Below are 57,031 nucleotides of genomic sequence, written 5' to 3'. Positions count from 1 at the left end.
GCCTGCGGGCCCTGCTGGTCCTCACGGTGGTCTGCGGCGTGATCTACCCGCTGGTCGTCACGGGCATCGCCCAGGCCGCCTTCCACGACAAGGCCAACGGCTCCGAGCTCAAGGTGAACGGCAAGTCCGTGGGCTCCGAGCGCCTCGGCCAGAGCTACCACCTCGACGCCAAGGACAAGGACGGCAACTCGCTGCCCGACCCGAAGTACTTCCAGCCCCGCCCGTCGGCGGCCGGCGCCAACACGGAGAACACGAAGTACTCCCTGCTGGTCTCCGGCCCGTCCAACCTCGCCGCCGACAGCAAGGTCCTGCTGGCCAACGTCGAGCAGCGCCGCGCCGACGTCGCCGCCTTCAACGGCGTCCGCCCGTCGTCGGTCCCGGTCGACGCCCTCACGGCCTCCGCCTCCGGCGTCGACCCGGACATCTCCCCGGCCTACGCCCGCCTCCAGGCCGAGCGCGTCGCCAAGGCGAACCACCTGCCGGCGGCCGAGGTGCGCAAGCTGGTCGACCAGCACGTGGACGGCCGCGTCCTGGGCTTCATGGGCGAGGAGCGGGTGAACGTCCTGAAGCTGAACGTCGCGCTCCGGGAGCTGGCCAAGGGCTGAGGCGGCCGGGACCCGTGGGGCCGACGTCGTGAAGTCGCCCACCGGGGAACGGTGATGACGGCGCCGGGGCCGGGGCACATGCCCCGGCCCCGGCGTGGTTGCGGGAATCGAACGGATGGACAAGGCACTCTAAGGGTGTGGTCACCCTCCCTCAGCAGCCTCAAGTCGCGCCGAGCGCCCCGCACATGGTCGTGTGCGGTGACGACGGGCTCGCGCACCGGCTCGCCGCCGAGCTCTCCGGGGTGTACGGCGAGTGCGTCACCCTCGTCCTGCCGTCCGCGCGGGACGGGCGGCCGCGGCGCGCCGGGGCGGCGGCCGGGCGGGCCGCGGCGCTCCTCGGGCGGATGACCGGGGCCGTCGGCCGGGTGTCCGGGGCCAACGGCGGGCCCCCGGTGGCCGGCAGGAACGGCGCGGCCCATGGCCCGGTGCGGATCGTCGAGGCCGCCGGGCCCGACGACGAGGCGCTCGCCGAGGCCGGCGTCGCCGACGCCACGGCCCTCGCGCTCGTCTACGACGACGACGAGACCAACATCCACGCCGCCCTCCGGGCCCGCCGCGTCAACCCCCGGCTGCGGCTCGTCATCCGCCTCTACAACCGCCGGCTCGGCCAGTACCTGGAGGAGCTCCTCGACCAGGCCTCCCTGGGCGGTGGCGGCGAGGCGACCACGACCGTCCTGTCGGACGCCGACACCGCGGCCCCGGCCCTGGTGGCCACCGCGGTCTCCGGCCACAACAAGGTCGTCGAGGCCGGCGGCCTGGTGTTCCGGGCCGTGGAGCGGCCGCCCGGCGAGAACCCCGGGGCCGGGGTCGGCACCCTCGCCCTGCTGTCCGCGCCGGGCGCCGACGGGGACGGCCCCGACATGCTCCCCGACGAGCGCGCGGCCGCCGCGGCCACCGGCCGCAACCGGGTCGTCCTGGAGGCCATCCGCTACTCCGGCCCGCCGCCGTCCCGGCTCGCTGCCCGCGGCCTGCCGCTGGGCTCCTTCTTCTCCCGGCGGCTGCGCTGGGCCCTGGTCTGGCTGGCCGGCGCCGTCGGCGGGCTGGCCGTCGCCTCCTGGCTCGTCACCGGCGAGCACCCGATGCGCGCCGCCTACCTCTCGCTCCTCGACCTCTTCGCCATCAACGACCCGGCCATAGGGGAAGGCCTGGGCCGCCAGATCCTCCAGCTGCTCTCCGGGCTGACCGGCCTGCTGCTGCTCCCGCTGCTGGTGGCCGCCGCCCTGGAGGGGCTCGGCACCTTCCGCTCCGCCTCGGCGCTGCGCCGCCCGCCGCGCGGCCTGTCCGGCCACGTGGTGCTGCTCGGCCTCGGCAAGATCGGCGCCCGGGTGCTGGCCCGGCTGCGCGAACTGGACATCCCGGTGGTCTGCGTGGAGCGCGACCCGCAGGCCCGCGGGGTGGCCCTGGCCCGCTCGCTGCGGGTGCCCACCGTCATCGGCGACGTCACCGAGGAAGGCGTCCTGGAGGCCGCCAAGATCGGGCAGTGCCGCACGCTGATGGCGCTCACCAGCAGCGACGTCACCAACCTGGAAGCCGTCCTCTACGCCCGCGCGGTCCGGCCCGACGTCCGGGTGGTGATGCGGCTGTACGAGGACGGGTTCGCGAAGGCCGTCTACCGCACCCTGCGCGACTCCCACCCGCAGGGCCTGACCCGCAGCCGCAGCGTCAGCTACATGGTGGCGCCGGCCTTCGCCGCGGCGATGGTGGGCCGTCAGGTCCTGGGCGCCGTCCCGGTGGAGCGCAAGGTCATCCTGATCGCCGAGCTGACGGCCGGCGCGCACGCCGAGTTCGCGGGCCGCCGGGCCGCGGACGCCTTCGCGCCGGGGGCCTGGCGGGTGGTGGCCCTCGTCGAGGAACGCCCCGAGGCGGCCGGCGGCGGCCCGCTGCCGGTGCTGCTCCGGGAACTGCCGTCCTCCTACGTCCTGCGCCCCGAGGACCGGCTGATCGTCACGGCGACCCGGCAGGGCCTCGCGGACCTGCTGGGGCGGCGGCCCGCGGCGCGCACCCGCTCGGACGCGCTCTGAGGAACGGTCCGGCAGGGGCTCCGGCGCGTGGCGGGGTCAGGGCGTCACCAGACGTCGCCCGGCCGCCAGTCGCACACCAGCTCCCCGTCCAGGTCCGGCTTCGCGGTCAGCGGCAGGACGTAGAGGTGGCCGTCCTCCTCCTCGGTGCGCCGGACGCCGGTGGGGGAGAGCACCGAGGACGGGCCCCGCCACAGCCGCCAGCCGCGCCCGGCGTACAGCGGAGCGGCGTCCTCCGCCGCGCCGAGCGCCCCCAGCTCGTACGCCCCGTGCCGCAGCACCCGCTCCAGCTCCGCCATCACGGCCGAGGCCACGCCCCGGCGGCGCCGGCCGGCGCGGACCGCCACGGCCTCCACGTAGCCGGTGCGCAGCGCCCGCCCGCCGTGCAGCAGCCGCCGCTGCACCACCGAGCCGTGGCCGATCAGCTCGTCGCCGTCCCGCACCAGGACGTGCATGCCGCCCACCGAGTGGTCCCAGTCGTCGTCGGAGAAATCGCCCTCGAACGCCTCGTCCAGCAGGGCCCGGATCGCGGCGAGCTCCTCCTCGCCGAGCTCCGAGGTGTGCGCCGTGCGTACGTCAGTCATGGCCGTCATGCTGCCAGAGGGCGGATCTTGCGGGCACGCCGTTTGTCCGCGCCCCCATACGGGCCGGCGGGGGGCCGGGTCACGGGTGCCGGGCGTCAGGACCGCGTCAATACCTGGGGCGTCACCACCTCCCGCCCCAAATGTCCAAAACGTTGGCCGTATGGTCAACAGAGCGCGACGATGTCGTACCTCGGGACGGAGAACCGGCCCGAACACCGTCACGATTCGTGAAAGACAATGGGGCCATGGGACGCGGCAAGCTTCGGATCTATCTCGGTGCGGCACCGGGTGTCGGCAAGACCTACGCCATGCTCTCCGAGGCGCACCGCCGCATGGAGCGCGGCACCGACGTCGCCGTGGGCTTCGTGGAGCACCACAACCGGCCCCGGACCGAGGTCATGCTGCACGGCCTGGAGGAGGTGCCCCGCCGCGAGCTCGGCTACCGGGGGACCGTCTTCACCGAGATGGACGTCGACGCGCTCCTCGCCCGCCGCCCCGCCGTCGCCCTGGTGGACGAGCTCGCGCACACCAATGTGCCCGGCTCCCGCAACACCAAGCGCTGGCAGGACGTCGAGGAGCTCCTCCAGGCCGGCATCGACGTCGTCTCGACCGTCAACATCCAGCACCTGGAGTCGCTCGGCGACGTCGTCGAGTCGATAACCGGGGTCCGGCAGCGCGAGACCGTGCCGGACGAGGTCGTGCGCCGGGCCGACCAGATCGAGCTCGTCGACATGTCGCCGCAGGCGCTGCGCCGCCGGATGGCACACGGCAACATCTACAAGCCCGACAAGGTCGACGCGGCCCTCTCCAACTACTTCCGCCCCGGCAACCTCACCGCGCTGCGCGAGCTGGCCCTGCTGTGGACCGCCGACCGCGTCGACGAGTACCTGCGGCAGTACCGCACCGAGCACAGCGTCTCCACCATCTGGTCGGCCCGCGAGCGCATCGTCGTCGGCCTCACCGGCGGCCCCGAGGGCCGCACCCTGATCCGCCGCGCCTCCCGGATGGCGGCCAAGGGCTCCGGCAGCGAGATCCTCGCCGTCTACATCGCCCGCAGCGACGGGCTGACCTCGGCCTCGCCGAAGGAGCTGGCCGTCCAGCGCACCCTGGTCGAGGACCTCGGCGGCACCTTCCACCATGTGATCGGGGACGACGTGCCCGCTTCGCTGCTGGAGTTCGCCCGCGGCGTCAACGCCACCCAGATCGTGCTCGGCTCCAGCCGCCGCAAGACCTGGCAGTACATCTTCGGCCCCGGCGTCGGCCAGACCGTCGCTCGCGACTCCGGGCCCGACCTCGACGTCCACATCGTCACCCACGAGGAGGTCGCCAAGGGCCGCGGCCTGCCCGTGGCGCGCGGCGCCCGCCTCGGCCGCCCCCGGATCGTGGCCGGCTGGATCGTCGGCGTCGTCGCGCCCGCGCTGCTGACGCTCGCGCTGACCGCCCTGGAGAACGGCCCCGGCCTCGCCAACGACGTCCTCCTCTTCCTCTTCCTGACCGTCGTCGCCGCGATCCTCGGCGGCCTGCTGCCCGCCCTGGCCTCCGCGGCCATCGGCTCGCTGCTGCTCAACTACTTCTTCACCCCGCCCACGCACAGCATCACCGTCCAGGACCCGAAGAACTTCGTCGCCATCGTGATCTTCTTCGCGGTGGCGGTGTCGGTCGCCTCCGTCGTGGACGTCGCCGCCCGGCGCACCCACCAGGCGGCCCGGCTGCGCGCCGAGTCCGAGATCCTCTCCTTCCTCGCGGGCAGCGTCCTGCGCGGTGACACCAGCCTGGACGCCCTGCTGGAGCGGGTCCGCGAGACCTTCGCCATGGAGTCCGTCGCCCTGCTGGAGCGGGCCAGCGAGGTCGACCCCTGGACCTGCGCCGGCAGCGTCGTGACCAGCACGGGCAAGCCCCTGCTGCGCCCCGAGGACGCCGACGTGGACATGCCCGTCGGGCACAACATGGCGCTCGCCCTCTCCGGCCGGGTGCTGCCCGCCGAGGACCGCCGGGTGCTGGCCGCCTTCGCGGCCCAGGCCGCGGTCTTCCTGGACCGCCAGCGGCTGGTCGGCGAGGCCGAGCAGGCCCGCCAGCTCGCCGAGGGCAACCGCATCCGGACGGCCCTGCTCGCCGCCGTCAGCCACGACCTGCGCACCCCGCTCGCCGCGATCAAGGCCGCGGTGACCTCGCTGCGCTCCGACGACGTCGCCTGGTCCGAGGAGGACGAGGCCGAGCTGCTGGCCGGCATCGAGGAGGGCGCCGACCGCCTCGACCACCTCGTCGGCAACCTGCTGGACATGTCCCGGCTCCAGACCGGCACGGTCACCCCGCTGATCCGCGAGATCGACCTCGACGAGGTGGTGCCGATGGCACTCGGCGGTGTCCCCGAGGGCAGCGTCTGCCTCGACATTCCCGAGTCGCTGCCCATGGTCGCCGTCGACCCCGGGCTGCTGGAGCGCAGCGTCGCCAACATCGTCGAGAACGCCGTCAAGTACAACCCCGACGGCCGGCCCGTCCTCGTCGCCGCCAGCGCCCTGGGCGAGCGCGTGGAGGTGCGGGTGGCCGACCGCGGCCCCGGGGTGCCCGACAGCGCCAAGGACCGCATCTTCGAGCCGTTCCAGCGCTACGGCGACGCCCCGCGCGGCGCCGGGGTCGGTCTCGGCCTCGCCGTCGCCCGCGGCTTCGCCGAGGCCATGGGCGGCACGCTCGCCGCCGAGGACACCCCCGGCGGCGGGATGACCATGGTCCTCACCCTGCGGGCCGCCGCCGGCCGCCCGCCCGTGCGCCCGGACCTGCCCGCCCAGGCCACCTCATGACCCCGGCGCCCCGCCGTACGGACAGACCCACAGAACCGGACACCGGACCCAGCGGATGGGCCCGGACGAACAGCAGAGGTGGTTACCGATGAACCGGGTGCTCGTGGTGGATGACGAGCCGCAGATCGTCCGCGCCCTCGTGATCAACCTCAAGGCGCGGAAGTACGAGGTCGACGCGGCTCCCGACGGTGCCACCGCCCTCCAGCTCGCCGCCGCCCGCCACCCCGACGTGGTCATTCTCGACCTCGGCCTGCCCGACATGGACGGCGTCGAGGTGATCAAGGGCCTGCGCGGCTGGACCCGGGTGCCCATCCTGGTCCTCTCGGCCCGCCAGACCTCCGACGAGAAGGTCGAGGCGCTCGACGCCGGCGCCGACGACTACGTGACCAAGCCCTTCGGCATGGACGAGCTGCTCGCCCGGCTCCGCGCGGCCGTGCGCCGCGCCGAGCCGACGGGGGCCGCGGCGGCCGGGGACGACGCGATCGTCGAGACCGCGGTCTTCACGGTCGACCTCGCGGCCAAGAAGGTCAACCGCGAGGGCCGGGACGTCCGCCTGACGCCCACCGAGTGGCACCTGCTGGAGGTCCTGGTCCGCAATACGGGCCGTCTCGTCAGCCAGAAGCAGCTGCTCCAGGAGGTCTGGGGGCCGTCCTACGGCACCGAGACGAACTACCTGCGGGTGTACATGGCGCAGCTGCGGCGGAAGCTGGAGCAGGACCCCTCGCACCCGAAGCACTTCATCACGGAGCCGGGGATGGGGTACCGGTTCGAAGTCTGATCCAGGGACTGATCGGGGCGCCGAGCGGTGGTCCTCCGGGCGTACGCCCGCCCGGGGGGCCACCGGTACGCTGGATGCATGAGCGCCGTACCCCGTCCCGAGAAGCCGACCGGCCGTTTCCGCCGGATGCTCGACCGGCTGTCCACCTCGCAGGAGGACCTCCACTCCGCCGAGCTTCAGCAGGACGCGGAGGCCGTGGGCTGCACGAAGATACGCGACTGCGACGACCGTCAGATAGTGAAGGTCACCGGTACGCTGCGGACGGTCACGCTCCGTCCGCGCGCCGGGGTGCCCGCCCTGGAGGCCGAGCTGTTCGACGGATCGGCCGCGCTCGATGTGGTGTGGCTGGGGCGCCGTTCCATCGTCGGGATAGAGCCCGGCCGTAAGCTGATCGCCTCCGGCCGGATCTCCATGAGCCGCGGCCGCAGAGTGCTGTTCAATCCCAAGTACGAACTCCGACCGCTCGGACAGGAGTAACGGGTGACGTCTCCCGACAAGCCGACCGACCAGCGAGGGCAGGGCACCGGCGGCGGCGCCGACGCCAGATCGGCCACGGAGGCCGCCCTGTTCGAGGCGTTCGGCGGGGTGCGGGGCATGGTCGAGACGACCGTCCCCGGCCTCGTCTTCGTCGCGATCTACACCGTCAAGCGCGACATCCACATCGCGGCCATCGCCGCGCTCGGCCTCTCCCTGCTGCTCGGCATCGCCCGGCTGGTGGGCAAGGACACCCTCAAGCACGCCTTCAGCGGCGTCTTCGGGGTGGCCTTCGGCGCCGTCTTCGCGATGATGTCCGGCGACGCCAAGAACTTCTACCTGCCGGGCATGCTCTACAGCCTCGGGCTGGCCGTGGCGTACATCGTCACCTCGATCGCCGGCTATCCGCTGCTCGGCCTGATCCTCGGCCCGGTGTTCAAGGAGAACCTCTCCTGGCGCACCCGCAACCCCGGCCGCAAGGCCGCCTACACCAAGGCCAGCTGGGCCTGGGGGCTGATCCTGCTCGCCAAGTCGGCGATCCTCTTCCCGCTGTACTGGTGGGGCGACGTCACCCAGCTGGGCTGGGTGAAGGTGGCCCTCGGCATCCCGCCGATGCTGCTCTCGGTCTACCTGACCTGGATCTTCCTGGCCAAGGCGCCGCCGCCCATCGACGTCTTCGCGGAGCTGGAGGCGGCGGAGGCCGCCGAGCGCGAGAAGGCGGAGGCGGAGAAGACGGCCGGTGAGCCGCTGCTCGTGGGCGAGGCCCCGGCCGAGGCCGCCGACCACGCGGCGCCGCCGCGCCGCTGAGCCGCGGGCCGGCCAGCGAAGCGCAGAAACCGGGAGGCCCGGGAACCTGAGGGTTCCCGGGCCTCCCGGCTTACGCGCGTCCGTGCGGCCGTCAGCCGGAGACGTCCTCGCGGCGGACCGACAGCAGGTCCTCCAGCTGCTCCTCGCGCGCGGGGGCGGCGACGAAGAGCAGCTCGTCACCGGCCTCCAGCGCGTCCTCCTTGCTGGGGGTCAGCACCCGGTTGCCCCGGATGATCGTGACCAGCGAGGTGTCGTCCGGCCAGTCCACGTCGCCGACCCGGGTGCCCGCCAGGGCGGACTCCGGCGGGAGCGTCAGCTCCACCAGGTTGGCGTCGCCCTGGCTGAAGCGCATCAGGCGCACCAGGTCGCCGACGCTCACGGCCTCCTCGACCAGCGCCGACATCAGGCGCGGCGTGGACACGGCCACGTCGACGCCCCAGGACTCGTTGAAGAGCCACTCGTTCTTCGGGTTGTTCACCCGGGCCACGACCCGGGGCACCCCGTACTCCGTCTTGGCGAGCAGCGACACCACCAGGTTGACCTTGTCGTCACCGGTGGCGGCGATCACGACGTTGCAGCGCTGGAGCGCCGCCTCGTCGAGCGAGGTGATCTCGCACGCGTCGGCCAGCAGCCACTCCGCGAGCGGCACCCGCTCCACCGAGATGGCCGTCGGGGCCTTGTCGATGAGCAGGACCTCGTGCCCGTTCTCCAGCAGCTCGCCCGCGATGGAACGGCCCACCGCACCCGCGCCTGCAATAGCGACCCTCATCGGGATCCCTCCTCGGGCCCCTGCGCGAACGCGGCCTCGACCTTCTCGACCTCGTCGGTGCGCATCATCACGTGCACCAGGTCACCCTCCTGCAACACCGTCATGGACGTCGGCAGCATCGCCTCGCCCAGCCGGGTGAGGAACGCCACCCGCACACCGGTCTCGTCCTGGAGCCGGCTGACCTTGTGGCCCACCCAGGCGTCCGAGGCGGGCACCTCCGCGAGCTGCACACCGCCGCTCGGGTCGCGCCACAGCGGCTCCGCGCCGGACGGCAGCAGCCGCCGCAGCATCTGGTCGGCCGTCCAGCGGACGGTGGCCACCGTCGGGATGCCGAGCCGCTGGTAGACCTCGGCGCGCCGCGGGTCGTAGATACGGGCCGCGACGTTCTCCACGCCGAACATCTCCCGGGCCACCCGGGCCGCGATGATGTTGGAGTTGTCACCGCTGCTGACCGCCGCGAAGGCGCCGGCCTCCTCGATGCCCGCCTCGCGCAGGGTGTCCTGGTCGAAGCCGACGCCGGTCACCCGGCGGCCGCCGAACCCGGAGCCCAGGCGGCGGAAGGCCGTCGGGTCCTGGTCGATCACGGCGACCGTGTGCCCCTGCTGCTCAAGGGTCTGCGCGAGGGCCGAGCCCACTCGCCCGCAGCCCATGATCACGATGTGCATGTCGATTACCCCGTGCTCCGGACGACCGCGCTGACCTGCACCAACAACCTGCTCACATCTTCCCTTGTTGTTCTCGGGTTCCACTCACGGGCCCGCGAGAGCTTTCCGCTCGCGTAACGACGCGATGCGCCTGCCGCGGTTCGAACCGCTTCGGCGCACAGGACCACCGTATCCGCTGCGCCGCGCCACGCTGAGCCCCCCGTCCGCCGACTGGCCCCGTGCGCCCTCCCGCCGGGGGTTCGCGCCGGTCCGGTGCCGGCCGGGCGGGGCCCCGGCCCGGCCCGCCGGCCCCGGACCGGCCGGAACCCCCGGCGGGCGCCCATGGTGGTGCGGGCACACCCGGAGGCCCCCGCGAGGCCCTCCGGCCGGGCCCGGGAGCGCCGGGGTGGTGGTGGGACCACCGAAGGAGACCCCACGCGGGTGCGCTGCGCACCTGTGCGCGAGGGGGTGCCCGCACGCACCGTGGAAGAGCCACCCAGCAGCGCGTCCACGAAGCCGAGATGGGGGATTCCGATGAGTGGTGTTGCTCTCTACACACGGACCGGTCAGCGGGTGCGGCCCGTACCGGACTACCCCGAGACGCAGGACGTCGTGCTCGCCGAGCTGTGCGCCGCGCTCTTCGCCTCGCTGCCCCGCAGCGACCAGCGGCGCCGCGGCGAGGCGTACGTACGGGGCTTACTCGGCGCGCGGGGGCGCAAGTCCATCCGCAACATCGCGGCGCTCACCGGCGGCCAGGCGGCCGAGCAGAGCCTGCACCACTTCATCTCCAGCTCCACCTGGGAGTGGGCACCGGTGCGCCGCGCCCTCGCGCACCACCTGACCCGGGTCTCGCCCCCGCAGGCCTGGGTCGTCCGTCCCATGGTCATCCCGAAGGCCGGCGACAACTCCGTCGGCGTGGACCGGCGCTTCTGCCCCGCCGTCGGGCAGGTGCTCAACGCCCAGCAGGCGGTGGGTGTGTGGGCCGCCTCGGCCGAGCGCAGCACCCCCGTCAACTGGCGGCTGCACCTCTCCGACACCTGGCTGGCGGACGGGCTGCGCCGGAACCAGGCGTCGATCCCGGACTCGGTGCGGCCGGAGACGCTGGGGGAGTGCACGGTCGAGGCGTACGTCGGGATGATGCGGGACTGGGGGCTGCCGCTGCGCCCGCTGGTGCTGGACGCCCGGGAGGCGGACGCGCCGGCCGCCTTCCAGCGGCTGCGGGCCTGCGGGGTGCCGGTGCTGGCCCGGGTCAGCAGCTCGCTGCGGCTGGTGGTGGCGGACCCGGCCCTGCCCGGCCGGAGCCCCGAGGCCCTGCCCGCGCACCAGATCATGGGGGCCGCCCGCGACATGCGCCGCCCGGTCATGTGGCGCGACCACGGCCCGGCGCGGACCGTGCGGACCGCGCTGACCGCCGCCGTACGGGTGGGCCTGCCCCTGCACCGCGCCGCCCCGGGGCAGCCGGTGCGCCGCCGGGACATGCTCCTGCTGGGCGTCGGCGAGAACGGCCGCCGGTGGCCGGCCGAGCTGTGGGTGACCGACATGCCGAACGTGCCGCCCGCGGCGCTCGTCCGGCTGGGCAAGCTCATCGACCGGGTCGACCGGGACTTCACCGAGATCGCCGACGAGGTCGGCATCCGGGACTTCGCGGGCCGCTCGTTCAGCGGCTGGCACCGGCACGTCACGCTGGCCTCCGCGGCGCACGCGGTCGCCGCGCTGACCGGCCGCTTCGAGTCCGGCCACCAGCTGGGGCACGTCTCCTGACGGCCGTGCCCGCGCCGGCCTCCGGTCCCCCGGCCTCAGGTCTCCCGGCCCTCGGCCGGACCCGCGTCCTCCTCGGCCGCGGGCCGGTCCGGCCGGCGCAGGCTGTGCCGGACCCGGAAGACCCGCAGCGCCAGCTGGACCTCCAGCGCCCGGTCGGGCTGCTGCCACTCCGGGCCCAGCAGCTCACTGATCCGTTCCAGGCGACGGGCCACCGTATTGGGGTGCACATGAAGCTTCTTGGCCGCGTTCGTCGGGCTGCCGCCCGCGTCGAAGTACGTCTCCAGCGTGCGCGTCAGATCGGTGAACCGCTGCTGGTCGTAGTCGATGACCGGGCCGATGGCCGAGTCGACGAACCCCTCGACGTCATGGTTGTCCGAAAGCAGCACCCCGAGGAAGCCCAGCTCCCGCACCGAGGCCGAGCGGCCCGTGACCCCGAGCGAGGTCATGGCGTCCAGGCAGCGCAGCGCCTCCTGGAAGCCGTGGTGGACGGAGACCGTCCCCGTCATCGGGCCCGCCGAGCCGACCGTCACCGGGTGGCCGAGCAGCGGCGACAGCTCCGCGGAGACCGCGCGGGCCGCGCCGCCCGCGTCGGTGCCGGGCAGCAGCAGCACCGCGCAGCCGTTGTGCATGCTCTTGAGCCCGCTCAGCCGGTGCGCGTACGAGGCCGCCCAGATCGCCATCTTGCCGCGCGCGTCGCCCTCGGGCCGGGCCACCACCAGCACGTGCGGCTTGCTCAGGTCGATGCCGAGGCGGCGGGCATGCTGCTCCAGCTGGTGCGGCGGGCGCTGCGGGCTGGCCAGCAGATCGCCCAGGAAGTCGTCGCGCACCTGCCCCTCGGCGATCGCGGTGCGCCGGCTCTCCACCAGCAGCTGGACGGCCACCACCTGGGCGACGAGGCGCAGCAGCCGCTCGTCCTGCACCGCGTCCGGGCGCTCGGGGCGCAGCAGCAGGGTGCCGAGGTTCCCGGTGCCGGCGGAGATCGGCACCGCCCACAGGCCGCTCCGGAGGGCGACGGGCTCGCGGGCGGCGTGGGCGTCCATGGTGGCCAGCACCAGCGCGGACTCGGCGGGGTCCGCGGGCCCGTCCGGGGACCCCGGCCGGGCGGCGCCGCCGGTCATGTCGCCCGCCGTGGTGAGGATGGTGCCGTTGGCCGCGCAGACCTGCACGGCGGCGCACAGCTCCTTGCCGGCCGCGCGGGCCAGCGTGTCCAGGTCGCAGTCGCCGAGCACCAGCTGCATCAGCCGGTGCTGGGTGTCGCCGAGCTCCTGCGCGCCGCGCAGCCCGGCCTCGACCTGGCTGGTGTACCGCTCCAGCTCGCTGACCAGGGCGGTGCTGCGGTCCAGCAGTTCGGCCTTCTCGATGGCCACCCCGGCGAGGTCGCCCAGCGAGCTCAGCAGGGCGATCTCGTCGGTGGTGAAGTGGCGGACCTTCCGCTCCGCCACGTAGAGCGTGCCGAACGGCCGGGCCCCTCTGCTGAGCGGCACCGCGAGGATGGCGTGCAGCCCCTCGGCCTTGACGACGTGGTCGACCTCGCCGCTGTGGTGGATGCGCTCGTCCGCCAGGTAGTCCGGGCTCCAGAACGGCGACGGCTTGGTCATGACGACATGGCCGAGACCCGTGCCGCTCGGCAGCCGCAGCCCGATGTTGAGCGCCGTGGTGTGCCCGTCGGAGGCGCGGACGCTGAAGTGGCGCTGGTCGTCCTCGTACATGCCGATGTAGGCCATGTCCACGGCGAGGAGCAGCCGGGCGCGCCGGAGGATCACCTGGAGCAGGGTGTCGACGTCGTGCGGGGTCGCGAGGTCGCGGGCGGTGTCGACGAGGGCGGAGAGGCCGGCTTCCCGCTGGTGGTGCCGTTCCGTCAAAGTCCTTATGCTGAGGCCCAGTTGCTTGGCGCGCTCCAGTTTCGCCAGCTCGTCGGGGGCGGCGCCGGTACGCCGCCGGTCCTCGGTCAGCGCCTCGTATTCATGTGCCGGGGCCTCGCCGGCCAAAAGCTCCAGCATGGCGAATATTCCGTCCTCGGCCCTGCCATGTGACACGATGCCCCCCGGGGTCCAGCGCGCTGCCGCACGGATGAGCCACGGCACGGTATGCCGGGAAGCTATGCACCCCGGCAGTGGTGCGTCAACCACGACCGATCAAGCTATGCGAGGCACCCGTGGGCCGCAAGCCGGGCCGTGTCGGACCGATGGTGTCCGGACCACCGCCGTCTGCCGTCGGTGTGTTACTGGATCACCTTCCTGTAAACGCCCCTTATAGGTGAAGGTTGATGAACACCCGGCGCCTTGTCGGGAGTTGTCGCCGATTCTGGGGGGATCAGGATGCTGGAGACGCGGGACTACAGGCTCTCGCTCGAGCGCAGCCGTACGGCGCTGACACGGAAGGACCGGCCGTCGACTTTCCCGATGTGCGGGCGTGAGTGGGAGCTATTACCGGAGGTGTTTGCTCCGATTTACTCGCCGGCGACGAGGATTGCCCTGGAGTTCCTGGGTCTCGACGAATGGGTGGGAGTTCCCCGGACGGGTTCGATGCTGGAGATGGGCTGCGGCACCGGAATCATCGCGGTGGCGAGCGCGCTGGCCGGCTGCGACCGGGTGGTCGCCGCCGATATCCATCCCGCCGCCGCGCTGAACGCCTCGGTGAACGCGGCCCGGCACGGTGTGCTCGACCGCGTCCGCGGTGTGCACAGCGACCTGTTCGACGGAATCGACGGGAACGAACGCTTCGACACCATATTCTGGCACTCCAATTTCGTGCTGGCCCCGGCGGACTACCGCCCGCGCACCCTGCACGAGATCGCCTATGTGGACCCCGGCTATGCCGCGCACCGCCGCTTCCTGACCGAGGCGACCGACCGGCTGACCCCCGGCGGCTCGGTGTTGCTGCACTTCAGCACCCGGGGCGACGTCGCGGCCCTGCTCCGCATCGCCGGTGAGGCGGACCGCCGGCTGCGGGTGCTCAAGAGCGCCGTGCACCGGGAGGGCGCGCACGAGGTCGAACACCTGCTGATAGAGGTGACGCCGGCGGAGGTGCCGGCCCCGGCGGTGTTCGTCCGATAAGCGGTCGTCCGATAAGGGGGGAAGCCCGTGCGCACCTTGCTCGTCGACAATTACGATTCGTTCACCTACAACCTCTTCCACTATCTCGCCGAGGTCAACGGCCGGGAACCCGAAGTCGTCGCCAATGACGACCCGGCCTGGCGGACGGAACACCTCACCGCATTCGACAACGTCGTCCTCTCGCCCGGCCCGGGAAATCCCGAACGGGCCGCGGACTTCGGGATATGCAGGGAGATCGTCGCGGCCGGCGGACTGCCGACCCTCGGCGTCTGCCTCGGCCACCAGGGCATCGCCAGTGTGTTCGGCGGCGAAGTGGGGCGCGCCCCCGAGCCCTACCACGGGCGCGTCTCGCCCGTCCTGCACCACGGGACCGACCTGTTCCGGGGACTGCCGTCCCCCTTTCGGGTCGTGCGCTACCACTCCCTCGCCGTCCGCACCCTGCCCCCCGAGCTGGAGGCGACCGCCTGGACGGCCGACGGCGTCGTCATGGGCCTGCGCCACCGGGAACTGCCCCTGTGGGGGGTCCAGTTCCACCCGGAATCCGTCAACAGCGCCTACGGGCACCAGCTGCTGCGCAACTTCCGCCGGCTGACCGAGGAACGCGGCCGCGGCGGCGTGCGCCGCCTGGTGCCACCGGCCGTCACCCCCGCCCCGGCGGCCCCGGCGGCCCCGGCCGTCGCGGTGGCACCCCGCAGGCTGCGGGTGCTCACCGCCGCCCTGCCCACCCGGTGCGAGGACGAGACCGTCTACGACCACCTCTTCCGCCGGGGTCCGCACAGCTACTGGCTGGACAGCAGCCGCCGCGACGACGGCCAGGGCCGGTTCTCGATCATGGGCGACGCCTCCGGACCGCTCTCCCGGGTCGCCTCCGCCGACGTCGAGAGCAGCACCGTCACCGTCCGCTCCCGGCACACCACCGAGGTCGTCACCGGCGAGTTCCTCGACTGGCTCGACCGCGACCTGCGGGCCACCCGCACCGCCGCCCCCGACCTGCCCTTCGACTTCGCCCTGGGCTGGGTGGGCTACCTCGGCTACGGACTCAAGGCCGAGTGCGGCGGCGGCCGCGCCCACCCCGCCGAGGAACCCGACGCCACCATGGTCTTCGCCGACCGGGCGCTCGTCTTCGACCACGTCACCGGCACCACCCACCTGCTCGCCCTGGCCGAGGACGGCGACGAACGCGCCGCCCGCTCCTGGATGGACGCGACCGCCCGCCGGCTCACCGCCCTCGCCGGGGCCCCGCCCCGCCCGACCGGGCCCCCGGCACCCCTGGGTGCCCTGCGCCTGCGCCACGACCGCGCCGCCTACCTCGGCCTGATCGACGAGTGCCGGCGGGAGATCGCCGCGGGCGAGACCTACGAGGTGTGCCTCACCAACATGGCCGAGGCCACCGGCACCGTGGACCCCTGGAGCGGCTACCGCTTCCTGCGCCGCACCAGCCCCGCGCCCTTCGGCGCGCTGCTCCGCTTCGGCGACCTGTCGGTGCTCAGCACCTCGCCCGAGCGCTTCCTCCGCGTCGACCGCGAAGGACTCGCCGAGTCCCGCCCCATCAAGGGCACCCGGCCCCGCGGCGCCACCCCCGAGGAGGACGCCGCGCTCGCCGGCGACCTCCGCACCAGCGAGAAGGACCGCGCCGAGAACCTGATGATCGTCGACCTCGTCCGCAACGACCTCGGCCGCTGCGCCCGGGTCGGCACCGTCGAGGCGAAGGAGATCTTCCAGGTCGAGAGCTACGCCAAGGCCCACCAGCTGGTCAGCACCGTCCGCGCCCGGCTGCGCCCGGACCGCAGCACCGTCGAGTGCGTCCGCGCCGCCTTCCCGCCCGGCTCGATGACCGGCGCGCCCAAGATCCGCACCATGCGGGTCATCGACCGGCTGGAGGCCGGCCCGCGCGGCGTCTACTCCGGCGCCATCGGCTACTTCTCCCTCACCGGGGCCGCCGACCTCAGCGTGGTCATCCGCACCGCGGTGATCACACCCGGGCGGGTCCGCTACGGCGTCGGCGGCGCGATCATCGCCCTCTCCGACCCCGAGGAGGAGTACGAGGAGACGGCGGTGAAGGCGGCGCCCATGACCGCGCTGGCCGGCACGGACTTCCCCGAGCGGCGGTACGGCTCCGTAAGGGTCTGAGCACGTGCCCGGGTACGGAGCGGGGCGCCCGGCCGGGAACCTCCGTGTGCCCGGGGCCGTACGCGGAGCCCGGCCCGTGGCGGGTTCCGCGCCCGGCACCGTACGGGCGGACCGGGCGCCCCGCCGGTACGGGCCGCCGCCGGTCCGCGCCGGTGCGGGGCCGGGCACCGGGTCACCCCCGCGGGCGGCGCAGCCGGTCCTCGACCGCGCCGCGCAGCGCCCGCCAGGAGGAGACGAGCCGGTCCACGCCGTCCGCCTCCAGCTTCTTCGCGACCTCCTCCAGCGAGACGCCGCGCCGCTCCAGCCCCGCCACCGCACCGCGGGCCGACTCCGCCTCGCCGGTCAGCGTGTCGCCCTGGAGCCGGCACTCCCGGGCCACCGCCTCCAGCGTGGCCTCCGACATCGCGCTGACCGTGCCCCAGGCGACCAGCCCCGCCACGTACGGCACCTCCGGAGCCGGGCCACCCGGGGTGCTCACCTCCCACATCAGGCGCTGCGGGTGCGCGTGCGCGGCCGCCAGGATCCGCCAGCGCTCACTGCCGAGACGCTCCTCGTACAGCCGGTACACCAGCCGGGCGACGGCCACCGCGGCCGTGCGCGGCTCCGCCTCCGGGGCGAGCGCGCGCAGCCGCGCGTCGATCTCGGCGTCGAGGCGGGCCACGGGCACCGAGGCCAGCGAGGAGATCGCCGCCAGGTCACGGCCCGCGGTCAGGGCCCGCTCCAGCCCGTCGAAATAGGCCTCGACGACCTGCTCGTAGCGGCGCACCGAGAAGATCTCCGTGACGTGCACCCCGACGCCCCGCGCCAGACAGTCCCCGACGGCCGTGATGCCCTCGTCCGTCGCCGGTATCTTGACCAGCGCGTTCGGCCGGCACGCCGCCCGGTTCAGGGCCACGGCGGCCACCACCGTGGCCCGCGCGTCGTGCGCCAGGTGGGGGTCCAGGTCCATCGACACATGCCCGTCGCGGCCCCCCGTGGAGTCGAAGACCGGCCGCAACTCGTCGCAGGCGGACCGCAGATCGTAGGCGCACAGCGCCTGCACGGACGTGTCCAGCGGCACCGAACGGCACGCCAGGTGGGACAGCTGCTGCCGGTAGGCCGTGCCCCGCGCCATGTCGGCGGCCAGCGCCCGGGGGTTCGACGTCGCCCCCCGCACCCCGGCCTCCCGCACGAGGGCCGCCAGCCGTTCCGGGGCGAGCAGTGACCGGCACAGTCCGTCGAGCCACGGTGAGACGCCTTCCGCGAGCAGTTCGCGTAGTACCTCACCGTCTGAAATCACCGTGCGCTCTCCCATGAGGCATCGCCCCCTCTCCGGGCCGGTCGCGGAAATGGATAGGGCAGAGGGCACGACAGTAAAGCGGATACGCGACGCCGCCGAACAGTCCGCGCTTACTCCGTCACATTGGCGTGATCGCGGACTTGACACCGATCTGATGGAGTCCCGTTCATCTGACGGAGTGAGCGTGCCGCCATTGGCGGAATGCGCGGCCCCACCGGACGATCGGGAACCCCCGCACCCCGCCGTGAAGGGAGTTCCGAAGCCTGCCACCTCCCTGGTTCCACCCCTGTTTGAGAGCGGCCCATTAACGAAACGCTTTTGGAGTCATCCGTGAACGACGCTCTGCTCGCCACCCGGCTCAAGCCCGCGCCGCAGCAGCCCGATTGGAGAGATGCCCCTCAGGTTCAGCGAGTCCGCGACGAACTCGCCGCCCGCCCCGCGCTCGTACGCTCCGCCGACGTGCGGACCCTGCGCGCCCACCTCGCCCAGGTCGCCCGTGGCGAGTCGCAGGTGGTGCAGGCGGGCGACTGCGCGGAGGACCCGGCGGAGTGCACCTCGGGCTACGTCGCCCGGAAGGCCGGCCTTCTCGACGTCCTCGCCGGCGTGATGAAGATGATCACGCACAAGCCGGTGGTGCGGGCGGGCCGGATGGCCGGCCAGTTCGCCAAGCCCCGCTCCCGCCCCACCGAGCACGTCGGCGGCACCGAACTTCCCGTCTACCGCGGCCACATGGTCAACAGCCCCGAACCGCATCCCGAGCGCCGCCGCCCCGACCCGCAGCGCCTGCTCTCCGGCTACCTCGCCGCCGGCGAGGCCATGACCCACCTCGGCTGGCTGCACCCCGCCCGCCGCTCGGGCATCTGCCCGCCGGTCTGGACGAGCCACGAGGCCCTGCTCCTCGACTACGAGGAGCCCATGGTCCGCCGCGACGAGGAGGGGCGGGCCTGGCTGACGTCCACCCACTGGCCCTGGATCGGCGAGCGCACCCGCCAGGTGGACGGCGCCCACGTCGCCCTCCTCGCCGAGGTCGCCAACCCGGTGGCCTGCAAGGTCGGCCCCGGCATGGACCCCGACGAGCTCCTCACGCTGTGCGAACTCCTCGACCCCGGCCGGGAGCACGGGCGGCTCACGCTGATCGCCCGCATGGGCGCCGACGCCGTGTCCGAGCGGCTCCCCGCGCTCGTCGAGGCCGTGCGCGCCGAGGGCCACCCGGTCATCTGGCTCACCGACCCCATGCACGGCAACACCGTCACCGCGCCCGACGGCCTCAAGACCCGGCTGCTCGACACGGTGGTCCGCGAGGTCCGCGGCTTCCAGTGCTCGGTCCGGACCGCGGGCGGCGTCGCCGGAGGCCTGCACCTGGAGACCACGCCCGAGGACGTCACCGAGTGCGTACGGGACGAGTCCGGGCTCGGTCACGTCGGCGACAAGTACACGAGCTTCTGCGACCCCCGGCTCAACCCCGCCCAGGCCATCGAGGTCGTCTCGGCCTGGCAGGGCTGACCGGGGAGCACGGGCCCCGGGGACACCACGGCACGACCGAGAGCGAAGGAGAGGAAGTTCCATGGCTGGCATCCCCCCGATAGAGCCGTACCCGATACCGGCAGCGGGTGACCTGCCGGAGAACACCGCCCGCTGGACGGTGGACCCGGCCCGCGCGGTCCTGCTGGTCCACGACATGCAGCGCTACTTCCTGGCACCCCTGCCCGGCGGCGTCCGCGACGACCTGGTACGCCGTACCGCGCTGCTCCGGGAGAGCTGCGCGGCCGCCGGTGTGCCGGTGGCGTACACGGCGCAGCCGGGCGGGATGAGCGAGGAGCAGCGGGGCCTGCTGAAGGACTTCTGGGGGCCGGGCATGCGGGTGGACCCCGCCGACCGGCTGGTGGTGGACGAGGTGGCGCCGCGGGCCGGCGACTGGGTGTTCACCAAGTGGCGGTACAGCGCCTTCTTCCGGTCCGGGCTGCTGGCGCGGATGCGGGCCGCCGGCCGCGACCAGCTGATCGTCTGCGGTGTGTACGCGCACGTGGGCGTCCTGATGACCGCCGTGGAGGCCTTCACGAACGACATCGAGACGTTCCTGGCGGGCGACGCGGTGGCGGACTTCTCCGCCCGGCACCACCACCTGGCCCTGACGTACGCGGCGGAGCGCTGCGCGGTGGTCACCACAGCCGAGGACCTGGTCACCGATCTCGCGGCGGACCTGGAAGGAGCCACGGCATGAGCGCGCGCACGGGGGACCTCCTCGGCCGGGTCCTGGGCGGTGACGTACCGGCGTACGCGCTGGTCCACCGCCCGGACGCCACCGGGCCCGGGGCCATGGACGTGCTGGCGGGCGAGGTGTCGGCGCCGGCGGCCCTGGCCGGCGTCCGGCTGCCCGCACCGGGCGGCGCGGGGCACGAGGTGCTGGTGGTGGTCCCGTACCGGCAGATCGCCGAGCGGGGCTACGCGTGCCCCGACGACGGCGCCCCGCTGATCGCCATGAACATCACCGACCAGGCCGTCCTGCCGGTGGCGGAGGTGCTGGGCCGCATCCCGGAGACCCGGATCCCGCTCTCCGGAGGGGACTTCGACGTGCCGGACGAGGCCTACGCGGACCTCGTGCGACGGGTGATCGCCGAGGAGATCGGCACCGGCGAGGGCGCCAACTTCGTCATCAAACGGTCCTTCACCACGGAGATCACGGGGTACGGGCCCGAGCACGCCCTCACGTTCTTCCGGCGGCTCATGGAGCGCGAGGCGGGGGCGTACTGGACGTTCCTCGTGCACACCGGCGACCGCACCTTCGTCGGCGCCACCCCGGAGCGGCACATCAGCGTCCGGGACGGGGTCGCGGTGATGAACCCGATCAGCGGCACCTACCGCTACCCGGCGGCGGGCCCGAACCTGCCGGAGGTCATGGACTTCCTCGCCGACCGCAAGGAGGCCGACGAGCTGTACATGGTCGTCGACGAGGAACTGAAGATGATGGCCCGGATCTGCGACGGCGGCGGCCGGGTCGTCGGCCCGTACCTCAAGGAGATGGCCCGCCTGGCGCACACCGAGTACTTCATCGAGGGCCGCACCGATCGCGACCCCCGGGAGATCCTCCACGAGACCCTCTTCGCCCCGACCGTCACCGGCAGCCCCCTGGAGTCGGCGGCCCGGGTCATCGACCGCTACGAACCCCGGGGCCGCGGCTACTACAGCGGTCTCGTCGCCCTCATCGGCCAGGGCCGCGCGGGCACCCGCGAGCTGGACTCGGCGATCCTCATCCGCACCGCCGACATCGACCGGGGCGGCCGGGTGCGGATCGGGGTCGGCGCCACGCTCGTACGCCACTCCGACCCCGGCTCGGAGGTCCTGGAGACCCGCGCCAAGGCGGCCGGGCTGCTCTCCGCGCTCAAGGACGACGGCGGCGGCCGTTTCGGCCGCCACCCCAGCGTCCGGGCGGCCCTGGAGGAGCGCAACAGCGCGATCGCCGACTTCTGGCTCGCCGGACCCGGCGACCGCGCCCGCACCCGGCCCGCCCTCGCCGGCCGGCGCGTCCTCGTCGTCGACGCCGAGGACACCTTCACCTCGATGATCGACCACCAACTGCGCGCCCTGGGCCTGGCGGTGACCGTGCGGCGCTTCGACGAGCCGTACTCCTTCGACGGCCACGACCTCGTCGTCATGGGCCCCGGCCCCGGCGACCCCCGCGCCACCGCCCACCCCAAGATCGCCCACCTGCGCGGCGCGGTCGCCACCCTCCTCGGCGAGGGCCGCCCCTTCCTCGCGGTCTGCCTCAGCCACCAGGTCCTCAGCCTGCGCCTGGGCCTGGAGCTGCGCCGCCGCGAGGTCCCCAACCAAGGCGTCCAGCGCGCGATCGACCTCTTCGGCAGCCCCGAACGCGTCGGCTTCTACAACACGTTCACCGCCCGCAGCACCACGGACACGGTCCCGTACGGCACCACCGGCACCGTGGAGATCAGCCGCGACCCCGCCACCGGCGAGGTGCACGCCCTGCGCGGCCCCCACTTCGCGTCGGTGCAGTTCCACGCCGAGTCCGTGCTCACCCAGGACGGGCCGCGGATCGTGGGGAACCTGCTCGCCGGCCTCGTCGGAAAGGTGCCCGTCGCATGAGCCCCACCGTCACCCGGCCGCCGGGATCCCCCGCGGCCACCGCCGCCGACCGGGTCGCCCGGGGCGGCTACGTCCTGACCGAGGCCGAGGCGGCCGGCCGCCCCCGGGACCCCGACGTCGTGCTCGTCGCCGCCGGGGCCGAGGTGCCCGTCGCCCTCGACGCCCGGCGGATCCTCCAGCGCGAGGGCGTCCCCACCCGCGTGGTGGCCATGCCCTGCGCCAAGTGGTTCCACGAGCAGGACCCCGCGTACCGCGACGCCGTCCTGCCGCCCGGCGCCCGCGCCACCGTCTCCGTCGGCGCCGGCACCGCACTCGGCTGGTACCAGCTCCTGCGCCCGGCCCGCGAGACCGTCGGCCTGGACGGCGCCGGCGCCTTCGCCTCGTACCGCGCCCTGTACGAGCAGGGCGGGCTGACCGCCCAGCGGGTCGCGGCGGCCGCCCGCGCCGGACTGGCCCGCGGGCCGGGAGGGAACCGCCCGTGAGCGGGGACGGGCTCGGCCGGCTGGCGGCCGCGGGCGTCTCGGTGTGGGTCACGGGCCTGTCCCGGGACCGGCTCGCCGACGGCTCGCTGGCCGCGCTGATCCGCCACCGGCGGGTCGCCGGCCTTGTCTCCGACCCGGCGTTCCTCGCCCGGTCCGTCGCGGCCGGCCGCGCCTACGCACAGCCGCTGCGCGACCTGGCCCGCCGGGGCGCCGGCGCCGGCCGGGCCCTGTGGGAACTGACCGTGCCGGACGCCCGGCGGGCCTGCGACGTGCTGCGGCCCGTCCACGAACGGACCGCCGGCGTCGACGGCCTGGTCTCCCTCGGCCTCGACCCCCGGCTCGCCCACGACAGCGCGGCGACGCTCGCCGAGGCCCGCGCGCTGTGGCGGGCGGTCGCCCGGCCCAACGCCATGGTCGGCATCCCGGCCACCGACGCCGGCCTCACCGCCCTCGCCGGCTGCCTCGCCGAGGGCATCAACGTCCAGGCGACCCTGGTCTTCTCCGCCGAGCGCTACGGGCAGGTCGCCGACGCCTACCTCGACGGCCTGGAACGGGCCCGCGCGGCCGGCCGCGCCCTCGCCTCCCTCTCCTCGGTCGCCTCCTTCCACGCCGAGCCCGTCGACACCGCCGTGGACGCCCTGCTCACCCGGGACGGCACCCTGGAGGCGCGGGCCCTCCTCGGCACCGCCGCGGGTGCCCGCGCCCGCCTGGTCCACGCCCGGCACGCGACGGCCTTCGACGGGCCGGGATGGCACCGGCTCACCGCGCGGGGCGCCCGCCCGCAGCGGCTGCTCTGGGCGGGCACGACCGTACGGAACCCCGCCTACCGCGACACCCGCTACGCCGACCGGCTGCTCGCCCGGTCCACCGTCACCGCACTCGACGAGGAGACCCTCGAAGCCGTCGCCGGCCACGGCGCCGCCGGCCGGCCCTGGACCGGCGCCGGGCACGCGGAAGCCCGCCGCCTCCTCGGCCACCTGCGGTGGTGCGGCATCGACCACCACGAACTGACGGCCCGTCTGGAGGCGGAGGCGCTCAAGGAGCGGAGCGGCTCCTGGCACCGCCTCCTCGACACCCTGACCCTCGCCCTGGACGCCGCCGCCGGGCCCCGCCCCGACGCCCGTCCCCCCGCCTTCCCCCACCAGGAGACGCCATGACGACCCGGCAGCCGCCCGACACCGCGCTGACCGCGCGGATCCCCGGCTCCAAGAGCATCACCAACCGCGCCCTGCTGCTGGCCGCCGTCGCCCGTGGCACCACGGGGATCTGGGCGCCCCTCGTCAGCGACGACACCGTCGCCTTCCGGACCGCCCTGGCCACCCTCGGCGTGACCGTCCGCGGCGCGCCCGGCGACCGCTGCTGGGAGGTCACCGGCACCGGCCGCGGCCCCACCGGGCCCGCCCGCGTCCGGTGCGCCGACGCCGGCACCGCCGCCCGCTTCCTGCCGCCCTTCGCCGCCACCGGGCACGGCGAGTTCGTCTTCGACGGCTCCCCCCAGCTGCGCGCCCGGCCGCAACGCCCCCTCGCCGACGCGCTCGTACGCCTCGGCGCCACCGTCCACCCCGCGCCGGAGGACGGCCCTCCGCTGCACCTCGACGCGACCGGGCTCGACGGCGGCCGGCTCCTCCTCGACTCCTCCCTGAGCAGCCAGTACCTCAGCGGGCTGCTGATGGCCGCGCCCCTGATGCGCGCCCCGCTCACCGTCGACGTCCACCGCCTCGTCAGCCGCCCCTACCTCGACATGACCCTGGCCCTCATGCGGCACTTCGGCGCCGACGTCACCGAGGGCCCGCACGGCCGGATCACCGTACGGCCCGGCGGCTGCGCCCCCGCCGACCTGGTCGTCGAGCCGGACGCCTCCACCGCCTCCTACGTCTTCGCCGCGGCCGCCGTCACCGGGCGCGCCGTCACCGTGCCCGGCCTCGGCACCCACAGCGTCCAGGGCGACCTGCGCTTCGTCGAGGTGCTGCGCCGGGCCGGGGCCCGGGTGGAGGTGGGGGAGAGCGCCACCACGGTCGCCGGGACCGGGCCGCTGCGCGGCGGCTTCGACATCGACATGGGCGACATCTCGGACACGTTCATGACGCTCGCCGCCATCGCCCCGCTCGCCGACGCCCCGATCACCGTGCGCGGCGTCGCCCACGCCCGGCTCAAGGAGTCCGACCGGGTCGCCGCCGTCGCCGGGAACCTCCGCGCCTGCGGCATCGCCTGCGAGGAGGGACCCGACCGGCTCACCGTCCACCCCGGCACCCCGCGGCCCACCCGCATCGCCTGCCACCGCGACCACCGGATCGCCATGGCCTTCTCCGTGCTCGGCCTGGCCGCGCCCGGCACCCTCACCCTCGACGACCCCGGCTGCGTCGCCAAGACCTTCCCCGGCTTCCACACCGAGCTGCACCGGCTCTTCCCGGAGCACACGCTCCCGCCGGACGCCCCCCGCTGAACACCCGCACCTCCCCTTCGTCCGGACACCCGGACACCGCCCCTCACCCAGGAGAGGACATGAGTGGTCTGAGGCTCCAGGATCTTGCCCATTCGCCGCACTTCCAGGAACACGCGCCCCTGGTGTGCCCCCGCACGCTGCGGCCCAGCGAGAACGCCGTCGCCGCGCTGCGCCGCGCCGACCCCGGGCAGCTCGCCGCCATCGTGGAGGACCCGGAGGCGACCGTCGCCGAGCGGCTCGCCGCCGGCGGGGTGCTCGCCCTCATCGGCGACCCGCGCATCGGCCGCACCCCCGCCACCAGCTTCGTCGCCGGCGGCACCGTCGAGATCGGGCTCCGGGCGGAGGAGGTCGACCCCGTCGTCCGGGACTGGGAGCACGTGGGCGTGGAGAGGCCCTGGATCGAGAAGGAGACCCCCCAGCGCACCGTCCGCCTGGACGACTTCTGGATCGGCACCTACCCGGTGACCAACTGGGAGTACCGCACCTTCCTCGACCGCACCGGCCGCGCCGAGCGCCCCAGCACCTGGTACCTGGGCGCCTTCCCCTACGACCGCGGCAACCACCCCGTCGCGGGCGTCCGCCCGGAGGACGCCGACGCCTTCGCGGCCTGGCTCACCGGGACCACCGGCCACCCCTGGCGGCTGCCCACGGAGGCCGAGTGGGAGCACGCGGCCAAGGGCGCGAGCGGCTCGGAGTTCCCCTGGGGCGAGGACTTCGACCCGGGGGCCGCCAACACCCGCGAGTCCGGGGTGCACCAGACGACGCCGGTCGGCGCCTTCCCGGCCGGCCGGGCGCCGTGCGGCGCCTACGACATGGGGGGCAACGTCGAGGAGTACGTCGCCGACCCCTACGTGCCCTACCCGGGCGGCCCGTACGTGGCCGACCACCTCGTCCAGACGCTGGGGGAGGAGTACCGGGTGGCGCGCGGCGGCAGCTTCTCCCGTTTCGGCGACCTCACCCGCACCCGCCGCCGGCACGGCGCCTTCCCCGGCCCGCTGTACCCGGTGGGGCTGCGCGTCGCCACGGGCGTACGGCCCTGAGCGCACCGCGCCACCGGGTCCCGTACGCGCCAGGGGCCGGAAGCCCGAAGGCTTCCGGCCCCTCCGCCGTTCCCGCCCGGCCGCTCAGAGCGGGATCTCGTACACCCGCCCGTCGTAGGACCCGGCCAGGAAGCGGCCGTGCTCCGCGTCGTGGTGCAGGCTCGACACCCCGGCGGTGGTCGGCCGGACCGCCGGCGCCCAGGTGTGGGTGCGGGTGTCGTAGACCGCGACCCGGCCCGCGTACGAGCCGGTGGCCACCCACCGGCCGTCGGGCGAGGCGGCGACGCACTTCACCGAGTGGTCGTGCGGCGTGTCCAGGGTCCACGGCCGGCCGGAGGCGTCCCACAGGCGCAGCTTGAGATCCCGGCTGACGCTCGCGAACGCCCCGCCGGGCAGCGCCGCGCAACCGTTGGCGATCTTGTCGTGCGCGGTGTCGATCCGGCGGATCAGGCCGAAGGTGCCGACCGCGAACCACGAGGCCGAGGCGCCCGCGCAGACCGCGAAGATCCGGTCCGCCGAGGCGGCGACGCCCTTCACCGCGTTCTCCGCCAGCGGCAGGGTGGTCACCGGCGTGAGCCTGCGGTCCGGGCCGACGGAGAACACGAGGCCCTCGCCGGTGTAGGCGCCGATCACCACGTGCGGCACCCCGTCCTTGGTGAACGCGGCGGCGCAGTTGAGCGGCGAGCGGTGCTGGTGCAGGACCTCACCGGTGGTGGCGTCGAAGACCCGGCCCAGCTGGCCGCCCGTCAGCAGCAGCCCGCCGGCGCTCACCAGGAAGTTGCACAGGCTGCCCACCTCGGCCACCGGCACCCCGTCCGCCTTCAGCACCCCGGCGTCCCCGATGGTGTACCGCCGGCCCCCGTCCGTCGTCACCGCGTTCACACAGCCGGTGCCCTCCACGCCCGACAGGTCCCAGGCGTCACCCGCGATGTCGTACGTCGCGTACGTCGAGCCGAACGTCGCGAAGACCAGCGTCCGTTCGTCCAGGAACGCGCACGACCGGGCCCAGATCTCCGCCGGGAACTCCGAGGCGGAGGTCAGGGACAGCTCGCCCGCGGTGTCCCAGATCCGCACGGTGCGGTCGTAGCTCAGGCTCACCAGGGCGCCCGAACCGGCGTGGTACACCAGCCGCTTGATGCCCGCGGCGTGCGCGGGGAAGTTCCGCACGGCGTCGCCGTCGATCCGGATGATCTCGCCGTCGTCGTTCCCGGCGTAGACCACGCCCTCCCGGGTGATCGCGATGGTGTCGGTCTCCACCCCCGCCAGGTCGATGGTCGACACCAGCCCGCCGGTCGCCAGTGACCAGCGCTTGACGGTGCCGTCGTCGCTGGACGACAGCAGCTCGTCGGAGTCGCCCAGCCACTCCACCGATATGACGTCCGCGCCGTGCCCGGCGAACCGGGCGAGCAGGGTGCCGGTGAAGTCGTAGACCCGCACCAGCGCGTCCCGGGAGGCGGTGGCGACCAGCTCCCGCGTCGGGTGGAAGACCGACATCTCCACGTCGTCGGCCTGGTCGGCGAAGACCGCGGTGAGCTTCAGCTCCGGCACGGACCACAGCCGGGCCGTGTAGTCGCTGGAGGAGCTGAGGACGTACCTCCCGTCCGGGCTGAACGTCACCTGGTTGGCCAGGTGGTCGTGCGAGGCGCGGGCGAGGGGCAGCCGGGCGGCCGCGTCCCAGAGGATCAGCTGGTTGTCGTAGCCCGCCGTGGCGACGCGCGCGCCGCCGAACGCGGCGATCCCGCTGATCGGGCCGTGGTGGCGGATCATCGTGAGGCACCTTCCAGGTCGATGGTGTGCGCGGTGCGGGTGACCTTCGCCGTCAGATAGCGCAGGTTGTGCCGGTTGGCGAAGACGCCCGTGGGGACGACCCGGCGGACCCTGATGCCGTGGGACGACAACTGGGCCGGCTTGTCCGGGTTGTTGGTCAGCAGGTCGATCTCGTCGTGGCCCAGCGCGCGCAGCATGCACGCCGCGCTGGTGTAGTCGCGCAGGTCGTCGGCGAGCCCGAGGGCCCGGTTGGCGGCGTAGGTGTCGAGGCCGCCGTCCTGGAGCCGGTAGGCGTCCAGCTTGTTGTACAGACCGATGCCCCGGCCCTCCTGGCGCAGGTACAGCAGGCAGCCGCCGGCGGCCGCGACCCGCCGCAGCGCCTCGTGCAGCTGCGGCCCGCAGTCGCACCGGGCCGACCCGAAGACGTCCCCGGTCATGCACTCCGAGTGCAGCCGCACCAGGGGCGGGACCGCGGCGGCCCGCGCCGCTCCCGGCGGGGGCGTACCGGGGAAGCGGACCGCCAGGTGCTCCAGGCCGTCGGGCAGCCCGTCGAAGGTGGCCACGGTCGCGTCCAGCGCCGGACCGCCGCCCAGGTGCAGCGGGATCCGGACCTCGTTGCGGATCCGCGGCTCCTCGGCGGTACGGGCCCGGGGCGCGGGCACACGGCGGGCCGGCGCCCGGTGGGCGGGCAGGCCCGTGAGGGGGGACTTCATACGGCAACCTCCGATGTCCGGGTCTCCGCACCGGAGACCGCGCGTCGCAACTGCGCCGGGGGCGGGCCGGCCTCGTCAGGCGGACACCGACCGCTTCTGGTCCGCCAGGATCGCCACCGCTTCGAAGGTGGCGTCGACCAGCTCGCGCAGGGCGGCCAGCACCTCCGGGTCGTTCATCTCGCCCGCCTCGTCCAGGCGGCGGTCCGCCCGGCGGACGGCCACGGGCGGGTGCTCGACGACGACCGCCTCACAGGCGTCGAGCAGGTCCATCAGCGCGGGCTGCGCGTCGATCGCCCCCCGGCCGCTCGGCGAGGCGCTCAGCACGGCCACGACCCTGCCGGTGAGCGGACTCGCGCCGTCCGGGCGGGACAGCCAGTCCAGCGCGTTCTTGAGCACCCCCGGCACCGCGCCGTTGTACGAAGGGGTGCTGATCACGAGGGCGTCGGCGGCCGCGACCAGGGCGCGCGCGGCCGACACCGCCGGTGCCGTACCGGAGCGCTCGACGTCCCCGTCGTAGAACGGCAGCCGGCCGATGGGCAGCGAGACCACCTCCGGGGCGCCCGGCGCGCTCTCCACGATGCGGCGCACGGCGCGCAGCGCCGCGGAATTCACGGAACCGCGGCGCAGGCTTCCCGAAATCAGAACCACCCTGGTCATTCCGGCCTCCGCCCTCCGGTCGCCGGCCCGGCAAGGCCGGTGCCACGACAACAGAATCCCCCTCGCCGATACCGGAGCGGTACCTCTCCGATACCGCACCCGGATTTCCTCCCGGAACCCCGGGGCACTTTACGGAAACGCTCCCGTGACACCCGGGAGAACCGTCCCGCGCCGCAGAATGTCCGCGTGCATCCGCACCAGTTCCCGGCTCGGGTCCACACCGAGTTCCTCCGACAGATACGCGCGCACCCGCGCGAATTCCGTCAGCGCCTCGGCCTGTCGGCCCGCGAGGTACAGCGCCCGCATCAGCTGCGCGCGCAGCGTCTCCCGCAGCGGGTACGCCTCGACCAGCTCCCGCAGCTCGCCCACCAGGTCACCGGTGTCGCGGCCGAGCTCCAGCCGGAGCGCGCACAACTGCTCGGTGGCCCGCAGCCGGTGCTCCTCCAGCGCGGCCGACGCCGCCTCCAGCACCCGGCCGCCGGCGCCCGCCGCCCGCGGGCCGCGCCACAGCGCGAGGGCCGCGCGCAGCAGGGGGAGCGCCCGCGCGGGCCGGCCCGCGGCCAGCTCCTCGCGCGCGGATCCCAGGTGGGCGTGGAAGAGCAGCAGGTCCACCTGCTCGACCGCCACGGCCGTCCGGTAGCCGGGCCCGTCGGTCAGCACCAGCCGCGGGCCGGCCGGCAGCCGGCGCCGCAGCTCCGCCACGCCCTTGCGGATCTGCCGGACCGCCGTCGCGGGCGGGCGGCCGTCCCAGACCGCCTCGACCAGCCGGTCCACGGACACGACCCGGCCGGCTTCCAGCAGCAGGGCGATGAGCACGCGCTCCTGCACCCGGCCGCCCAGCCGCACCCGTTCACCGGCGTACCAGCATTCCAGGGGACCCAGAATATTGAAGCGCACACTCTGCTGATCTGGTATCGCCCGCATACGTCCTGTCCCAACGTTTCGGAGATCCGGTGGACCGAGCGTACTTCCGGAAACACGGAAACCCCGGGGCCGAGGTGACCTTCTGTCAGGTCGGCTGCATTCCGGGGAATTCGACCTGACGGACCGCCCGGCCATCTGACGTACTGACCGGACCGGCATTGGCCGCATTACCGGGCCCGCACAGGATGGGAAAATCCGGCCCGCACGACCGTGACCCACGCGTGAGGAGGCACCGATGAACAGCACTCCGGAGGTGGCCGTCGCCTATCACTCCGGCCGCGGCCACAACGCCGTGCTCGCCCGCGCGGTGGCCCGCGGCGCCGCCGACGCGGGCGCGGCCTCCGCGCTGATCGCCGTCGACGCCGTCACCGAGGAGCAGTGGGCCCGGCTCGACGCCGCGCACGCCATCGTCTTCGGCGCCCCCACCTACATGGGCAGCGCCTCCGCGGCCTTCCACGCCTTCGCCGAGGCGACGTCCGCGCGCTGGGCGCGCCGCGCCTGGCGCGACAAGCTGGCCGCGGGCTTCACCGTCTCGGGCTCGAAGAGCGGCGACAAGCTCAACACCCTGCAATACCTGGCGGTCTTCGCCGCCCAGCACGCCATGCACTGGGTCAGCCCCGACCTGCTGCCCGGCTGGAACGTCTCCACGGGCTCCGAGCACGACCTCAACCGGCTCGGCTTCCACCTGGGCGTCGGCGCCCAGGCGAACGCCGACGAGGGCCCGGAGGCCGTCACCAAGGCGGACACCGAGACGGCGTATCTGCTGGGCAGGCGCGTGACGGAGACGGCGCGCCGGATGCGCGGCTGAGGGACGCGCGCACGGTGCGGGCCGCCCCCGACGGGGCGGGCCGCACCGTTTCCGGTAGGGGGACGTGGTCAGTTCCGGGGCGTCACCCGGGCGGGGGCGACGGAGAGTACCTCAGGGCGGTACGGTGCGGCCCGCCTCACCCGGTGCGGGCCGTTTCCGGGCCGGGACGCGGTCAGTTCCGGGACGACACCCGGGCGGGCACGACGGAGAGCGCCCCGGGGCGGTACGGGGCGGCGGCCGCCATCCGGCCCCGGCGCCGCGTCACCGCCCAGGTGACCACCGCGCACACCCCGTGGACCCCGGCGAGGCCCCACAGCGCCGGCGCGGCCGAACCACCGGGGACCGCGTAGCAGGCGGCGAAGGCGAGCAGCACGACGACACCACCGAGCGCGTCGGCCACGCCGGGACCGCCGTCCACGCCCGTACCGCCGTCCACGCCGCGACCGTCGTCCACGACGCCGCTCGGGCCGTCCTGCGCCCCCGCGCGGCGGACCCCGCCGCGCACCAGCCGGTCCAGGGCGCCCGCCCCGGCGCCGCCGCACACGCACAGCACCGCGAAGCCGCCCGCGAACCCTCCGAGCGTGCCGCGCGCGGCCGGCAGCAGCGCGGCGGTGACGGCCGCGCCGAGGAACCCGGCCAGGACGACGCGCCCCGCGGCCCGGCGTCCCGTCACCCTGCCGCCCAGGCTCCGGGCCGCCCAGCCGAGCAGCGCGCCCAGGAAGGCGTACGAGGCCGCCTGACGCGGCGACGCGCCGAACTCGCTCCGCAGGACCGGGCCGAAGGCCAGGCAGTGGCCGAGCAGCGCGCCGGACATGCCCGCGCGCAGCGGAAGGACCCAGGGTGCGCGGCGGCGCACCACCGCCCGCCGCCGGACCGGCGGCACGACCCGTAACGCCCGCGAGGTCCGTAGCGGAACCGGATCGTCCATGCCCAGGCCGGCCGCCAGGACGACCAGCGCGATCGCCGGCAGCAGGGCGACGGCCACGTACGCCGGGCGCGCGTCCCCGGCCGCGGCGACGACCAGCAGGCCCAGCGCCTGCGCGGCGGCGACGCCGGACAGGCCGCCGCCCGTGGCCGGTGCGGGCGTGCGGTCCCGCCGGGGGTACAGGGACGCGATGTGCCGCGCGGTGGCGGCGGAGAGCGCGCCACCGCCCGCCCCGGCGGTCGCCGCGACGGCCAGGAGCGCCCACAGCGGGGTGCCGGGCCGCTGGACGAGCCAGGCGGCGGCCAGGGCGGGCAGCAGCAGGGCGGCGGTGCCGAGGACGACCCGGTCCCGGCCGCCCGGCCGGTCCGCGCGGCCGGGCGCGCGGTCGCCCGCGCACCGCAGCGCCGCCCCGGCCGCCACCGGCGCGGCCACCAGCAGGAAGGCCCCGCCGGGGCCGTACGCGGGGCCGGCCCCGGGCGACCGGAACAGCACCAGTGCCGACCACATGCCCCACACGGAAAGGGCGAGGTGCCCGGCGAGCACGGCCACCGACAGATTGCGCCGCGCGATGTGCCTCGCACCGCGCTCCCAGAAGTCCTCGTCCTCCGGATCCCAGGTCTCGGTCCACGGACGGGAGGGTGCCGCTCGGGTCGTCATCTCTCCTCATCTCACGCCGGCGGGGCGGTAAGGCGCCCGGGGCGGTGGGGTGCCGGGGCGGTCATGGGGCGCGGCCCCGCCCACCGCGCCGGGTCCGTCGCCCGAAGACCTCGGTAGAGCCCTTCGGCGAGGTGCCCCCGGCGCGCGGGCGGGCACGGTCCATGGGCCAGAGCCTGCGCGGCGGCGTCCCGGCGGGCAAGACCGCCCCCGTGGGTGCGTCAGGTCGGCCGGTCCGGGAGGCCCGCCCGGAGACCGGGGGAGAGCGCCGGGGAGGACCTGACGGACCCGCCGGGCCGCCGTTGACCCCTGAAAACGGAACCATCCAGATTGAGACGCGTGGGGACGCCGCGTCCGCCGGCGGCGGCACCTTCCGGACCGTTCGCGCGGGGCCGACGCGGGCGGCCGACGCGGGGCCGCGCCTCCCCGGCGCCGGTTCCCCCGGGCCGCCGTCCGCCTGAGCCGCCGTTCTCTTGAGCCGCCGTTGTCCTGAGCAGAGGAGCACCCGCATGAGTGACAGCCATGTCGAGGTCTGCGTCGTCGGTGTCGGCCCGCGCGGCCTGTCGGTCCTGGAGCGGCTGTGCGCCAACGAGCGGGCCGCGCCCACGCACTCCACCCTCACGGTGCACGTCGTCGACCCCTCCGCCCCGGGCGCGGGCGCCGTGTGGCGCAGCGACCAGTCGCGTGAGCTGCTGATGAACACGGTGTCGTCGCAGATCACGGTCTACACGGACGACAGCGCCCGGATCGAGGGGCCGGTGGAGCCGGGCCCGAGCCTGTACGAGTGGGCGCGGGGCGTGGCGTCCGGGGAAGCCGGCGACCACGACGAGGAGACCCTCGCCGAGGCCCGCCGGCTGGGCCCGGACACGTACCCGACCCGGGCGTTCTACGGCCGCTACCTCCACGACAGCTTCCGGCGTGTCGTCGCCCGCGCCCCCGCGCACATGACCGTCGAGGTGCACCGCTCGCTGGTGGTCGCCATGGCCGACGTGGAAGGCGTGCCGGGCGGCCCCCAGGGCGTCCGCCTGGAGGACGGCACCCGGCTGAACCGGCTGGACGCGATCGTGATGGCGCTGGGTCATGTGCCGGCGCACCTCTCGCCGCGTGAGGCCCGCACCGCGTCGCTCTCCCGCATCCACCACCTCGACTACATCACCCCGGTCAACCCGGCCGACATCGACCTCAGTGGCATCCGGCCGGGACAGCCGGTGCTGCTGCGCGGCCTGGGGCTGAACTTCTTCGATTACATGGCGCTGTTCACGGCCGGGCGCGGCGGGACGTTCGTCCGCGAGGGCGGGAAGCTGGTGTACCGCGCCTCGGGGCGGGAGCCGGAGCTCTACGGCTTCTCCCGGCGCGGGGTCCCCTATCACGCGCGGGGTGAGAACGAGAAGGGCGCGTACGGCCGTTACTTCCCCAGACTCCTGACCGCCGAGTACGTCGCCGGGCTGCGCGACCGCGCCCGCCGCGGCGGCCCGGTCCGCTTCTCGGCGGACCTGTGGCCGCTGATCTCAAGCGAGGTGGAGAGCGTCTACTACGGCACGCTGCTCGACACCCGGGGCCGGGGCGCGGACCGCGAGGAGTTCACCCGGCGTTTCCTGGCGCTGGAGAAGGAGGGCGAGCGGGGGGAGCTGCTGGAGGCGTTCGGGATCGGTGGGGAGGTGCGCTGGAGCTGGGAGCGGTTGTCGCGGCCTTACGGGGAGCGGGAGTTTGCCGGTCGTGGGGAGTTCCAGGCGTGGCTGCTGGAGTATCTGGCGGCGGATGTGCGGGCGGCGCGTGAGGGGAATGTGAGCGGGCCGCTGAAGGCGGCGCTGGACGTGATGCGGGATCTGCGCAACGAGATCCGGCTGGCCGTGGACCACGGCGGCCTGGAGGGCACCTCGCACCGTGATGATCTGGAGGGCTGGTACACGCCGCTGAACGCGTTCTTGTCGATCGGGCCGCCGGTGTCGCGGATCGAGGAGATGATCGCGCTGATCGAGGCCGGGGTGCTTCAGGTGACGGGGCCGGGGACGGTGGTGCGGATCGACACCGCGGACGCGGCGTTCGTGGCGTCCTCCACGGTGGTGCCGGGGGCGGCGGTGCGGGCGCGGACGCTGGTGGAGGCGCGGTTGCCGGAGCCGGACCTGCGGCGGACGGCTGATCCCTTGCTGCGGCATTTGTTGAACACTGACCAGATCACGACTTTCCGTATCGACGCGGCGTCGGGTACGAGTTATGAGACAGGCGGTCTCGCTGTCACGGAGCGGCCGTACCACGTGATCGACGGGAGGGGCCATGCCCATCCGCGGCGCTTCGCCTACGGCGTCCCGACCGAAGCGGTGCACTGGGTGACCGCGGCCGGTATCCGTCCCGGGGTCGACTCCGTCACCCTCGGCGACTCCGACGCCATCGCCCGCGCCGTCCTCACCCTCCCGCCCGTCGCCCACGTACCCCTCGCCCTGCGGCCGGTGACGGAGGACACGGATCCGTCCGGCGTGGTCGTGTGAGCACGGTGCCGGGCCCGCCCGTAAGGGGGCCGCTGACGGGCTGAAGGGGCGCACGCTACGGTCGTGACATGAGGCGTATGTCTGTTCGGTAACTCGTGAACGAAGATCGGCCAGACGTACGTCCGCGTGGTTAGGATGATCCGCGTATTCCGTTTTGGACGGGACGTCAGGACACCACCTGTCCCCGCGCCGACCGCATGCCCCCTTCGTCCACGAGGAATTGATGTCACATCACATACCGGAGGTGGTGAGCTGGTGTCTGGCCGTCGTGCTGGTCGCCGTGGCGGTGCTCCTGGTGCGCCAGCGGGGGATCACCGCCGCCGTGCGCAGGCGGGTCACCGCGCTGGAGGACGGCCTCCAGGCGCGTGACACCGAGGTGCGGCACCTGGTCGCCGTCCGGCTGCCCGCCGTCACGGCCTCCATGCACCAGCCCGTGCCGCTGCCGGGGCTGCTCGACGAGCGGCTGACCGGCACCGTGTTCGCCCAGGGCCTCCAGTCCGTGATGGACACCTTCACCCAGGCCGTGGACAAGGCCCAGGCCCGCGCCGACCAGTCGGCGAAGGCCGCGCTCAAGGCGTCCATGCGCGCCCTCCAGGGGCTGGCCCACGAACAGCAGCTGGCCATCTCGGACATGCAGGAGCGGCACGACAACCCCGATGTGCTGCGCGACCTCCTCCAGATCGACCACGCCAACTCCCAGTTCGGCCGCCGCGCCCAGGCCATCTCCGTGCTGTGCGGATCCTGGCCCGGCCGCCAGCGCACCGCGTCCCCGCTGACCGACGTCGTACGCGGCGCCACCTCGCGGATCCGCGACTACCGGCGCGTCCAGGTGCACAACCAGGCCGATCTCGCCGTCGTCAGCCGGGCCGTGGAGCCCGTCGTGCTGGCCGTCGCCGAGCTGCTGGACAACGCCGCCCGCCACTCACAGCCCAACACCACCGTCCAGGTCGGCCTCCAGGCCGTGCACAACGGTGCCTGCGTGGTCATCGACGACGCGGGCGTGGGCATGGACGGCCAGGAGGTCCAGCGGGCGGCCGCGCTGCTGTCCGGCCAGCGGACCGTCGACGTCTCCCGGCTCGGGGACCCGCCGCAGTTCGGCTTCCCCGTCATCGGCGTGCTCGCGGCCCGGTACGGCTTCAGCGTCTCCGTCGACACCCGCTCGCCGTACGGCGGTGTGCGGGCGGTGCTGTTCCTGCCCAGCGCGCTGCTGGTGCACCTCGAACTCGACGGGCCCGACACCACCCCGCTCGGCCCGCCCGGCCGTACGGCCAAGGCACCCGGCGGGGGCCGGCGCGGGGCGGACGGCGCGTCCGCGTCGCCTGGCGCTTCCGCTGCCTCTGCTGCCCCGGATGCTTCCGGCGCCTCCACTGTCCCGGGCCCCCGGGAATCCGGTGCTCCCGGTGGCGCCGAAGCCGCCGGGGCCGGGTTCCCCGGGCAGCGGAGCCCGGGCGGTGTCCCGTACGCCGACACCGCTGCCCCTGGCGGCGACGCCGGCCCGGACGCCCGTAACGCGCACGCCAGGCCGGGCGACCGTAGCGGTCACTCCGACCCCGGCACCCGTACCGGCTACGCCGCCCCCACGGCGCCCGCCGCGTCCCCCGCCCCCGACGCCTTCCCGCCGCCCCGGCCGGCCGCCGCCTCCCCGGACGGCCACCCCGGAGCCGTCACCGGCTCCACCGCCGGCGGTCTGCCCAAGCGCCGCCGCAGGCAGCCCTCGGCGGACGCCGGGCAGCCGCCCGCCGAGCGGACCGTGGAGATCCTGGGGCTGGGCGGCATGACGACGCCGCCCGGCGGCACGCCCCTCGACCTGGACGGACCGCCGCCGCGCAGCGCGGAGGAGACCGCCCGGCGCATGGGCGCCTTCGCCCGCGGCACCCGCTCCGGCCGCACCGGGCACCCCGGCCGTCCCGAGCACTCCGGTCGCGCCCCCCGCCACGGCGGCCACCCCGAACAGGCACCCGAAGACGACGAAGGGAACCCCCCAGCGTGAACGACCACCTGAACAACGAGCTGGGCTGGATGCTGGACGAGGTCGTGAAGATGCCGGAGGCCCGGCACGCGATCCTCCTCTCCTCCGACGGCATGCTCCGCGCCCGCTCCGAGGGCATCGAGCGCGACGAGGCCGAGCGGCAGGCCGCCGCCCTCTCCGGCCTCCAGTCCATCAGCCGCTCCACCGCCGAGTTCTGTAGCCCGCAGATCCAGCAGTCCGGCCCCTGGCGGCAGACCCTCGTGGAGTTCGCGGGCGGCTACGTCTTCCTCATAGCCGCCGGCCCCGGCGCCTACCTCGCCGTCTCGGCCACCGAGCACGTCGACATGGAAGCCGTGACCTACCGCATGCAGAAGCTCGTCGACCGGCTCGGCAAGGAGCTCACCAGCCCGCCCCGGCGGGACGCCTGGCAGGGCGGCAGCCCGGCATGACCCCGCCCACGCCGAGGCGCGGACAAGGATTAGTACGGCCGTACGTCGTCACCGACGGCCGCGCCCACCCGACCCGCAACACGTTCGACCTGGTCACCCTCGTCATCGCCCAGTACGACCGCCCGCTCGGCGGACTGAGCCCCGAGAAGTACCGGCTCATGGAACTCTGCCTCGGCGGGCCGCTGTCCGTCGCCGAGATCGCCGGCCACCTGGCGCTGCCCGTCAGCGTCACCAAGGTGCTGCTCGGCGACCTCGTGGACAGCGGTCACCTCATCACCCGGGCCCCCATCCCCTCGGCGCAACTTCCCGAGGCCCAGATCCTTCAGGAGGTGCTGGATGGACTCCGCGCTCGCCTCTGACGGAGCGCTCTACCTGCGGCGGTCCGTGCGAACCGCCGCGAAGCTCCTCGTCGTGGGCCACTTCGCCGTCGGCAAGACGACCTTCGTCGGCTCGCTGTCGGAGATCCGGCCGCTGCGCACCGAGGAGACGATGACGCAGGCCGGGGCGCTCGTCGACGACCTGGCCGGCATCGACGGCAAGACGACCACCACCGTCGCCATGGACTTCGGCCGCGTCACCCTCAGCGACAGCCTCGTCCTCTATCTCTTCGGCGCCCCCGGCCAGCAGCGCTTCACCCGGCTGTGGCAGGACATGACGCACGGGGCCCTCGGCGCGCTCGTGCTCGCCGACACCCGTCGCCTCGAACAGTCATTCGATGTCATGGGGCTGCTGGAGGAGCACGGCCTGCCCTACGCCGTCGCGATCAACCACTTCGACGGCGCCCCGTCCCACCCCGAGGAGGAGATCCGCGAGGCCCTCGACCTCCTCCCCGAGACCCCGCTGATCACCTGCGACGCCCGCGACCGGATCTCCTCCACCCGCGCCCTGATCGCCCTCGTGGAATACCTCCAGGCGCGGCAGGCGGCCCCGGCCCCCCGCACCGGCGCGGCCGGGTACGGAGAGCAGCACCGCACCGCCCAGGAGCCCGTGTGACCCACCACCCCGACGCCGCCGGCCCCGGACCGGGGACCGGCGCCCCGCCGGGCTGCCCCGCGCACCAGGGCGCCGCGACCCCGCTGTACGGGCCCGACTTCGCCGCCGACCCGCACGCCGTCTACCAGCGGCTGCGGACCCTCGGGCCCGCGGCGCCGGTCGAGCTGGCACCCGGCGCGCACGCCACCCTCGTCACCGACTACCGGGCCGCGCTCGAAGTGCTCCGCAGCCCCGAGATCTTCGCCAAGGACGCCCGCCGCTGGCGCGCCCTCGCCGACGGCCGGGTCGCCGCCGACAACCCCGTCGTCCCGATGATGGCCTACCGGCCCAACTGTCTCTTCTCCGACGGGGACGCCCACCGCCGGCTCCGCCAGGCCGTCACCGACTCCCTGTCCCGGATCGACCCCAACGCCCTGCGCGGCTACGTCGAGCGCAGCGCCGACACCCTCATCGACCGCTTCTCCGGCCTCGGCGAGGCCGACCTCCTCGGCGCCTACGCCAAGGTCCTGCCGCTCCTGGTCTTCCAGCAGCTCTTCGGCTGCCCGCCGGAGCTCGGCGACCGCCTCGTCGAGGGGTTCTCCGGCATCTTCGACGGCGTCGACGCCGAACGCGCCGACACCCTCATCGCCGACAGCCTCGTCGAACTCATCGGCCTCAAGCACACCGAGCCCGGCGCCGACATGACCTCCTGGCTCATGGCCCACCCCGCCCGGCTCAGCGACGAGGAGATGATCCACCAGCTCGTCGTCCTCATCGGCGCCGGCACCGAGCCCCAGCAGAACCTCATCGCCAACGCGCTGCGCCTGCTGCTCTCCGACGACCGCTTCGCCGGCGACCTGGCCGGCGGCAGCATGCCCGTCGAGGACGCCCTGGACGAGGTCCTCTGGCTCGACCCGCCGATGGCCAACTACGGCGTCCACTACCCCGTGCAGGACGTCGACTTCGGCGGCGTGCCGCTGCCCGCCGGTGAGCCCGTGGTCGTCAGCTTCGCCGCCGCCAACACCGACCCGGCCCTCCTGTCCGACCAGCGCACCGGCAACCGCGCCCACCTCGCCTGGAGCGCCGGCCCGCACACCTGCCCCGCCAAGGACGCCGCCCGCCTCATCGCGGCCGTCGCCGTCGAGAAGCTCCTCGACCGGCTGCCCGACCTGGAGCTGGCCGTCCCCGCCGACCGGCTGGTCTGGCGGCCCGGCCCCTTCCACCGGGCGCTGACCGCCCTGCCCGTCCGCTTCCCCCCGGTCCACCCCACCAGGCCCGCCCCCGCGCCCGTCCACGACCTCGCGGCGTCCGGCGTCCCCGGCGCCGCGGGAGCACCCGGCGCCCCGTACCACCCCCATCAGAAGCAGGCCGAAACCCCTGGAGACAGCCGATGGAAAGCCAGCTCAGTCAGCTCAGCAAGCTCAGCTCCGTCGCCATCGACCCCACCGGCCGTGACATCCACGGCGAGGCCGCCCGGATCCGGGCCCGCGGAGCGGCGACGCCCGTGGAGCTTCCTGGGGGAGTGGTGGCGTGGGCAGTGACGACCCAGCCGCTCCTGAAGCAGCTCCTCACCGACCCCCGCGTCTCCAAGGACCCGCGCCGGCACTGGCCGGCCTGGATCAACGGTGAGGTCTCGCCGGAGTGGCCCCTCTTCACCTGGGTCGCGGTGCAGAACATGTTCACCGCCTACGGCGCCGACCACAAGCGCCTGCGGAGCCTCGTCGCGCGGGCCTTCACGGCCCGCCGCACCGCCGCCCTGCGCCCCCGCATCGAGGAGCTCGCCCAGGGCCTCCTCGACGACCTCGCGGCCACCCCGCCCGGCCGGCCCGTCGACCTCCGCGAGAACTACGCGTACCCCATCCCCATCCAGGTCATCTGCGAGCTGTTCGGCGTCACCGACGAGGACACCCGCGAGGGCCTGCGGGCCTGCGTCGACAGCATCTTCCACACCTCCGCCGACGCCGACGAGGTCACCGCGACCTACGCCCGCGTCTACGAGATCCTCGGCGGCCTCGTCGCCGCCAAGCGCGCCGCCCCCGGCGACGACATGACCAGCATCCTGATCTCCGCCCGCGACGAGGACGGCTCCCGTCTCACCGAGCAGGAGCTGATCGACACCCTGCTGCTGGTGATCAGCGCCGGCCACGAGACCACCGTCAACCTCCTCGACAACGCCATCCACGCCCTGCTCACCCACCCCGACCAGCTCGCGCTCGTCCGCGAGGGCAGGGCCGACTGGGACGCGGTGATCGACGAGACCCTCCGCGTCCAGGCGCCCGTAGCCAGCCTGCCGCTGCGCTACGCCACCGAGGACATCGAGCTCGACGGCGTCACCATCCGCCGCGGCGAGCCCATCCTGGCCGCCTACGCCGCGGCAGGCCGCGACCCGGAGCTGCACGGCGCCGACGCCGACGGCTTCGACGTCACCCGGGCCGTCAAGGACCACCTCGCCTTCGGCCACGGCGTCCACTTCTGCCTCGGCGCGCCCCTCGCCCGGCTGGAGGCCGCCGTCGCCCTGCCCGCCCTCTTCGCGCGCTTCCCCGACCTGGCCCTCGCCGACCCGGAGGGGCTGCGTCCGGTGGAGTCCTTCATCTCCAACGGGCACCGGAGCCTGCCGGTGCTGCTGTCGCGCTGACCGCCGCCCTGACCGTCGCGCCTGTCAGGTTGGCCACTTCTCCGGATTCCCGGAAGCCGTCGCATACGGTTTCCGGAACCCCCTCCCACGTTTCCGGCGGCCGCTTATAACCCCGTCCGGCGCCCTCGGGCGCCGGTATCGGAGCGTCTTAACGCCCCTTTAACGGATTTCGGCTCGCACGGGCAGCCGGGTGGGCGGCACGTATACGGAACCCTTACGATCCTCTGCGTGTCCAAATTGACCGACCTGCCGAAACGGATCCTCATCGGGCGGGCGCTGCACAGCAACAAGCTGGGAGAGACCCTTCTCCCCAAACGTGTCGCGCTCCCCGTCTTCGCCTCCGACCCTCTCTCCTCCGTGGCGTACGCGCCGGGCGAAGTGCTCCTCGTGCTCTCCGTGGCAGGTGTGTCGGCCTACCACTTCAGTCCCTGGATCGCCGTCGCGGTCGTGGTGCTGATGTTCACGGTGGTCGCCTCGTACCGCCAGAACGTGCACGCGTACCCCAGCGGCGGCGGTGACTACGAGGTCGCCAACACCAACCTCGGTCCCAAGGCCGGCCTCACCGTCGCCAGCGCCCTGCTCGTCGACTACGTCCTGACCGTCGCGGTCTCGATCTCCTCCGGCATCGAGAACCTCGGCTCCGCGATCCCGTTCGTGGTCGAGCACAAGACGGCCTGCGCCGTCGGCGTGATCGTGCTGCTGACCCTGATGAACCTGCGGGGCGTCAAGGAGTCCGGGAAGCTCTTCGCCATCCCGACGTACATCTTCGTCGGCGGCGTCTTCATCATGATCGCCTGGGGCGCGGTACGCGGCCTGATCATGGGCCAGACCATGAAGGCGCCCACCGCCGACTACACCATCCACGCCGAGCACCAGGGCCTGGCCGGCTTCGCGCTCGTCTTCCTGCTGCTGCGCGCCTTCTCCTCCGGCTGTGCGGCGCTCACCGGCGTGGAGGCCATCAGCAACGGCGTGCCCGCCTTCCGCAAGCCCAAGAGCAAGAACGCGGCGACCACCCTCGCCCTCATGGGCGGCCTCGCCGTCACCATGTTCTGCGGCATCATCGCGCTGGCCATGGTCACCAAGGTGCGGATGGCCGAGCACCCGGCCACGGACCTGCTCAAGGACGGTCAGCCGGTCGGCTCCGACTACACCCAGAACCCGGTGATCTCCCAGGTCGCCGAGGCGGTGTTCGGCAACGGCTCGTTCCTCTTCATCGTGCTCGCCGCCGCCACCGCCCTCGTGCTCTTCCTGGCCGCCAACACCGCGTACAACGGCTTCCCGCTGCTCGGCTCGATCCTCGCCCAGGACCGCTACCTGCCGCGCCAGCTGCACACCCGCGGCGACCGGCTCGCGTTCTCCAACGGCATCGTGCTGCTGGCCGGCGCCGCCGCCATACTCGTCGTGATCTACGGGGCCGACTCCACCCGCCTGATCCAGCTCTACATCGTCGGCGTCTTCGTCTCCTTCACGCTCAGCCAGATCGGCATGGTTCGGCACTGGAACCGCCACCTGGCCACCGAGACCGACCCGGCCGAGCGCCGCCGCATGGTCCGCTCCCGCGCGATCAACACCTTCGGCGCCTTCTTCACCGGCCTCGTCCTCGTCGTCGTGCTGCTGACGAAGTTCACCCACGGCGCCTGGGTCGCCCTGCTCGGCATGGTGATCTTCTACGCCACCATGACCGCGATCCGGAAGCACTACGACCGGGTCGCCGAGGAGATCGCCGCCGAGGACCTGCCGGGCGACGAGACCGTGCGCCCCTCCCGGGTGCACTCCATCGTCCTCGTCTCCAAGGTCCACAAGCCCACCCTGCGGGCCCTCGCCTACGCCAAGCTCATGCGCTCCGACACCCTCGAAGCGCTCAGCATCAGCGTCGACCCGGCCGAGACCAAGGTCCTGCGCGACGAGTGGCACCGCCGCGGTGTCGACGTCCCGCTGAAGATCCTCGACTCGCCCTACCGCGAGATCACCCGGCCGATCATCGACTACGTCAAGAGCCTCCGTAAGGAGAGCCCGCGCGACGTGGTGAGCGTCTACATCCCCGAGTACGTGGTGGGCCACTGGTACGAGCACCTGCTCCACAACCAGAGCGCGCTGCGCCTCAAGGGCCGCCTCCTCTTCACCCCGGGCGTCATGGTCACCTCGGTGCCCTGGCAGCTCGACTCCTCCGAGGCCGCCAAGCGGCGCGCCCGCAAGCGCGCCGAGTGGAACGCCCCGGGCTCGGTGCGCCGCGGCCCGGTCGGCGAACCGAAGCGCGAGAAGGCCGCGACGAAGCGGTAACGGCGCGGCGCCGCCGGAAGGTCAGGAGTGCGGCGCGGTGGGACGTAGACTGGACGGCTGTTGCCGTCCGGCCGTCGCACCGCGCCGCACTCCTCCTTGTTCTCACCCCTAACCTCTGGAGCCGATCCCGCCATGCAGCACGACACCGACGCATCGCTGATCGGCCACGAGTACGAGGTCGAGGTCGGCCCGGTGGCCCACGGCGGCCACTGCGTCGCCCGCACCGAATCGGGCCGCGTCCTCTTCGTCCGCCACGCCCTGCCCGGCGAGCGCGTCCGCGCCCGCATCACCGAGGGCGAGTCGACGTCGCGCTTCCTGCGCGCCGACGCGGTGGAGATCCTCGAAGCCTCCAAGGACCGGGTCCCGGCCCCCTGCCCCTTCTCGGGCCCCGGCATGTGCGGCGGCTGCGACTGGCAGCACGCCAAGCCGGGCGCCCAGCGCCGCCTCAAGGGCGAGGTCATCGCCGAACAGCTCCAGCGCCTCGCGGGCCTCACCCCCGAGGAGGCCGGCTGGGACGGCACCGTGATGCCGGCCGAGGGCGACAAGCTCCCGGCGGGCGAGGTCCCGGCCTGGCGCACCCGCGTCCAGTACGCGATCGACGCCGAGGGCCACGCGGGCCTGCGCAAGCACCGCTCGCACGAGGTCCAGGTCATCGACCACTGCATGATCGCCGCGCCGGGCGTGAGCGAGCTGGGCATCGAGAAGCGCGAGTGGCCGACGATCGCCTCGATCGAGGCCATCGCGGCGAGCGGCTCCGCGGACCGCCAGGTGATCCTCACCCCGAAGCCGGACGCCCGCCTCCCCATCGTGGAGCTGGACAAGCCGGTGTCGGTCATGCGCGTCAGCGAGAACCGCCGCGGCGAGAAGCAGGTCCACCGCGTCCACGGCCGCCCCTTCGTCCGCGAGCGCGCCGACGAGCGCACCTACCGCGTCGGCGAGGGCGGCTTCTGGCAGGTCCACCCGCAGGCCGCCGACACCCTGATCAAGGCCGTCATGCAGGGCCTGATGCCCCGCAAGAACGACATGGCCCTCGACCTGTACTGCGGCGTCGGCCTCTTCGCCGGCGCCCTCGGCGAACGCATCACCGACAAGGGCGCGGTCCTCGGCATCGAGTCCAGCAAGCGCGCCGTAGAGGACGCCCGCCACAACCTCCAGGACCTCGACCGCGTCCGCATCGAACAGGGCAAGGTCGAACAGGTCCTCCCGCGCACCGGCATCGACAGCGCCGACATCATCGTCCTCGACCCGCCCCGCGCGGGGGCCGGCAAGCAGACGGTCCGTCACTTGGCTTCGCTGGGGGCGCGGCGGATCGCTTATGTGGCTTGCGATCCGGCGGCGTTGGCTCGGGATCTGGCGTACTTTGCGGAGGAGGGGTACAGGCCGGTGACGCTGCGGGCGTTCGATCTGTTCCCGATGACGCATCACGTGGAGTGTGTCGCGATTCTGAAGCCGGTGGACAAGACCGCCTGACCTGCATCAGAGCGTCCTGCCCGGGAACTGGCCCCGGGCAGGACGTTCGGCTCGGCGGCGGTCAGCTGTCGCGGATGCCCGCTCCCGCCGGAGCGGCCTTCTGGCGACCCCTCAATTGGCACAGAGCGCAGGGACGGGTGCACGGCTTCACGGGTTCAGTCGCCGGCACGTAGACGACTCCGCTCCCGCCGACCGCCAGTGGTGGCCGGACCGCCCTGGCCTCGCACTCCTGGCGTTCTCCCGGGGCCGTCACGCGTGCGCCTGCCAGATGTGGACGCCCATGGCCCGGGTCATCCTCTCGGCGGTCCGGCGGTCGTCGACCGCCAATGCTCGCGCTCTTGTGCGCTTGATGCCCCAGCACTCCTGACACCGGGGGCGCCGGGGTTCGGACGCGGTTCCGTGCTCGGTGGTTTCCTCGCTCACGCCGTGCCCCGCTCTCGCCTGCTCCGGTCGTTGGCCTCGGTCACCTTCGCCCGCAGCCCGTCGCTCGCGGTCATCAGGCGGACGTCACAGGGGAACGCCTCCCACTCCCGCCCACCGGACGGAGGCCGCAGCGACAACCGTCCGCCGGTCGAGGCCATCACCTCGCCGACGCGATCTCGTCGGACGTCCACGACCAGTACCCCCACGTTGGGTACCTGCCCGCCCCGTTGGGGCTCCTCGGCGGCCGTCATCGGCCCGCCTCCACGCCGTGAGGCTGGCGAGGGCGGAAGTCGATGCCGTGCGCTGTCACCCACAGGAAGACGGGGCCGGCGCCATCGTCCATCGGCGGCTCGGCAAGGGGCGGGGTCTTGGGTGCCGGAGGCGTCACGGCCTGCTGGGTAGGTACCTGCGGCACCCGGACGGAGCGGCAGGCGTGGGAGTCGTGGCCGGGAGTGCCGGGCCAGAAGGATGCTCTCGCCCACGCGAGGCATCGGAGGATAAGGTCGTGCATTGCTAGCGCTCCTTGTCAGCGTTGGCCACGCCCCCGGACCGACACCACGGTCGCGGGGGTCTTGTATGTGGCATGTCCTGCGCCTGCCGAAGGGCAGGGGCGTCAGCGCCTCCTGCGGTCCGTGATCAGGCGATTACCAGGATTGAGTAGAGGGGCATACCCTCACCAGAGGGGGCTTGTACACAACTCGCAGATGGTGACGGGCGGTTGTTCGATGACGGAGCGGGAGCAGGACGAGCGGCTGACGTTGCGTCAGGTAATCGGGTTGATGATCCAGCATCTGCGCAAGCGCGCGGGGTTGTCATTGCGGGACCTCGCCGAAGAAGCGCGCTATGGGCACAGTTACATCAACAGGGTGGAGCTTGGGACCCAATTGCCGTCCGACGCCTTGATGGCTGCCCTTGACCAGCGATTCGAAATGGGCGGAACGCTCATCCAGCTCCTCGATACCGCCCGTGAAGGATCGGTGCAGGAGTATGGGCGAAAGGCTGCCTCAAGGGAGGCTCAGGCTGAACGGATTCAGGTTTTCACGAGCAGCACGATCCCGGCGCTGCTACAGGTCGAAGAATACGCGAGTTCCCTACTGCGAACAGCTCGACCCAAAGCGCCGAAGAACCACTTCGACGAGGCCGTGGCCAACCGGATGGCTCGGCAGCGGGTGTTCAACCGGGAGGAACGGCCCCCGTACTGGGCGGTCATGGACGAGTCGACGCTGAGGCGGCCGGTCGGTGGGAGAGCGGCGATGATGAGGCAACTCGCCCACATCCTGAAGGTTGCCGAAGACTCTGACGTAACCATTCAGGTGCTGCCGTTTGAGCGGGGCGAGTACTGGATGCTCGGGGGGCAGCCTGACGTTCCTCACGGCGCCTAACGGTGTAACGCTCGCCTACGTCGAATCGTTCGGATCCGGTGAGTTGGTAGAGTCCCCTAAGCGAGTTGTCGAGCTATTGCAACGATACGATGCGGTACGCGGGTTGGCGCTGCCAGAGTGCGAATCGATGGAGCTCGTTCGTAAGTACTTGGAGGAATACCGGTGATCGGAATACCCGGCCTGGATATAGCCGGATGGCGAAAATCCAGTTACAGCGGTCTGGAAAACGATTGCGTTGAGGTCGCCGATGGCCACCCGGGCGTCGTTCCTGTCCGTGACAGCAAGGCCCCATGCGGGCCCGTGATTGTTCTCGGCTCCGGCGCTTGGTCGGATTTCGTGGACGGAGTCAAGGCCGGAAGCTTCCCGGCCGGCGGTTGAGCCCAGCGTGGCCATGAGTAGCCACGGCACGGATGCCACACCCCAACCGCTCCCTCCACCCGCTGGGTGCGTCCCGGCACGACCAGTAGGCTGCCGGGAACGTTTCGAGACCCTCGGCGGGCCCTGGCGCCCCCGCCTCGGAACCCCCCCCATGTCCACCGAACGGTGGACACCACTCCGACCTACCGGTCGTCCCGCCGGTTTCCCCGCCCCGCCATGCTGGAGCCATGGCAGAAACAGCAGTACGGGTCCGCGGATTGCGGAAGGTCTACGGTGACCACGTCGCCGTCGACGGTCTGGACCTCGACATCCGGCGGGGCGAGATATTCGGCATCCTCGGGCCGAACGGCGCGGGCAAGAGCACCACCGTGGAGATCCTGGAGGGTCACCGCAAGCGGGACGCCGGTGAGGTGGACGTGCTCGGGGAGGACCCGGGCAAGGCGTCGCGGCGGTGGAAGTCGCGCATCGGGATCGTCTGGCAGAACGAGATCGTCATCGGCGATCTCACGGTGGCCGAGGCGGTGCGGCACTTCGCCCGTTACTTCCCGGACCCGCGGGACCCCGACGAGATCATCGAGCTGGTCGGGCTCACCGAGAAGGCCAACGCCCGGGTCAGCGGTCTCTCCGGTGGTCAGCGGCGGCGCGTCGATGTCGCCGTCGGTGTCATCGGCCGGCCCGAGCTGCTGTTCCTGGACGAGCCGACCACCGGGTTCGACCCGGCGGCCCGGCGGCAGTTCTGGGACCTGATCCGGTCGCTCGCCGACGGCGGTACGTCCATCGTGCTCACGTCGCACTACCTGGACGAGGTCGAGGCGCTCGCCGACCGGCTGGCCGTCGTCGTCAAAGGCAAGGTCGTCGCCGAGGGCGACCCGGCCACCCTCGGCGGACGCGCCTCCGCGCAGGCCCAGGTCTCCTGGCTCGGCGCCGACGGGCCGATGACGCACCGCACCGACTCGCCGACCACGGTCGTCGCCGAGCTCGCGGCGTACTTCAAGGGCGAGATCCCCGAGCTGACGGTCACCAGGCCGTCCCTCGAAGACATCTACCTCGGCCTCATCAAGGAGCAGGAGACAGCGGCATGACCCAGACTCTCGCGGGTTCCACCGCACCCGGCCTGCACCCGGCCGGCGGGCCGGGCAAGCTTCCCGGTGCCTTCCGGCTCGGCCTGCTCCGCGGCGGACTGGAGATCAAGGGGTTCTTCCGCAACCCCGGCGCCGTGGTCTTCACCTTCGCCCTGCCGATCATGATGATGACGATGTTCGCGTCGATCTTCCATGACAAGGTCGAGGGCGCCGGGATCACCGTCTCCCAGCTGTACGTGGCCGCGATGCTCGGCGCCGGTCTGATGTCGACCAGCTTCCAGGCCATCGCCATCGGCATCGCCACCGAGCGCGAGGAGGGCAACCTGCGCCGCCTGGCGGCCATGCCCATCCCGCGCAGCTCGTTCTTCTTCGGCAAGCTGTGGCTGGTCCTGACCACCGGCATCGCCGAGACGGTACTGCTGCTGATCTTCGGCGTCTCCTTCTTCGGCCTGAAGCTGCCCTCCGACCCGGCCAAGTGGTTCACCTTCGCCTGGGTGCTGATCCTCGGCCTCGTCGCCTGCTCGCTGCTGGGCATCGCCATGAGCAGCGTCCCCCGCGACGCCAAGAGCGCGACGCCCATCGTGACCCTGCCCTTCCTCGTCATCCAGTTCATCTCCGGCGTCTACATCCCGATCAACAACATGTCGGGCTGGATGCAGAACGTGGGCGCCTTCTTCCCGCTGAAGTGGATGTGCCAAGGTTTCCGTGCGGTCTTCCTGCCTGACCAGGCAAAGGTGCTGGAGCAGGCCGGAGACTGGGAGCTCGGCCGGGTCGCCCTCGTCCTGGGCGCTTGGTGCATCGGAGGACTGGTTCTGTGCTTGACGACATTCCGCTGGAAGGGCCGGCGCGACGGATGACCGTGCCCTCCGCGGCCCCACGGCCGGGCGCCCGTGTCACCCACGCGTGGCAGCGGAACGCCCGGCTGTGGGATTTCCACTGCGGTACGGCGCTGGTGGCGGCGGAGCTCTTCGTCGCCTTCTCGCACGGGCCCGGCCTCTGGGTCTGGCTGATGAACGGCTGGCTGCTGCTGTCCGTGCCGCTGTACGTGGCCGTCGGCCGGCCGGCCCTCCAGGGTGACCCGGAGAACTCCCGGCGCGCCGTCGCCTTCTGCGCCGGGATGGCCGTCCTCTACACCCCGGCGGCGATCCTCGCCCAGGAGGCGTCCGTCGCCATGGTCGCCCTGGCGCCGCTGTCGTACATGCTGCTCGACCGGCTCCGGGCCATGGCCTACCTGCTGGTCTACAACCTCGTCCCGCTCGTGGGCTGGACGTTCCTGATGTGGGACGCCCCCGGCCACCTGCTGCGCACGACCCTGATCGCCGTCGTCGTCACCGGGTCCTCGCTGGGCATCGGCGGCTGGGTGGAGAGCATCGTCGTGCAGAGCAGCGAGCGCGCCGAGCTGATCCGCCGGCTCGACGAGAGCCGGGACGAGCTGGCCCGCCTCTCCGTCGCGCACGGCGCCATCCTGGAGCGCGAGCGCCTCGCCCGCGAGATCCACGACACCCTCGCGCAGGGCTTCACCAGCCTCGTCATGCTCTGCCAGGTGCTGGAGGGCGAGCTGGAGAAGAACCCCGAGCAGGCCCGCCGCTACCTCGACCTGATGCAGCGCACCGCCCGCGAGAACCTCGCCGAGTCCCGCTCCCTCGTCGCCTCGCTCAGCCCCGCCCAGCTCGACGACAGCTCGCTGGACGAGGCCGTACGACGCCTCGGCGACCGGCTCGCGGAGGAGCTCGGCATCGAGGTCGACGTGCGCGTCACCGGCACCCCCTGCGAGCTGCCGCCCGCCGTCGAGGTGGTGGCCCTGCGCGCCTCCCAGGAGGCGCTGTCCAACATCCGCAAACACGCGCACGCCACCCGCGTCGAGCTCTCCCTGACCTACACCCCCCAGGGCCTGGAGCTGACCGTACGGGACGACGGCCGCGGCTTCGTCCCCTCCGCGCGGCGCTCCGGCAAGGGCTACGGCCTGCCCGGCATGCGCGCCCGCGTCTCGGAGGTCGGCGGGACCACGGAGCTGACCAGCGCCCCCGGCGAGGGCACCCGGCTGACCGTACGGCTGACGGCCGCGGCCTGCCCCCCCGACGCGCACGCCCAGACCGCACCGCTCCAGGAGGACCACCGATGATCCGGATCCTGCTCGTCGACGACCACCCCGTGGTACGGGAGGGACTGCGCGGCATGCTCGACGTCCAGCCCGACCTGGAGGTCGTCGGCGGCGCCTCGTCCGGGCCCGAGGGCGTCGCCCTGTGCGCCTCCCTGGAGCCCGACATCGTCCTCATGGACCTGCGGATGCCCGGCGGCGACGGGGTCGAGGCCACCCGCAGGATCCGCGCCGCCCACCCCGGGACCCGCGTCGTGGTGCTGACCACCTACGAGACCGACCGCGACATCCTGCGGGCCGTCGAGGCCGGCGCCGCCGGCTATCTGCTGAAGGACGCCTCCAGCGGCGACCTCGCCGACTCCGTACGAGCGGCCGCGCGCGGCGAGACCGTGCTCGCCCCCACCGTGGCCGCCGCCCTGGTCTCCCGGCTGCGCGGCGGCGAACCGGACCGGCCGCAGCTCTCCCAGCGGGAGCTGGAGGTGCTGCGGCTGGTCGCCGAAGGCTGCACCAACTCCGAGATCGGCCGCCGCCTGTTCGTCGGCGAGAGCACCGTCAAGACCCATCTCCTGCGGAGCTTCAACAAGCTCGGGGTCTCCGACCGCACCGCCGCCGTCACCCGCGCGATGCAGTTCGGGCTGCTCTCGACGGACTGACGGCCGGGGCCCCTGGCCGGCCGGGGCCCCGCCACCCGCCCCCTACGCCTCCGCCCCCACCGGCCACCGCTCCGCCGCCACCTGCTGCGGAAGGCTGTAGTCGCCGTCCTTGAGCCGCAGCGGCAGATCCGTCCGCCGCGTCACGTCCAGCTTCCGGTACACCCGCGTCAGGTGCTGCTCCACCGTGCTGACCGTGATGTACAGCCGGCTGCCGATCTCGCGGTTGGTGTGGCCCATCGCGGCCAGCGCCGCCACCCGCCGCTCGGCGTCGCTCAGGGCCTCGGCGCTCTCGGCCCCGTGCGCCTCCGCGCCGTCGGCGCCGTCCACCACGTCCTGGTCGGCCAGCAGCTGCCGGCACAGCTCCTCGGCCCCGCAGTCCTTGGCGACCTGCATGGCACGGCGGCCCATCATCCGGGCCCGGTTGAACTCGCCGAGCCCGTGGTGCGCCCGGCTCAGCTCGGCCAGGGCGCGGACGAGCTCCACCCGGTCACCGGCGGCCTGGAGCAGGTCGACGGCCTCGCGCAGGAGCAGCGGCCGCTGCTTGAGGTCACGGGCGGCGGCGAGCACGCGGAGCGCGACGCCGCGGGAGCGGGCACCGGTCGCGCCGGGCAGCGCCAGCTCCTCGGTGACCAGTTCGCGGGCGGCCTCGCGCTGGTTCAGGGCCAGCTGGACCCGGGCGACGTCGCTGCGCCAGGGCACCAGCGCGGGGAGGTCCAGCGACCACTCCCGCATCAGCTCGCCGCACCGCCGGAAGTCGGCGAGCGCGGCCTGGAACCGGCCCACGGCGAGGTGGTGGTGGCCGCGCGCGTGCAGGTACTTCAGCCCGAACCGGGTCTCGAACATCGCGTCCGGCACGACGTGCCGCAGCAACTGGGCGGCCTCCTCGTGGCGGCCCATCGCGGTCCGCGCGAGCAGCAGCACCGCCAGCGGCTCGCCCACGGCGACGCCCCAGCAGCGCGGCGAGATCAGGGACAGCGCCTCCTCGGCCCACCGGGCGGCGGTCGGCAGGTCGCCCTGGCGCAGCGCGATCTCCGCCCGTACGCCCTTGAGCAGGGCCTCCCAGGTGGTGGCCTGCCGGGCCCGGGCCTCGGCGATGAAGACGTGGCACCACGGCGCGGCCTTGGCCGCCCGGTCGCAGTGGATCAGCGCGTAGAGCGCCGACTGCACGGCGGCGACGGTGCAGTCGGAGAGCGTGCAGTCGGCGAGTACCTGCTCGGCCCAGCCGATGGCCTTCTCGCCGGGGCCGTCGAAGAGGGCGGAGGTCAGCGCGGCGGAGGCGGTCAGGCCCACGTGGCCGGGCACGGCGCCGTGCCGGCCGTCCCGGGGCAGGGCCTGGGGGGTGCCGGGGCGGCTGAGGTGCATCCACGGCTGGAGGTGGCCGGGGTGGTACGGGTCGGTGACGGACCGCGGGCCGGCGGTGCCGCCGTCGGTGCCGAGCACGCCCAGGACCGCACGGGCCTCGTCGGCCCGGCCGTGCCAGAAGAGGTAGTCGGCGATGGTGACGGCGTCGTCGCTCTCCAGGTGGCCGGCCTTGAGGGCCTCGGTGAGCGGGGTGAGGTGGCGGGCGGCGGCGGAGGGCCGGGTGCGCCACTCCAGCCGGGTCAGGGTCAGGGTGAGGGCGGCGCGCCGGCGCTCGTCGGCGCAGGTGGCGCAGGCGAGGGTGAGGCATTCGACGGCGAAGTCGACGCGGTCCTCGGCGAGCGCCTGCACGGCGGCGTTGCGCAGGACGGCTATGTCGTTCTGGTCGCGGATCCGGCCGGCCGCGACGAGGTGCTCGGCGACGTCGGTCTCCCGGACACCGTTGTCGTGCAGGAGCTCGGCGGCGCGGCCGTGCATGCGCGTCCGCTCCTCCAGGCCGATGGTGCCGAGGACGGTGGCGGTGACGGCGGGGTGGCGGAGCCTGCCGTCGGCCAGGAAGCCGGAGCGGCAGAGGTCGGTGACGCCCTGCTCCACGCGGGCGGCCTGGATGTCGACGAGCGCGGCGACGAGCGGGGGAGTGGCCCACTCGCCGAGCACGGCGAGGCCGTGGGCGATCCGGATGGTCTCGGAGTCCCAGCGGTAGAGACAGGCGAGCACGGCCTGCTGGAACGATTCTTCGGTGATCGGCCTGGTCGACAGCGCCTCGGTGCCGCCCGCCAGCCGGACCATGCCGTCCTCGACGAGCCCGCGCAGCAGCAGCGGGTTTCCGCCGCTGACCTGGTGGTACGCGGGGGCGAGCCGGCCCGCGGTGTCCTCGTCGGTGACCTCGGCGAGCAGCTCCCGCACGCCCTGCGGGGAGATCAGGTGCAGCCGGAGGCGGTGGCAGTTGCGCTGGCGCAGCAGCTCGGCGTGGAAGGTGGGGTGCGAGGGCTGGGCGACGGCGCATTCGCTGAGCACGACCATGAGGCGGCCGTTGGTCAGCCGGCGCATCAGGTAGAGCAGGAACTGGAGGGACGGGCCGTCGGCGTACTGGATGTCGTCGATGACGAGGGCGACGCCGCGCTCGGCGGCGAGTTCGAGCAGCATCGTGCTGAGCCCGCGCGCCACCTTCGCCGAGGTCTGCTGGAGGGTGACCGGCTCCGGCTCGGGGTCGTCCGGGTGCTGGATGCTCTGGTTGAGCAGCGAGTCGGCCTGCTGCACCAGGTCGGGCGGCAGGTCGCCGTTGTGGACGAGCTGGCAGATGAGGCCGAGTGCGAGGCCGCTTTCGGCGCGGGCCCCGGTCGCCGTCAGGACGAGCGCGCCCGAGCGGGCGGCCTCCTCGGCGAACGTGTGCAGCAGTTCGGTCTTGCCGCTGGCGACGGCACCGCTGATGACGACCGTCTGGGCCCTGCCCTGTTCCGATTGCGCGAACAGCTCCCGCAGGCGCGCCATCTCCGTACACCGCTCGACAAATGCCATGCAGTCTTTCCCCCGTTCGGGAGCGCCTCACGGCACCGCATGGGGAATTCATTTGCCATTTTTTGGGAATTCCTTTACCCATGCAGTGTCCTGAAAAGCACTCATTCCCAATTGTGGCTCAAATCTACCCCATGCCCCACCTGCGGTGCGATCGGTTGCCATGAGCAAGTGGAAACCGTCCTTCCGGTTCTGTGGAGCCCGCATGACGGGTCGTCGGCTCCCCATGATCCGCCTGCGCCGTGGGGCGTAAGGGCTAATACGACGACGCCGGCCTCCGGGACCCTGGCGGGTCTCGGAGGCCGGCGTCGTAGCGGGCCGAATTAACCGGCGGTGGCGCTGCCGGGCCGGTGTCTTATTCGTTTCGCGTTCAATATGAATCCAGGTCCGCTTTAGCTATTGGTCCGGACCATGTTCGCGCGTACAAAATCCGCAAGAGTCGCAGGTGTCGGGTAAGAGAAGATTTGCGCCAATTTAAGGGTGACGTGCACGGTTTCTTCCAGGCGCTGCACCAGCTTCACCCCCAGCAGCGAATGGCCGCCGTGCGTGAAGAAGTTGGTGTCCGGCGTGATGGCGTCCCGGCCGAGCACCTCGCCCCACAGCCCCATGAGGGTCGCCACCAGCTCGTCCTCGTGCGCGGCCGGGGCCCCGCCGTCCGTGGCGGCGGCGTCCGCGCCGGCGTCGGCGGCCGCCCGGGCCAGCCGCTCCGAGGCGGCGCGCACCAGCGCCGGGTAGTCGACCTTCTGGCTGGCATTGGTCGGCAAGGACTCCACCACCACGAACTCCTGGGGCACCGAGGCGCGCGGCAGACGGGCACACGCCCGCTGCCACAGCTCCTCCACCAACTCCTCGCCCGCCGCGGACTCGGCGAACGCGACCAGCACACCGTCGCCGCCGGCGTCACCCGCGACGACCACCGCGCACGCCCGCACCGCCGGGTGCCCGGCCAGCACGGCCTCCAGCTCACCCAGCTCGATCCGCACACCGCGCAGCTTGATCTGCCGGTCCACCCGGCCGAGCACCTCCACCGTGCCGTCGGCCAGCCAGCGCGCCCGGTCACCGGTCCGGTAGAACCGCCCGTACGACGCGTGCTCGCCGAACCGCTCGGCGGTCAGCCCGGGCCGCCCGTGGTACCCGGCGGCCACGCCGCCACCGGCCACGCACAGCTCACCCGGCACCAGGACGGGAAGTTCCCGGCCCGCCGGATCCGCCACGAACACCCGCGTGTCCCGCACCGGACGGCCCGCGCTCACCCGCTCGACGTCCGGCCCGACCAGCCCGGACGTCGACCAGATCGTGGTCTCCGTCGGACCGTAGACGTTCCGCAGCACACACCCCGTGGCCGCCAGCTCCCGGGCCAGGGCCACCGGCAGCGGCTCGCCGCCGCACAGCACCCGCCGCCCCGACAGCACCGGACCCGCCGCCTCCACGACCAGCCGCCACGTCGTGGGCGTGGCCTGCACGATGCCCACGCCGTACGAGGTCAGCAGCCCGGCCAGCACCGCGCCGTCCGTACGCGCCTCGTCCGGCGCGACCACCAGCCGCCCGCCCGTCACCAGCGGCAGGAACAGCTCCAGCGCCGAGATGTCGAACGTGAACGTCGTCAGCCACAGCGTGCTCTCACCCGCATCCGCGCCCAGCTCCGCACGGAAGTGCTCGACGAGATTGGCGAGGTTCCCATGGGTGAGCAGGGTGCCCTTGGGCAGGCCCGTGGAACCCGACGTGTAGATCAGATAGGCCAGGTCCGAGGAGCCCGCCGCGGTCACCGGACCCGGCACGGCCGGTGCCTCCCCGGGCTCCCCGACGGCCGCCATCGGCGCCACGAACACGCCTGCTTCGACGGCGAGTTCGACGCCCGGCCCCAGCAGCACCGCCCGCGCGCCCGAGTCCGACAGCTGATAGGCGATCCGCTGCTCGGGGTGGTCCGGGTCGACCGGCAGGTACGCCGCGCCCGCGAGCCACACACCCAGCGTCGCCGCCGCCAGCTCCGCACCGCGCGACGCCGCCACCGCGACCACGTCGCCCCGCCCGAGCCCGGCGGCCACGAGCCGCTCCCGGTTCCGCTCGGCCGCGGCCCACAGCTGCCCGTACGTCAGCTCACGCCCGCCGTCCACGACCGCGACGGCCTCCGGCGTGCTGCGCACCCGCTCGGCGACAGCCTCCGGCACGCTCACCACCGGACCCGCCGGCGCGGCGCCGTGTGCGGCCCCGATGATCTCGTGGTCGGCCGGGCTCCACGCGGACAGCTCGCCGACGGGGCGCTCCACATCGGCGCCGACCGCGATGAGCAGCGCCTCGTACCGCCTGATCAGCGCCTCGATCTCGTCCTGCGCGAACGCGCCCTTGTGGTACGCCGTCCGCAGCCGGATGCCGTCGTCCGACGGGAGGACGAAGAACTCCAGGTCGAACTTGCTGAAGCCGTTCTCCACGGGCTGGAAGCGGGCCGGCATGCCGTCGAGGGTGAACTCCTCCACGCCGACGCCGGGAACGTAGTTGAAGACGTGCTGGAAGAGGGTGTTGCGCCAGCCCGCCGAGTCGGCCCGGTCGACCTCCAGCAGCAGGGAGTCCACCGGCACGTCGGCGTGCGAGATCGAGTTGATGAACACGCTGCGGGCCTTGCGCACGAGCTCCGCGAAACCCTGCTCCGGGTCGACCCGCAGCCGCAGCGGCACCACGTTGACGTGGTAGCCGATGGCGGCGGCGTCCTCGGGCCGCCGGCTGTTCACCGGCGAGCCGACGACCAGGTCCGGGCCGGCGCCGTGCTGGGTCAGCAGCAGGTAGTAGACGGCGAGGAGCACCACGGCCTCGGGGGCGCGCAGCTCCTCCTGGAGCCGGCGCACGGCCGCGACGGCCTCGTCCGGCAGCGGCCGCGTGATCGTGCCGCCGACGAGGTCCGGCTCGTCACCGGCGTCGGCACCCAGCCACAGCCGCGGCCGCACGGAACCGAAGTCGCGCAGCTGCTTGCGCCAGAAGCGCCGGCTGCGGTCGGTCGGCTCGATGTCCGAGGCGGCCGGCACGACACCGCCCAGCGTCTCCTCCGGGCGCCCGCCGGCCGCCAGAGTGCTGTAGACGACCGCGAACTCGCCGAGCAGCGTCGTCGCGGAAATGGTGTCGAAGACCAGGTGGTGCAGCGCGACGCAGAAGACGTCCTCCTGCGGGCCCCGGAACAGCCGGGCGCGCAGCAGCGGCCCGCCGTCCATGGCGAAGCCGGCCCCCACGTAGCGGGTGAGGATCCCGTCCAGTACGTCGTCGGCGCCGTCGGCGAGGGCCTCGGCGGGCAGCTCCGCCTCGGTCACGACGACCTTCGCCTCGTCGGCGTCCAGCACCCGCCGGGCCAGCGTGAGGTCACCGGCGACGAACGCCGTCCGCAGCACCTCGTGCCTGCGGATCAGAAAGGTCAGCGTCTCCTGGAGAAGCTCCGGCCGCAGCCGGCCCGCCACCCGGAAGGCGAGCGAGAGGTTGTTGACACCCGTGCCCGGAACGAAGCGCTCCAGCAGCCACAGGGCCTCTTCCTTGCGGCTCGCCGGGACGGTCGCCGGCCCGCCCGTCGCGGAGCGTCCGTCGTTCTCGGCCACGTATTGCATCCCGGTTCCTCTCACTCGGCTTCCCGGCCCCACTCGGCCCGACTTGTGTGCTGCGCGGCCCGGTTCAGGCGCGCGCGGT

47 protein-coding genes (2 of these 47 only partly in view) are annotated in these 57,031 nt (G+C 73.4%); 33 read left to right on the top strand and 14 right to left on the bottom strand.

The window, feature by feature from the left end; all coding sequences use genetic code 11:
* Together kdpC and SMD11_RS08495 are read left to right on the top strand one after the other, a co-directional pair.
* Positions 1-605, top strand: the 3' portion of a protein-coding gene (gene kdpC, locus SMD11_RS08500; protein ID WP_087925861.1) for a potassium-transporting ATPase subunit KdpC. 43 nt of this gene lie to the left of the window's left edge; 605 of the gene's 648 nt are visible here — the last part of the coding sequence; its start codon lies beyond the left edge, outside the window; its stop codon occupies positions 603-605.
* Between the two features lie 185 nt (positions 606-790).
* Positions 791-2,626, top strand: coding sequence for an NAD-binding protein (locus tag SMD11_RS08495; RefSeq protein WP_087925860.1), 1,836 nt, complete (start codon positions 791-793; stop codon positions 2,624-2,626).
* Positions 2,627-2,670: 44 nt separating this feature from the next.
* Here the strand turns inward: SMD11_RS08495 and SMD11_RS08490 are convergent, their stop codons facing one another.
* Positions 2,671-3,216 carry a GNAT family N-acetyltransferase gene (locus SMD11_RS08490; RefSeq protein ID WP_418952423.1) on the bottom strand — a complete coding sequence of 182 codons (546 nt, stop codon included), beginning with the start codon at positions 3,214-3,216 and terminating at the stop codon, positions 2,671-2,673.
* A 236-nt stretch (positions 3,217-3,452) separates the two neighbouring features.
* On the opposite strand from SMD11_RS08490, the gene SMD11_RS08485 reads away from it, so the two are divergent.
* The 4 genes from SMD11_RS08485 to SMD11_RS08470 all read left to right on the top strand — a co-directional run bounded on the left by SMD11_RS08485 (position 3,453) and on the right by SMD11_RS08470 (position 8,064).
* A complete protein-coding gene (locus SMD11_RS08485) occupies positions 3,453-6,005 on the top strand; it encodes a sensor histidine kinase (RefSeq protein WP_087925858.1) in 2,553 nt (850 codons plus the stop codon).
* Between the two features lie 88 nt (positions 6,006-6,093).
* Positions 6,094-6,783: a response regulator gene (locus SMD11_RS08480; protein ID WP_087925857.1), complete on the top strand. Its 690-nt coding sequence runs from the start codon at positions 6,094-6,096 to the stop codon at positions 6,781-6,783.
* Between the two features lie 78 nt (positions 6,784-6,861).
* Positions 6,862-7,260: an OB-fold nucleic acid binding domain-containing protein gene (locus tag SMD11_RS08475; RefSeq protein ID WP_095579329.1), complete on the top strand. Its 399-nt coding sequence runs from the start codon at positions 6,862-6,864 to the stop codon at positions 7,258-7,260.
* A 3-nt stretch (positions 7,261-7,263) separates the two neighbouring features.
* The gene (locus tag SMD11_RS08470; protein ID WP_087925855.1) at positions 7,264-8,064 is read left to right on the top strand and encodes a DUF3159 domain-containing protein; all 801 of its coding nucleotides are present in this window, start codon (positions 7,264-7,266) and stop codon (positions 8,062-8,064) included.
* A 91-nt stretch (positions 8,065-8,155) separates the two neighbouring features.
* Here SMD11_RS08470 and SMD11_RS08465 read toward each other — a convergent pair whose 3' ends face one another.
* The gene (locus SMD11_RS08465) at positions 8,156-8,833 is read right to left on the bottom strand and encodes a potassium channel family protein (RefSeq protein ID WP_087925854.1); all 678 of its coding nucleotides are present in this window, start codon (positions 8,831-8,833) and stop codon (positions 8,156-8,158) included.
* Positions 8,830-9,498: a potassium channel family protein gene (locus SMD11_RS08460; protein ID WP_087925853.1), complete on the bottom strand. Its 669-nt coding sequence runs from the start codon at positions 9,496-9,498 to the stop codon at positions 8,830-8,832. Before SMD11_RS08460 ends, SMD11_RS08465 begins: the two co-directional genes overlap by 4 nt.
* A gap of 513 nt (positions 9,499-10,011) precedes the next feature.
* Between SMD11_RS08460 and SMD11_RS08455 the strand changes: the two genes are divergently transcribed.
* Positions 10,012-11,238 (top strand): transposase, encoded by a 1,227-nt coding sequence (locus SMD11_RS08455; protein ID WP_234365970.1) that lies wholly within the window; start codon positions 10,012-10,014, stop codon positions 11,236-11,238.
* Positions 11,239-11,273: 35 nt separating this feature from the next.
* Here SMD11_RS08455 and SMD11_RS08450 read toward each other — a convergent pair whose 3' ends face one another.
* Positions 11,274-13,238, bottom strand: coding sequence for a helix-turn-helix domain-containing protein (locus SMD11_RS08450; RefSeq protein WP_087925852.1), 1,965 nt, complete (start codon positions 13,236-13,238; stop codon positions 11,274-11,276).
* Positions 13,239-13,556: 318 nt separating this feature from the next.
* On the opposite strand from SMD11_RS08450, the gene SMD11_RS08445 reads away from it, so the two are divergent.
* Both SMD11_RS08445 and pabB read left to right on the top strand, forming a co-directional pair.
* The gene (locus SMD11_RS08445; protein ID WP_199843825.1) at positions 13,557-14,294 is read left to right on the top strand and encodes a methyltransferase domain-containing protein; all 738 of its coding nucleotides are present in this window, start codon (positions 13,557-13,559) and stop codon (positions 14,292-14,294) included.
* A 27-nt stretch (positions 14,295-14,321) separates the two neighbouring features.
* Complete coding sequence (gene pabB / locus SMD11_RS08440; RefSeq protein WP_087925851.1) at positions 14,322-16,424, top strand: aminodeoxychorismate synthase component I; 2,103 nt, start codon at positions 14,322-14,324, stop codon at positions 16,422-16,424.
* A 172-nt stretch (positions 16,425-16,596) separates the two neighbouring features.
* On the opposite strand, the gene SMD11_RS08435 is transcribed toward pabB, so the two are convergent.
* Positions 16,597-17,703, bottom strand: coding sequence for a transaldolase family protein (locus tag SMD11_RS08435; protein WP_159395268.1), 1,107 nt, complete (start codon positions 17,701-17,703; stop codon positions 16,597-16,599).
* 330 nt (positions 17,704-18,033) lie between these two features.
* On the opposite strand from SMD11_RS08435, the gene SMD11_RS08430 reads away from it, so the two are divergent.
* The 7 genes from SMD11_RS08430 to SMD11_RS08400 all read left to right on the top strand — a co-directional run bounded on the left by SMD11_RS08430 (position 18,034) and on the right by SMD11_RS08400 (position 25,769).
* Entirely contained in the window at positions 18,034-19,206 is a 1,173-nt protein-coding gene (locus tag SMD11_RS08430; protein ID WP_087925849.1) for a 3-deoxy-7-phosphoheptulonate synthase, read from the top strand.
* Between the two features lie 61 nt (positions 19,207-19,267).
* Entirely contained in the window at positions 19,268-19,924 is a 657-nt protein-coding gene (locus SMD11_RS08425; RefSeq protein WP_087925848.1) for an isochorismatase family protein, read from the top strand.
* On the top strand, positions 19,921-21,804 hold the full coding sequence (locus tag SMD11_RS08420; RefSeq protein ID WP_087925847.1) for an anthranilate synthase family protein: 1,884 nt from the start codon (positions 19,921-19,923) through the stop codon (positions 21,802-21,804). The genes SMD11_RS08425 and SMD11_RS08420 overlap by 4 nt, the downstream gene beginning before the upstream one ends.
* On the top strand, positions 21,801-22,286 hold the full coding sequence (locus SMD11_RS08415; RefSeq protein ID WP_087925846.1) for a transketolase-like TK C-terminal-containing protein: 486 nt from the start codon (positions 21,801-21,803) through the stop codon (positions 22,284-22,286). The genes SMD11_RS08420 and SMD11_RS08415 overlap by 4 nt, the downstream gene beginning before the upstream one ends.
* Positions 22,283-23,443 (top strand): transaldolase, encoded by a 1,161-nt coding sequence (gene tal, locus SMD11_RS08410; protein WP_159395267.1) that lies wholly within the window; start codon positions 22,283-22,285, stop codon positions 23,441-23,443. The genes SMD11_RS08415 and tal overlap by 4 nt, the downstream gene beginning before the upstream one ends.
* Complete coding sequence (gene aroA, locus SMD11_RS08405) at positions 23,440-24,729, top strand: 3-phosphoshikimate 1-carboxyvinyltransferase (protein ID WP_087925844.1); 1,290 nt, start codon at positions 23,440-23,442, stop codon at positions 24,727-24,729. The genes tal and aroA overlap by 4 nt, the downstream gene beginning before the upstream one ends.
* Positions 24,730-24,788: 59 nt before the next feature.
* On the top strand, positions 24,789-25,769 hold the full coding sequence (locus SMD11_RS08400; RefSeq protein ID WP_234365969.1) for a formylglycine-generating enzyme family protein: 981 nt from the start codon (positions 24,789-24,791) through the stop codon (positions 25,767-25,769).
* Between the two features lie 84 nt (positions 25,770-25,853).
* Here the strand turns inward: SMD11_RS08400 and SMD11_RS08395 are convergent, their stop codons facing one another.
* The 4 genes from SMD11_RS08395 to SMD11_RS08380 form a co-directional block, all read right to left on the bottom strand.
* Positions 25,854-27,536, bottom strand: coding sequence for a WD40 repeat domain-containing protein (locus SMD11_RS08395; protein WP_087925843.1), 1,683 nt, complete (start codon positions 27,534-27,536; stop codon positions 25,854-25,856).
* Positions 27,533-28,249 (bottom strand): GTP cyclohydrolase II, encoded by a 717-nt coding sequence (locus tag SMD11_RS08390; RefSeq protein WP_087925842.1) that lies wholly within the window; start codon positions 28,247-28,249, stop codon positions 27,533-27,535. Before SMD11_RS08390 ends, SMD11_RS08395 begins: the two co-directional genes overlap by 4 nt.
* 75 nt (positions 28,250-28,324) lie before the next feature.
* Positions 28,325-28,906 carry an NADPH-dependent FMN reductase gene (locus SMD11_RS08385; RefSeq protein ID WP_087925841.1) on the bottom strand — a complete coding sequence of 194 codons (582 nt, stop codon included), beginning with the start codon at positions 28,904-28,906 and terminating at the stop codon, positions 28,325-28,327.
* Between the two features lie 129 nt (positions 28,907-29,035).
* Positions 29,036-29,803: an AfsR/SARP family transcriptional regulator gene (locus tag SMD11_RS08380; protein ID WP_234365968.1), complete on the bottom strand. Its 768-nt coding sequence runs from the start codon at positions 29,801-29,803 to the stop codon at positions 29,036-29,038.
* 262 nt (positions 29,804-30,065) lie between these two features.
* Here SMD11_RS08380 and SMD11_RS08375 point away from each other — a divergent pair, with 262 nt between their 5' ends.
* Positions 30,066-30,638 (top strand): flavodoxin family protein, encoded by a 573-nt coding sequence (locus SMD11_RS08375; RefSeq protein WP_087925839.1) that lies wholly within the window; start codon positions 30,066-30,068, stop codon positions 30,636-30,638.
* Positions 30,639-30,810: 172 nt separating this feature from the next.
* Here the strand turns inward: SMD11_RS08375 and SMD11_RS08370 are convergent, their stop codons facing one another.
* A complete protein-coding gene (locus SMD11_RS08370) occupies positions 30,811-32,220 on the bottom strand; it encodes an MFS transporter (protein WP_087925838.1) in 1,410 nt (469 codons plus the stop codon).
* A 506-nt stretch (positions 32,221-32,726) separates the two neighbouring features.
* On the opposite strand from SMD11_RS08370, the gene SMD11_RS08365 reads away from it, so the two are divergent.
* From SMD11_RS08365 to SMD11_RS08325, 9 genes are all read left to right on the top strand, one after another.
* Positions 32,727-34,703, top strand: a complete 1,977-nt coding sequence (locus SMD11_RS08365; RefSeq protein WP_087925837.1) for an FAD/NAD(P)-binding protein — start codon at positions 32,727-32,729, stop codon at positions 34,701-34,703.
* 223 nt (positions 34,704-34,926) lie between these two features.
* On the top strand, positions 34,927-36,693 hold the full coding sequence (locus SMD11_RS37260) for an ATP-binding protein (protein WP_418952422.1): 1,767 nt from the start codon (positions 34,927-34,929) through the stop codon (positions 36,691-36,693).
* On the top strand, positions 36,690-37,121 hold the full coding sequence (locus SMD11_RS08355; RefSeq protein ID WP_087925836.1) for a roadblock/LC7 domain-containing protein: 432 nt from the start codon (positions 36,690-36,692) through the stop codon (positions 37,119-37,121). Before SMD11_RS37260 ends, SMD11_RS08355 begins: the two co-directional genes overlap by 4 nt.
* Complete coding sequence (locus tag SMD11_RS08350; RefSeq protein WP_087925835.1) at positions 37,118-37,480, top strand: DUF742 domain-containing protein; 363 nt, start codon at positions 37,118-37,120, stop codon at positions 37,478-37,480. Before SMD11_RS08355 ends, SMD11_RS08350 begins: the two co-directional genes overlap by 4 nt.
* Positions 37,458-38,114, top strand: coding sequence for a GTP-binding protein (locus SMD11_RS08345; RefSeq protein WP_087925834.1), 657 nt, complete (start codon positions 37,458-37,460; stop codon positions 38,112-38,114). The genes SMD11_RS08350 and SMD11_RS08345 overlap by 23 nt, the downstream gene beginning before the upstream one ends.
* A complete protein-coding gene (locus tag SMD11_RS08340; protein WP_418952421.1) occupies positions 38,111-39,634 on the top strand; it encodes a cytochrome P450 in 1,524 nt (507 codons plus the stop codon). The genes SMD11_RS08345 and SMD11_RS08340 overlap by 4 nt, the downstream gene beginning before the upstream one ends.
* Positions 39,631-40,728 carry a cytochrome P450 family protein gene (locus tag SMD11_RS08335; RefSeq protein WP_234365967.1) on the top strand — a complete coding sequence of 366 codons (1,098 nt, stop codon included), beginning with the start codon at positions 39,631-39,633 and terminating at the stop codon, positions 40,726-40,728. Before SMD11_RS08340 ends, SMD11_RS08335 begins: the two co-directional genes overlap by 4 nt.
* A gap of 228 nt (positions 40,729-40,956) precedes the next feature.
* Positions 40,957-43,008: an APC family permease gene (locus SMD11_RS08330; protein ID WP_087925832.1), complete on the top strand. Its 2,052-nt coding sequence runs from the start codon at positions 40,957-40,959 to the stop codon at positions 43,006-43,008.
* Positions 43,009-43,140: 132 nt separating this feature from the next.
* A complete protein-coding gene (locus SMD11_RS08325; protein ID WP_087925831.1) occupies positions 43,141-44,478 on the top strand; it encodes a class I SAM-dependent RNA methyltransferase in 1,338 nt (445 codons plus the stop codon).
* A gap of 419 nt (positions 44,479-44,897) precedes the next feature.
* On the opposite strand, the gene SMD11_RS08320 is transcribed toward SMD11_RS08325, so the two are convergent.
* Positions 44,898-45,152, bottom strand: a complete 255-nt coding sequence (locus SMD11_RS08320; protein WP_087925830.1) for a hypothetical protein — start codon at positions 45,150-45,152, stop codon at positions 44,898-44,900.
* Between the two features lie 453 nt (positions 45,153-45,605).
* Here SMD11_RS08320 and SMD11_RS35395 point away from each other — a divergent pair, with 453 nt between their 5' ends.
* The 7 genes from SMD11_RS35395 to SMD11_RS08290 all read left to right on the top strand — a co-directional run bounded on the left by SMD11_RS35395 (position 45,606) and on the right by SMD11_RS08290 (position 50,494).
* A complete protein-coding gene (locus tag SMD11_RS35395) occupies positions 45,606-46,283 on the top strand; it encodes a helix-turn-helix domain-containing protein (RefSeq protein ID WP_159395266.1) in 678 nt (225 codons plus the stop codon).
* Complete coding sequence (locus tag SMD11_RS37255; RefSeq protein ID WP_418952420.1) at positions 46,225-46,449, top strand: Scr1 family TA system antitoxin-like transcriptional regulator; 225 nt, start codon at positions 46,225-46,227, stop codon at positions 46,447-46,449. Before SMD11_RS35395 ends, SMD11_RS37255 begins: the two co-directional genes overlap by 59 nt.
* Positions 46,446-46,661 carry a DUF397 domain-containing protein gene (locus tag SMD11_RS08310; protein ID WP_324614712.1) on the top strand — a complete coding sequence of 72 codons (216 nt, stop codon included), beginning with the start codon at positions 46,446-46,448 and terminating at the stop codon, positions 46,659-46,661. Before SMD11_RS37255 ends, SMD11_RS08310 begins: the two co-directional genes overlap by 4 nt.
* A gap of 227 nt (positions 46,662-46,888) precedes the next feature.
* On the top strand, positions 46,889-47,743 hold the full coding sequence (locus SMD11_RS08305) for an ABC transporter ATP-binding protein (RefSeq protein ID WP_087925828.1): 855 nt from the start codon (positions 46,889-46,891) through the stop codon (positions 47,741-47,743).
* On the top strand, positions 47,740-48,600 hold the full coding sequence (locus tag SMD11_RS08300) for an ABC transporter permease (protein WP_087925827.1): 861 nt from the start codon (positions 47,740-47,742) through the stop codon (positions 48,598-48,600). The genes SMD11_RS08305 and SMD11_RS08300 overlap by 4 nt, the downstream gene beginning before the upstream one ends.
* Complete coding sequence (locus SMD11_RS08295) at positions 48,597-49,865, top strand: sensor histidine kinase (RefSeq protein WP_087925826.1); 1,269 nt, start codon at positions 48,597-48,599, stop codon at positions 49,863-49,865. Before SMD11_RS08300 ends, SMD11_RS08295 begins: the two co-directional genes overlap by 4 nt.
* Entirely contained in the window at positions 49,862-50,494 is a 633-nt protein-coding gene (locus SMD11_RS08290) for a response regulator (RefSeq protein WP_087925825.1), read from the top strand. Before SMD11_RS08295 ends, SMD11_RS08290 begins: the two co-directional genes overlap by 4 nt.
* Positions 50,495-50,536: 42 nt before the next feature.
* Here the strand turns inward: SMD11_RS08290 and SMD11_RS08285 are convergent, their stop codons facing one another.
* The 3 genes from SMD11_RS08285 to SMD11_RS08275 form a co-directional block, all read right to left on the bottom strand.
* On the bottom strand, positions 50,537-53,371 hold the full coding sequence (locus SMD11_RS08285; protein ID WP_087925824.1) for an ATP-binding protein: 2,835 nt from the start codon (positions 53,369-53,371) through the stop codon (positions 50,537-50,539).
* A 389-nt stretch (positions 53,372-53,760) separates the two neighbouring features.
* The gene (locus tag SMD11_RS08280; protein ID WP_087925823.1) at positions 53,761-56,952 is read right to left on the bottom strand and encodes a non-ribosomal peptide synthetase; all 3,192 of its coding nucleotides are present in this window, start codon (positions 56,950-56,952) and stop codon (positions 53,761-53,763) included.
* Between the two features lie 64 nt (positions 56,953-57,016).
* Positions 57,017-57,031: the 3' portion of a hypothetical protein gene (locus SMD11_RS08275; RefSeq protein WP_159395265.1), read on the bottom strand. The gene runs 822 nt beyond the window's last position; 15 of the gene's 837 nt are visible here — the last part of the coding sequence; its start codon lies beyond the right edge, outside the window; the stop codon is at positions 57,017-57,019.

Origin of the sequence: Streptomyces albireticuli, from assembly GCF_002192455.1 — a bacterium.
In the GTDB taxonomy this organism is placed as follows: Bacteria; Actinomycetota; Actinomycetes; order Streptomycetales; family Streptomycetaceae; genus Streptomyces; species Streptomyces albireticuli_B.
Note: the sequence above shows the minus strand (reverse complement) of the source record. Positions and strands in the feature narration are given on the sequence as shown.

Bases quoted from the DNA above. Each gene is read 5' to 3' on its own strand.
- SMD11_RS08495 (WP_087925860.1), top strand. From the start codon at position 791: ATGGTCGTGTGCGGTGACGACGGGCTCGCGCACCGGCTCGCCGCCGAG.
- SMD11_RS08490 (WP_418952423.1), bottom strand. From the start codon at position 3,216: ATGACGGCCATGACTGACGTACGCACGGCGCACACCTCGGAGCTCGGC.
- SMD11_RS08485 (WP_087925858.1), top strand. From the start codon at position 3,453: ATGGGACGCGGCAAGCTTCGGATCTATCTCGGTGCGGCACCGGGTGTC.
- SMD11_RS08480 (WP_087925857.1), top strand. From the start codon at position 6,094: ATGAACCGGGTGCTCGTGGTGGATGACGAGCCGCAGATCGTCCGCGCC.
- SMD11_RS08475 (WP_095579329.1), top strand. From the start codon at position 6,862: ATGAGCGCCGTACCCCGTCCCGAGAAGCCGACCGGCCGTTTCCGCCGG.
- SMD11_RS08465 (WP_087925854.1), bottom strand. From the start codon at position 8,833: ATGAGGGTCGCTATTGCAGGCGCGGGTGCGGTGGGCCGTTCCATCGCG.
- SMD11_RS08460 (WP_087925853.1), bottom strand. From the start codon at position 9,498: ATGCACATCGTGATCATGGGCTGCGGGCGAGTGGGCTCGGCCCTCGCG.
- SMD11_RS08455 (WP_234365970.1), top strand. From the start codon at position 10,012: ATGAGTGGTGTTGCTCTCTACACACGGACCGGTCAGCGGGTGCGGCCC.
- SMD11_RS08450 (WP_087925852.1), bottom strand. From the start codon at position 13,238: ATGCTGGAGCTTTTGGCCGGCGAGGCCCCGGCACATGAATACGAGGCG.
- SMD11_RS08445 (WP_199843825.1), top strand. From the start codon at position 13,557: ATGCTGGAGACGCGGGACTACAGGCTCTCGCTCGAGCGCAGCCGTACG.
- SMD11_RS08425 (WP_087925848.1), top strand. From the start codon at position 19,268: ATGGCTGGCATCCCCCCGATAGAGCCGTACCCGATACCGGCAGCGGGT.
- SMD11_RS08420 (WP_087925847.1), top strand. From the start codon at position 19,921: ATGAGCGCGCGCACGGGGGACCTCCTCGGCCGGGTCCTGGGCGGTGAC.
- SMD11_RS08415 (WP_087925846.1), top strand. From the start codon at position 21,801: ATGAGCCCCACCGTCACCCGGCCGCCGGGATCCCCCGCGGCCACCGCC.
- aroA (WP_087925844.1), top strand. From the start codon at position 23,440: ATGACGACCCGGCAGCCGCCCGACACCGCGCTGACCGCGCGGATCCCC.
- SMD11_RS08400 (WP_234365969.1), top strand. From the start codon at position 24,789: ATGAGTGGTCTGAGGCTCCAGGATCTTGCCCATTCGCCGCACTTCCAG.
- SMD11_RS08395 (WP_087925843.1), bottom strand. From the start codon at position 27,536: ATGATCCGCCACCACGGCCCGATCAGCGGGATCGCCGCGTTCGGCGGC.
- SMD11_RS08390 (WP_087925842.1), bottom strand. From the start codon at position 28,249: ATGAAGTCCCCCCTCACGGGCCTGCCCGCCCACCGGGCGCCGGCCCGC.
- SMD11_RS08385 (WP_087925841.1), bottom strand. From the start codon at position 28,906: ATGACCAGGGTGGTTCTGATTTCGGGAAGCCTGCGCCGCGGTTCCGTG.
- SMD11_RS08375 (WP_087925839.1), top strand. From the start codon at position 30,066: ATGAACAGCACTCCGGAGGTGGCCGTCGCCTATCACTCCGGCCGCGGC.
- SMD11_RS08370 (WP_087925838.1), bottom strand. From the start codon at position 32,220: ATGACGACCCGAGCGGCACCCTCCCGTCCGTGGACCGAGACCTGGGAT.
- SMD11_RS08365 (WP_087925837.1), top strand. From the start codon at position 32,727: ATGAGTGACAGCCATGTCGAGGTCTGCGTCGTCGGTGTCGGCCCGCGC.
- SMD11_RS37260 (WP_418952422.1), top strand. From the start codon at position 34,927: ATGTCACATCACATACCGGAGGTGGTGAGCTGGTGTCTGGCCGTCGTG.
- SMD11_RS08350 (WP_087925835.1), top strand. From the start codon at position 37,118: ATGACCCCGCCCACGCCGAGGCGCGGACAAGGATTAGTACGGCCGTAC.
- SMD11_RS08345 (WP_087925834.1), top strand. From the start codon at position 37,458: ATGGACTCCGCGCTCGCCTCTGACGGAGCGCTCTACCTGCGGCGGTCC.
- SMD11_RS08325 (WP_087925831.1), top strand. From the start codon at position 43,141: ATGCAGCACGACACCGACGCATCGCTGATCGGCCACGAGTACGAGGTC.
- SMD11_RS08320 (WP_087925830.1), bottom strand. From the start codon at position 45,152: ATGACGGCCGCCGAGGAGCCCCAACGGGGCGGGCAGGTACCCAACGTG.
- SMD11_RS35395 (WP_159395266.1), top strand. From the start codon at position 45,606: ATGGTGACGGGCGGTTGTTCGATGACGGAGCGGGAGCAGGACGAGCGG.
- SMD11_RS08305 (WP_087925828.1), top strand. From the start codon at position 46,889: ATGGCAGAAACAGCAGTACGGGTCCGCGGATTGCGGAAGGTCTACGGT.
- SMD11_RS08300 (WP_087925827.1), top strand. From the start codon at position 47,740: ATGACCCAGACTCTCGCGGGTTCCACCGCACCCGGCCTGCACCCGGCC.
- SMD11_RS08295 (WP_087925826.1), top strand. From the start codon at position 48,597: ATGACCGTGCCCTCCGCGGCCCCACGGCCGGGCGCCCGTGTCACCCAC.
- SMD11_RS08290 (WP_087925825.1), top strand. From the start codon at position 49,862: ATGATCCGGATCCTGCTCGTCGACGACCACCCCGTGGTACGGGAGGGA.
- SMD11_RS08285 (WP_087925824.1), bottom strand. From the start codon at position 53,371: ATGGCATTTGTCGAGCGGTGTACGGAGATGGCGCGCCTGCGGGAGCTG.
- SMD11_RS08280 (WP_087925823.1), bottom strand. From the start codon at position 56,952: ATGCAATACGTGGCCGAGAACGACGGACGCTCCGCGACGGGCGGGCCG.